Origin of the sequence: Massilia sp. W12 (assembly GCF_037300705.1) — a bacterium.
In the GTDB taxonomy this organism is placed as follows: Bacteria; Pseudomonadota; Gammaproteobacteria; order Burkholderiales; family Burkholderiaceae_D; genus JACPVY01.
Map to the genome: position 1 here is coordinate 3,110,477 of NZ_CP147776.1, position 57,671 is coordinate 3,168,147.

43 protein-coding genes, 1 tRNA gene and 1 pseudogene (2 of these 45 running past the window's edge) are annotated in these 57,671 nt (G+C 58.1%); 23 read left to right on the forward strand and 22 right to left on the reverse strand.

All coding sequences use genetic code 11. The annotated features are described in order from the left end of the window. The 5 genes from V8J88_RS12340 to V8J88_RS12360 form a co-directional block, all read left to right on the forward strand. On the forward strand, positions 1–812 hold the 3' portion of the coding sequence (locus V8J88_RS12340) for a lysylphosphatidylglycerol synthase transmembrane domain-containing protein (RefSeq protein ID WP_338844432.1). 130 nt of this gene lie to the left of the window's left edge; 812 of the gene's 942 nt are visible here — the last part of the coding sequence; the start codon falls outside the window, past its left edge; its stop codon occupies positions 810–812. Continuing rightward, positions 809–2,257, forward strand: a complete 1,449-nt coding sequence (locus V8J88_RS12345; protein ID WP_338844433.1) for a UbiA family prenyltransferase — start codon at positions 809–811, stop codon at positions 2,255–2,257. Before V8J88_RS12340 ends, V8J88_RS12345 begins: the two co-directional genes overlap by 4 nt. A 2-nt stretch (positions 2,258–2,259) precedes the next feature. Next, entirely contained in the window at positions 2,260–3,576 is a 1,317-nt protein-coding gene (locus V8J88_RS12350) for an FAD-binding oxidoreductase (RefSeq protein ID WP_338844434.1), read from the forward strand. Beyond that, positions 3,573–4,313 carry an SDR family oxidoreductase gene (locus V8J88_RS12355; RefSeq protein ID WP_338844435.1) on the forward strand — a complete coding sequence of 247 codons (741 nt, stop codon included), beginning with the start codon at positions 3,573–3,575 and terminating at the stop codon, positions 4,311–4,313. The genes V8J88_RS12350 and V8J88_RS12355 overlap by 4 nt, the downstream gene beginning before the upstream one ends. Before the next feature lie 151 nt (positions 4,314–4,464). After that, positions 4,465–5,181, forward strand: a complete 717-nt coding sequence (locus V8J88_RS12360) for a DJ-1/PfpI family protein (RefSeq protein ID WP_338844436.1) — start codon at positions 4,465–4,467, stop codon at positions 5,179–5,181. A 92-nt stretch (positions 5,182–5,273) separates the two neighbouring features. Here the strand turns inward: V8J88_RS12360 and V8J88_RS12365 are convergent, their stop codons facing one another. The 3 genes from V8J88_RS12365 to V8J88_RS12375 all read right to left on the reverse strand — a co-directional run bounded on the left by V8J88_RS12365 (position 5,274) and on the right by V8J88_RS12375 (position 7,285). Further along, positions 5,274–5,984, reverse strand: a complete 711-nt coding sequence (locus V8J88_RS12365; protein ID WP_338844437.1) for a PEP-CTERM sorting domain-containing protein — start codon at positions 5,982–5,984, stop codon at positions 5,274–5,276. Positions 5,985–6,510: 526 nt separating this feature from the next. Next, complete coding sequence (locus V8J88_RS12370; RefSeq protein ID WP_338844438.1) at positions 6,511–6,765, reverse strand: hypothetical protein; 255 nt, start codon at positions 6,763–6,765, stop codon at positions 6,511–6,513. Positions 6,766–6,976: 211 nt separating this feature from the next. Then, complete coding sequence (locus V8J88_RS12375; protein WP_338844439.1) at positions 6,977–7,285, reverse strand: hypothetical protein; 309 nt, start codon at positions 7,283–7,285, stop codon at positions 6,977–6,979. A gap of 236 nt (positions 7,286–7,521) precedes the next feature. On the opposite strand from V8J88_RS12375, the gene V8J88_RS12380 reads away from it, so the two are divergent. The 3 genes from V8J88_RS12380 to groL all read left to right on the forward strand — a co-directional run bounded on the left by V8J88_RS12380 (position 7,522) and on the right by groL (position 11,580). Beyond that, the gene (locus V8J88_RS12380) at positions 7,522–9,243 is read left to right on the forward strand and encodes a DUF4157 domain-containing protein (protein WP_338844440.1); all 1,722 of its coding nucleotides are present in this window, start codon (positions 7,522–7,524) and stop codon (positions 9,241–9,243) included. Between the two features lie 340 nt (positions 9,244–9,583). Beyond that, positions 9,584–9,874: a co-chaperone GroES gene (groES, locus tag V8J88_RS12385; protein ID WP_338844441.1), complete on the forward strand. Its 291-nt coding sequence runs from the start codon at positions 9,584–9,586 to the stop codon at positions 9,872–9,874. A 59-nt stretch (positions 9,875–9,933) separates the two neighbouring features. Then, positions 9,934–11,580: a chaperonin GroEL gene (groL, locus tag V8J88_RS12390; protein WP_338844442.1), complete on the forward strand. Its 1,647-nt coding sequence runs from the start codon at positions 9,934–9,936 to the stop codon at positions 11,578–11,580. Between the two features lie 203 nt (positions 11,581–11,783). Here groL and V8J88_RS12395 read toward each other — a convergent pair whose 3' ends face one another. Beyond that, positions 11,784–12,653, reverse strand: coding sequence for a LysR family transcriptional regulator (locus V8J88_RS12395; RefSeq protein WP_338844443.1), 870 nt, complete (start codon positions 12,651–12,653; stop codon positions 11,784–11,786). A gap of 130 nt (positions 12,654–12,783) precedes the next feature. Here V8J88_RS12395 and hppD point away from each other — a divergent pair, with 130 nt between their 5' ends. The 4 genes from hppD (at position 12,784) to V8J88_RS12415 (ending at position 18,539) form a co-directional block, all read left to right on the forward strand. Then, positions 12,784–13,812, forward strand: coding sequence for a 4-hydroxyphenylpyruvate dioxygenase (hppD, locus tag V8J88_RS12400; protein WP_338844444.1), 1,029 nt, complete (start codon positions 12,784–12,786; stop codon positions 13,810–13,812). A 22-nt stretch (positions 13,813–13,834) separates the two neighbouring features. Continuing rightward, positions 13,835–14,371, forward strand: coding sequence for a VOC family protein (locus V8J88_RS12405; protein WP_338849880.1), 537 nt, complete (start codon positions 13,835–13,837; stop codon positions 14,369–14,371). A gap of 451 nt (positions 14,372–14,822) precedes the next feature. Then, the gene (locus tag V8J88_RS12410; protein WP_338844445.1) at positions 14,823–16,427 is read left to right on the forward strand and encodes a M64 family metallopeptidase; all 1,605 of its coding nucleotides are present in this window, start codon (positions 14,823–14,825) and stop codon (positions 16,425–16,427) included. Between the two features lie 504 nt (positions 16,428–16,931). After that, positions 16,932–18,539: a M64 family metallopeptidase gene (locus tag V8J88_RS12415; protein ID WP_338844446.1), complete on the forward strand. Its 1,608-nt coding sequence runs from the start codon at positions 16,932–16,934 to the stop codon at positions 18,537–18,539. Between the two features lie 63 nt (positions 18,540–18,602). On the opposite strand, the gene V8J88_RS12420 is transcribed toward V8J88_RS12415, so the two are convergent. The 4 genes from V8J88_RS12420 to flhB form a co-directional block, all read right to left on the reverse strand. Then, positions 18,603–19,391, reverse strand: a complete 789-nt coding sequence (locus tag V8J88_RS12420) for a hypothetical protein (RefSeq protein WP_338844447.1) — start codon at positions 19,389–19,391, stop codon at positions 18,603–18,605. Positions 19,392–19,517: 126 nt separating this feature from the next. Beyond that, positions 19,518–21,854: a response regulator gene (locus V8J88_RS12425; RefSeq protein ID WP_338844448.1), complete on the reverse strand. Its 2,337-nt coding sequence runs from the start codon at positions 21,852–21,854 to the stop codon at positions 19,518–19,520. 90 nt (positions 21,855–21,944) lie between these two features. Further along, positions 21,945–24,035 carry a flagellar biosynthesis protein FlhA gene (gene flhA / locus V8J88_RS12430; RefSeq protein ID WP_338844449.1) on the reverse strand — a complete coding sequence of 697 codons (2,091 nt, stop codon included), beginning with the start codon at positions 24,033–24,035 and terminating at the stop codon, positions 21,945–21,947. 12 nt (positions 24,036–24,047) lie between these two features. Then, positions 24,048–25,211, reverse strand: a complete 1,164-nt coding sequence (gene flhB, locus V8J88_RS12435; RefSeq protein ID WP_338844450.1) for a flagellar biosynthesis protein FlhB — start codon at positions 25,209–25,211, stop codon at positions 24,048–24,050. Positions 25,212–25,710: 499 nt separating this feature from the next. Here flhB and V8J88_RS12440 point away from each other — a divergent pair, with 499 nt between their 5' ends. Further along, positions 25,711–26,595, forward strand: coding sequence for a hypothetical protein (locus tag V8J88_RS12440; RefSeq protein ID WP_338844451.1), 885 nt, complete (start codon positions 25,711–25,713; stop codon positions 26,593–26,595). A 187-nt stretch (positions 26,596–26,782) separates the two neighbouring features. Here the strand turns inward: V8J88_RS12440 and V8J88_RS12445 are convergent. The 3 genes and pseudogenes from V8J88_RS12445 to V8J88_RS12455 form a co-directional block, all read right to left on the reverse strand. Further along, positions 26,783–26,926: pseudogene (locus V8J88_RS12445) on the reverse strand (transposase); the annotation flags it as partial. A 51-nt stretch (positions 26,927–26,977) separates the two neighbouring features. Then, positions 26,978–27,190: a hypothetical protein gene (locus tag V8J88_RS12450; protein ID WP_338844452.1), complete on the reverse strand. Its 213-nt coding sequence runs from the start codon at positions 27,188–27,190 to the stop codon at positions 26,978–26,980. A gap of 119 nt (positions 27,191–27,309) precedes the next feature. Continuing rightward, positions 27,310–28,395 (reverse strand): hypothetical protein, encoded by a 1,086-nt coding sequence (locus V8J88_RS12455; RefSeq protein ID WP_338844453.1) that lies wholly within the window; start codon positions 28,393–28,395, stop codon positions 27,310–27,312. A 397-nt stretch (positions 28,396–28,792) separates the two neighbouring features. Between V8J88_RS12455 and V8J88_RS12460 the strand changes: the two genes are divergently transcribed. Continuing rightward, entirely contained in the window at positions 28,793–31,006 is a 2,214-nt protein-coding gene (locus V8J88_RS12460; RefSeq protein WP_338844454.1) for a molybdopterin-dependent oxidoreductase, read from the forward strand. A 13-nt stretch (positions 31,007–31,019) separates the two neighbouring features. Here the strand turns inward: V8J88_RS12460 and ugpQ are convergent, their stop codons facing one another. Continuing rightward, on the reverse strand, positions 31,020–31,763 hold the full coding sequence (gene ugpQ, locus V8J88_RS12465) for a glycerophosphodiester phosphodiesterase (RefSeq protein WP_338844455.1): 744 nt from the start codon (positions 31,761–31,763) through the stop codon (positions 31,020–31,022). A 78-nt stretch (positions 31,764–31,841) separates the two neighbouring features. Between ugpQ and V8J88_RS12470 the strand changes: the two genes are divergently transcribed. Further along, positions 31,842–33,089 (forward strand): CaiB/BaiF CoA-transferase family protein, encoded by a 1,248-nt coding sequence (locus V8J88_RS12470; RefSeq protein ID WP_338844456.1) that lies wholly within the window; start codon positions 31,842–31,844, stop codon positions 33,087–33,089. A gap of 126 nt (positions 33,090–33,215) precedes the next feature. Here V8J88_RS12470 and V8J88_RS12475 read toward each other — a convergent pair whose 3' ends face one another. From V8J88_RS12475 to hemC, 7 genes are all read right to left on the reverse strand, one after another. Next, positions 33,216–33,509 (reverse strand): hypothetical protein, encoded by a 294-nt coding sequence (locus tag V8J88_RS12475; protein ID WP_338844457.1) that lies wholly within the window; start codon positions 33,507–33,509, stop codon positions 33,216–33,218. Between the two features lie 4 nt (positions 33,510–33,513). Then, complete coding sequence (locus tag V8J88_RS12480; protein ID WP_338844458.1) at positions 33,514–34,185, reverse strand: hypothetical protein; 672 nt, start codon at positions 34,183–34,185, stop codon at positions 33,514–33,516. A 76-nt stretch (positions 34,186–34,261) separates the two neighbouring features. Beyond that, a complete protein-coding gene (ppa, locus tag V8J88_RS12485) occupies positions 34,262–34,789 on the reverse strand; it encodes an inorganic diphosphatase (protein WP_338844459.1) in 528 nt (175 codons plus the stop codon). A 57-nt stretch (positions 34,790–34,846) separates the two neighbouring features. Then, the gene (locus V8J88_RS12490; protein ID WP_338844460.1) at positions 34,847–36,055 is read right to left on the reverse strand and encodes a heme biosynthesis HemY N-terminal domain-containing protein; all 1,209 of its coding nucleotides are present in this window, start codon (positions 36,053–36,055) and stop codon (positions 34,847–34,849) included. Positions 36,056–36,058: 3 nt separating this feature from the next. Beyond that, on the reverse strand, positions 36,059–37,399 hold the full coding sequence (locus V8J88_RS12495; protein WP_338844461.1) for a uroporphyrinogen-III C-methyltransferase: 1,341 nt from the start codon (positions 37,397–37,399) through the stop codon (positions 36,059–36,061). After that, entirely contained in the window at positions 37,396–38,235 is an 840-nt protein-coding gene (locus V8J88_RS12500) for a uroporphyrinogen-III synthase (RefSeq protein ID WP_338844462.1), read from the reverse strand. Before V8J88_RS12500 ends, V8J88_RS12495 begins: the two co-directional genes overlap by 4 nt. Positions 38,236–38,262: 27 nt before the next feature. Beyond that, positions 38,263–39,213, reverse strand: coding sequence for a hydroxymethylbilane synthase (gene hemC, locus V8J88_RS12505; protein ID WP_338844463.1), 951 nt, complete (start codon positions 39,211–39,213; stop codon positions 38,263–38,265). A gap of 381 nt (positions 39,214–39,594) precedes the next feature. Here hemC and ppc point away from each other — a divergent pair, with 381 nt between their 5' ends. The 3 genes from ppc (at position 39,595) to V8J88_RS12520 (ending at position 44,328) form a co-directional block, all read left to right on the forward strand. Beyond that, positions 39,595–42,456 carry a phosphoenolpyruvate carboxylase gene (gene ppc / locus V8J88_RS12510; protein WP_338844464.1) on the forward strand — a complete coding sequence of 954 codons (2,862 nt, stop codon included), beginning with the start codon at positions 39,595–39,597 and terminating at the stop codon, positions 42,454–42,456. Positions 42,457–42,866: 410 nt separating this feature from the next. Next, positions 42,867–44,114 carry a DUF2863 family protein gene (locus V8J88_RS12515; RefSeq protein WP_338844465.1) on the forward strand — a complete coding sequence of 416 codons (1,248 nt, stop codon included), beginning with the start codon at positions 42,867–42,869 and terminating at the stop codon, positions 44,112–44,114. Between the two features lie 124 nt (positions 44,115–44,238). After that, positions 44,239–44,328 (forward strand) — tRNA-Ser (locus V8J88_RS12520). Between the two features lie 118 nt (positions 44,329–44,446). Here the strand turns inward: V8J88_RS12520 and V8J88_RS12525 are convergent. Both V8J88_RS12525 and V8J88_RS12530 read right to left on the reverse strand, forming a co-directional pair. Next, positions 44,447–48,376 (reverse strand): calcium-binding protein, encoded by a 3,930-nt coding sequence (locus tag V8J88_RS12525; RefSeq protein WP_338844466.1) that lies wholly within the window; start codon positions 48,374–48,376, stop codon positions 44,447–44,449. A gap of 410 nt (positions 48,377–48,786) precedes the next feature. Continuing rightward, complete coding sequence (locus V8J88_RS12530) at positions 48,787–49,386, reverse strand: hypothetical protein (RefSeq protein ID WP_338844467.1); 600 nt, start codon at positions 49,384–49,386, stop codon at positions 48,787–48,789. A gap of 326 nt (positions 49,387–49,712) precedes the next feature. Here V8J88_RS12530 and V8J88_RS12535 point away from each other — a divergent pair, with 326 nt between their 5' ends. Beyond that, positions 49,713–50,402, forward strand: a complete 690-nt coding sequence (locus V8J88_RS12535; protein WP_338844468.1) for a transporter substrate-binding domain-containing protein — start codon at positions 49,713–49,715, stop codon at positions 50,400–50,402. A gap of 11 nt (positions 50,403–50,413) precedes the next feature. Here the strand turns inward: V8J88_RS12535 and V8J88_RS12540 are convergent, their stop codons facing one another. After that, positions 50,414–51,982, reverse strand: coding sequence for a pyridoxamine 5'-phosphate oxidase family protein (locus V8J88_RS12540; RefSeq protein ID WP_338844469.1), 1,569 nt, complete (start codon positions 51,980–51,982; stop codon positions 50,414–50,416). Between the two features lie 174 nt (positions 51,983–52,156). On the opposite strand from V8J88_RS12540, the gene V8J88_RS12545 reads away from it, so the two are divergent. The 4 genes from V8J88_RS12545 to V8J88_RS12560 all read left to right on the forward strand — a co-directional run. Then, positions 52,157–52,321, forward strand: coding sequence for a hypothetical protein (locus V8J88_RS12545; protein WP_338844470.1), 165 nt, complete (start codon positions 52,157–52,159; stop codon positions 52,319–52,321). 244 nt (positions 52,322–52,565) lie between these two features. Next, on the forward strand, positions 52,566–53,186 hold the full coding sequence (locus V8J88_RS12550) for a hypothetical protein (RefSeq protein ID WP_338849881.1): 621 nt from the start codon (positions 52,566–52,568) through the stop codon (positions 53,184–53,186). A gap of 374 nt (positions 53,187–53,560) precedes the next feature. After that, positions 53,561–56,863, forward strand: a complete 3,303-nt coding sequence (locus tag V8J88_RS12555) for a transglutaminase family protein (protein ID WP_338844471.1) — start codon at positions 53,561–53,563, stop codon at positions 56,861–56,863. A gap of 41 nt (positions 56,864–56,904) precedes the next feature. Further along, on the forward strand, positions 56,905–57,671 hold the beginning of the coding sequence (locus V8J88_RS12560) for a circularly permuted type 2 ATP-grasp protein (RefSeq protein ID WP_338844472.1). Its footprint extends 1,735 nt past the window's final position; the window shows 767 of its 2,502 coding nt (coding positions 1–767); it begins with the start codon at positions 56,905–56,907; its stop codon lies beyond the right edge, outside the window.

Consider the following 57,671-nt stretch of genomic DNA (forward strand, 5'->3'; position numbering starts at 1 on the left):
GCGTCGCCGCCCTGTCCCTGCTCAACTACGGCTTGCGCCTGTGGCGCTGGGACTGGTATTTGCGCCGCCTGGGCCACCAGCTGCCGCCGCGCCTGATGGGCCTGGGCTATCTGGCCGGCTTTGCCTTCACGCTCTCGCCCGGCAAAGTGGGCGAGATGGTCAGGGCGCGCTATTACCAGCCTGCCGGGGTCGGCCTGCCGGCCTGTGCGGCGGCGTTTTTTGTTGAGCGTCTGATGGATTTATTCGCCATGCTGGCCCTGGCCGCCTGGGGTCTGGCGGCGATTGCCGGCTATGCCTATCTGGTGTGGCCGGTGGCGGCGCTGCTGAGCGGCGCGCTGGCCACCCTGGCCTGCACGCCCTGGGCCAGCCTGCAAACCCGCTTTCAGGGCCAGAGCAAGCGCGCGCAAGCCGTGCGCGGCCTGTTGCAAATATTGCAAGATGCACGCGCCCTGCTCTCACCCGGCATACTGCTGGCCGGCTTTGCCCTGGGGGTGTGCGCCTGGGGCCTGGAAGGTTTGGGCCTGGGACTGTTAGCGCGGATTTACCCCGCGCCGGCGCTGGCCTGGCCGGACGCCTGCGGCATTTATGCGATTGCGATTATCATCGGCGCTTTATCATTTTTACCGGGCGGCCTCGGCAGTGCGGAAGCGGCCATGACCGCGCTTTTGCACCACCACGGCTTTACCCTGCCGCAAGCGCTGCTGCTGACGCTGGCTTGCCGCCTGCTGACCTTATGGCTGGCGGTGCTGTTAGGCTGGCTCGCGGTATGGCGTTTGCAGTATGATTCTTCTTATTCTTCCGGGCCGATATGAGCACCCCGATTCCCACCACCACACAGGCGCCTGATCTGCCCTTATGCGTTGATTTGGACGGCACACTGCTGCTGACCGATGTCTTGCTGGAATCCGCCTTGCTGTTAATCAAACGCAATCCCTTATGGCTGTGCATGATGCTGTTTTGGCTGTTGCGCGGCAAAGCGCATCTGAAAGCGCAAATCGCCCGGCGCGTCCGGCTTGACGCCGCCAGCCTGCCGCGCCAGAGCGATTTTTACGCCTGGCTGTGCGCGCAAAAAGCGGCTGGCCGCACACTCTGGCTGTGCACCGCCTCACACCACATCCCGGCGCAGCAAATCGCCGACGCCTGCGGCATTTTCGATGGCGTGTTAGCGACTCAAGAAAAGAATCTGGCGGGGGCCAACAAGGCGCAGGCTTTGCTGGCGCGCTTTGGCGAACGCGGCTTTGATTATTGCGGCAACGCCAAAGTCGATCTGGCGATCTGGCGCGTGGCGCGCCAGGCGATTGTGGTCAACGCCAGCCCGGCCCTGACCCGCGCGGCGCAAGCCATCGCGCCTGCGCTGCAAAGCTTTCCATATCCGCGCAACCGCGCCACCGCCCTGATGCGCGCACTGCGCCTGCATCAGTGGGTGAAAAACCTGCTGGTCTTGGTACCGCTGCTGGCGGCGCATAAATTTCATGACAGCCAATTACTGCTGCAAGCCGGACTGGCCTTCCTCGCCTTTTCGCTGTGCGCCTCATCCGTGTATCTGCTCAACGATATGCTGGACTTGAACGCCGACCGGCAGCACCCGCGCAAACGCAAACGCCCCTTCGCCAGCGGCCAGCTGTCGCTGCTGTGGGGCTTTGCCACAGCGCCGCTGCTATTGCTCGCCAGCGCCTTGCTGTGCCTGTTGCTGCCGCTGCAATTCGCCCTGATTCTGGCGGCCTACTACGTGCTGACGCTGGCTTACTCCTTCCATTTGAAACGTCTGGTGATGATTGATGCGATCAGCCTGGCCGGCCTGTACACCATCCGCATCGTGGCCGGCGCGGCGGCGGTCGATGTCCCGCTGTCTTTCTGGCTGCTGGTGTTCTCCGTGTTCCTGTTTCTCAGCCTGGCGCTGGTGAAACGCTATTGCGAATTGGACGGCATGCGGCGCCAGGGCAAATTGCATGCCGCCGGGCGTGGCTATGTCACCGATGACTTGTCGATTTTGCACAGCATGGGCATGGCCGCCGGCTATATCTGCGTATTGGTGTTAGCGCTGTATATCAACAGCCCGGCGATTGCCATGCTGTACAAACGTCCGTCCCTGATCTGGCTTTTATGCGTTTTGCTGCTGTATTGGATCAGCCGGGTCTGGATTCTGGCGCATCGCGGCTTGCTGCATGATGATCCGGTGGTGTTTGCCCTGAAAGACCGCGCCAGTCTGGCGCTGGCGGCCAGCGGGGCGGCGATTGTGTTAGCGGCCAGTTGGTGAATATGGATTATCAAGCGCAATCCTGGGGCCGTTTGCAGCGCGTGGCGCATACCGCCTTGCGCCTCACTTCGCGCCTGCAGAATATCGCCCCGTTTGTCGCCAGTCAGCCGCATGTGCTGCCGTTTGGCAATGGGCGCAGCTATGGCGACTCGTGCATGAATCCGGGCGGCGCGCTGTTGCTCACGCGCGGCATGGATCACTTCATCCAATTCGATCCGGCGCTGGGCATTCTGGAATGTGAAGCCGGCGTCTTGCTGGATGAAATCATCCGTCTGGTCTTGCCGCAGGGCTGGTTTTTGCCGGTCACGCCGGGCACCCGCTTTGTCACGGTGGGCGGGGCGATTGCCAACGATGTGCATGGCAAAAATCATCACCGCCTGGGCACATTCGGCTGCCATGTGCTGGAATTCGGTTTGCAACGCAGCGACGGCGCGCGCCTGCGCTGCAGCGCCAGCCAGAACCCGGCATTATTTGGCGCCAGCATCGGCGGACTGGGACTGACCGGCTTGATCACCGACGCGCGCCTGCAATTGCGCCGGGTCGCCAATCCCTGGCTGGATGTGGAAACCATTCCATATGCCGATTTGCGCGAATTTTACGATTTGTGTCTGGCCTCGGATGCGGAATATGAATACACCGTGGCCTGGGTCGATTGCGCCGGGGCCAAGAGCGGGCGCGGCATCTTCATGCGCGCCAACCACGCGCCGGCGCTGGCCGCAACGCCGCCCCCGCGCGCTGCGCGCCAGCGCCGTTTGCCCGGCACGCCGCCCTTCTCACTGATCAATCCGCTCACCCTGAAACTGCTCAACAGCGCCTACTATCACCGCGCCAGGGCCGGACGCAGCTGGCAACACTGTGCGCCCTTTTTTTACCCGCTCGACGCGGTGCTGGAGTGGAACCGCGCCTACGGCCCGCGCGGCTTTTATCAATATCAATGCGTATTGCCGCATCGCGCCGGACTGGCGGCCAGCCAAGCCTTGCTGGATGCGATCGGCGCCAGCGGCCTTGGCTCGTTTCTGGCGGTGTTAAAACTGTGCGGCGAACCCAAGTCGCCCGGCCTGCTCAGCTTTCCCCTGCCGGGAATCTCGCTGGCGCTCGACTTTCCGAATCGCGGCCCGTCCCTGCATGCGCTGTTTGCGCGCTTAGACGCGATTGTGCAAGAGGCCGGCGGGCGCTTGTATGCCGCCAAAGACGCACGCATGCCGGCCACCCTGTTTCAAGCCGGCTATCCTGACTGGCGCGAATTTGCGCGCCATATCGATCCGCATTTTTCCTCCGCCTTGTGGCGCAGGGTCAGTCAAACCGGGAGTTTTGCATGAAAAAAATCATCATCATCGGCGCCACCTCTGCTATTGCAGCAGAATGCGCACGCCGCTTTGCGCAAGCCGGCGATCATTTATTCTTAGTCGCACGCGATGATGCCAAATTGCAAGTGCTGGCCGCCGATCTGCGCGTGCGCGGCGCGCCTGCGGTGCACACCTTTGTTCTGGACGTGGATGATCTGGCGCGCCATGCGGCGATGTTAAGCCAGGCCAATGCCGCGCTGGGCGCGCCGGATACGGTCTTAATCGCACACGGCACGCTGCCGGATCAGGCTGCCTGCGAGCAGTCGGTGCAAATGAGTTTGGCGCAGATCCACACCAATGCCTTATCGGTGATTGCCCTGCTGACCCCGCTGGCGCAGCAATTCCAGCAACAGGGACATGGCGTGCTGGCCGTGATTTCTTCCGTCGCCGGCGAACGTGGCCGGCAAAGCAATTATGTGTATGGCAGCGCAAAAGCGATGGTGACAGCGTTTTTATCCGGCCTGCGGCAACGTCTGTGCAAACACGGTGTGCATGTGCTGACCATCAAACCCGGCTTTGTCGCCACCCCGATGACCGCCGGCATGCCGCTGCCCGCCGCCCTCACCGCCAGCGCACAACAAGCCGCCGACGACATCGTGCGCGCAATTGCGCGCAAAACCGATGTGCTGTACACGCGCTGGTTCTGGCGCTACATCATGTTGATCATCCGTCATTTGCCGGAAGGAGTATTCAAGCGCACAAAGATTTGAGATGCGTTTTTTTAGTCAGCATTTCCTTTCCATGCAGCAATTTTGGCAGTAAGATCAAGCTATCAGCCGGCAGCTTTGGCCTTAATCAAGCGTAGGCGCCGCCCGCTTACTGCGGAGCGGCTTGGTGCGCTTTCACAAAGGAGGCGGTGGTATGGAAGGCAATTTCAATTTCGGCGTCTTGATCTACGATGAAGTCGAGCCTATCGACTTGGCCACGGTGGGCGTGCTGTCGATTGCGCGCCGCTTTGAGCCGCGCATTCAATATCACACGATTGCGCCCAAGGCCGGTGTGGTGAATATGTGCAATGGCTTGCAAGTGCTGGCCCCGTATGGGATAGACGATTTCAAAAGCGGCAAGCTGCCCAAGCTGCACGCATTGGTGGTGACCGGCGGGCCGGGCTGGCGCAATCAAGTCAAAGAGCCGGAAACCCTGGCGTTTTTACGCGCCATCCACGAAGCCGGCACAGAAATCGTCGGCATCTGCACCGGCGCCATGGTGCCCGCCGCCGCCGGCCTGCTGGATGGCAAGGTGGCCACCACGCGCCGCACCTTCTTAATTGAGCGCGATGCGCAAGGCAATGCGAAACAGGTGGAAAAAAATCCGCCGCTGACCATGAAAGAAGACATCCGCCCGCAAGTGGGCGAAGTGCGCGAACGGCTGGTGGTGGACGAAGGCGACATCATCACCGGCGGCGGCGCGGCATTATGCATCGACATGATGTTCCACTTAATCGCCACCCGCGTCAGCCCGCAAGTGGCGCAAGACCTGGCGGAATTGATTGAATACGACCGCGCCTGGAAGGCCAACCGGGAAGCGCTGGGGGAGGATGTGTTGGCCAAGGGGCCGAGGAGTTGGTGTCCGGTGTGATGGCGGACCAGACGGGGCGGCGGCTTGCAACAGCCGCGCCCGCTCTGGATGTATGTCATACCACGCCAGCTAAGCCGACTGGCAAGCTGGCATCAATTGCCGCTGACATTGCCGCTGCCCTTGCGTCTGTGCAGTCCAAGCAGTCCCAGGCCAGCGAGCATCAAGGCAATCGACTCAGGCTCCGGGATCGCGCTCAAAGGCTGTTGACCACTATAAAACTGACCGAAAAATTCATTATCAATTGTGCCTGTGGCATCGCGGATTTCTATCGCGTTGAATGGTTGGTCTGACCACACGCCAACAAAAGCCGCCACATCGTCTGGCGCGTTAAACATAAACGAACTGACGGTCGTCCCATTGTTCTTAAGCGTCACGGTAAATGTGGAATCAGAGCAGACTGACACATAACATGTGCCCGTCGTGTCCCCGCCAGTAGAAGGTTCAACAAAATCAAATCCTGCTGAAAAGACTGGGCTTTGGAATGCCGCATTGAGATTTTCAATACCACTGATGCCAATGACATTTCCTGGTAAAGTCCGCGTCATAGGAGTGGCGGAACCGCTCCCGATGTAAAGCTGCGTGCTGGGCGCAGCAATGCTGAAGGTGACATCGCCCACCGTTTGGCTGGCGGAGACGCCACCGGGGATCAGTCCAAGATTCGGCAGCGCACCTGTCGCGCTAAACGCCCCGGTGGAGTTGAGGAATAAGGATTTATCACTGAACGTGGCAATCCCTGCAAACGTAGCGCCAGGCGCCAATCCCAGCATAGCGACAGCAAAAATCGACAAAAATGTGCTTTTCATGTTGGTCTCCTCCAAATGAACAGTTTCTTTATGGTTTAAAAACATTACAGCGCGGGCACTATCCGGTTCATGAAGCGCTGCTGGTGAATTGGGCAACTTGTTGCTCAACGCGCATGCTTCGACATGCGAGACCTGACTTAAGTACGATCTCAGCCGCCTTGCCGGTGCAATGGATTGCATTCCAGGAGAGTGCCTGCAAAAAGAATATCAAACATTAATCTTTCATATCAACCTAATATTTATTACAGTTTACAATGTATATAAAACATGCCTCTTGAGCCAACCAGAATGTCTCCCGGCATTTGGCGAAGGCAGGCGGGCGAAACGCGCCAACGGCTGGTGGCGGATGAAGGCGATATCATCACTGGCGGCGGTGCAGCTTTATGCATCGACAGAATGTTTCACTTAGCAGGGTGTTGATAAATGAAGGTGCTCAGAATTTTGACCAATATATCTAGCGGAAAATCCAGAAAATCAACCAGATACAGCATGAATAATCATCAAGTGTTAGTTTTTCAACTCCCTGTTAAGTTGGGCGGATTGGTTGATCAGGTGGCACAGCTTGTAAATACTCCTCTTCCGTCAGGCCTTCATTGAGTGTTGCAAGCGCTTCTTCCAAAGCAGGGTTGGCGATCCGGCTAAAGTCCTCAGCAAACGCCGTCACACAGCCACGCTCGGAATCAGTGACCAAATAAATCTCCCCGCTTTCCGGCAATAGCGCCAGTGCTTCAGGCGGCAGAATCAAATGCCCCCCCTCCATCCGACCATACATCCGTTTCATCACCATAACTCACCTTATGAAATTGTTTTGTGGGAAATTCCCAGCTCCGCATTCTTGCGCAGCCTGGATAAACGAGAACCGCTCTGAAAATCATGCATTCCAAGAATATGTGACAAGTTAAAACCACCCCGGAGACCCGTGCCATGGCCAAGTCGTCTGCATACCTTTCATGCGGCTTGGCGCAATCCAAGTTTCATTCGCCTTATCCCGCTCAGCCCCCCCCTGCCCTGCCATCTTCGCCCTCCCGCTTCTCCGTCCCGCGCTCATCGGCGCTGTTTTTTTCTTCCGCTTCCGATTCATTTTTCAAGGCCGGCATCCGGGTGAAATGCGAGCGCTCACCGCTTTCTTCTATCAAAGTGAAGGAATCGGCCTGCAAATTGAGGATTTTATTGATGTCCGGCGGCAACAGCATGGCGCCGCTGTTGCTGACGAAACGGATGATGATCCAGCCGGCAAACAGATAGAAAAGGATGCGCAATGGTGAACGGATCATGTGCGGCAAATTGTTATTGAGACGCATCGCAAACCTTTTCATCCAAAAGTGTGCTCACGCTGACAAGCCGGGGGAGCGCCATGCTGAAGCGATACGGCAAGAAGCTGGCGCATATTAACAGCATGCGTGCAGCAGAACCGCCCCATGCTGTAATCCAGCGCAGAGCCTGGATTCATCCCAGTCCGCCAAATGGGATTGCTGAAGCGCTTGATGCTGCGCTACAGTAGCGCTCATCCTTCACTTTTGCAAACAGGACGCTTGCCATGCACGCCTTTGCACAGCCGGACCGCGCCGCTCTCGCCCCCGCCGCCACATTGAAAACGCCACAGTCTGCACATTCGGCTCAGCAGGCGCACAAACTGCAGTTGGGTTTGCAATCGGCGGCGCAGCCGCTGGATTTGGCAATCAGGTGTGAGATGGAACAGTATTTCCAGCACGATTTCAGCCAGGTGCGGGTGCACAGCGGCGCCGATGCGGCGCGCTCGGCGCAGGCGCTGCAAGCCCATGCCTACACCTTTGGCAATCATATTGTGTTCAACAGCGGCCAATTTGCGCCGCAACAGATGCGCGGGCAACAATTGCTGGCGCATGAATTGGCGCATGTGATTCAACAAAGCAACGCGCCGCATACTGATCTCACATCAAGTGCGCCCGGCATAGCGCACGCCGGTGAAGCGGAAGCCAATCTGGCGGCGCAACAGCTGGCCGGATCAAAGTGGCCGCCACACGCCAAGCCGGCGCGCATCCGTCATCGCAGCAACACACGCATGATTGCGCGCCTGGCGCAATGCGAGGAATTACCCGGCTTCAGCCAAAACAGCGAAGGCAGCCGCAATAATTCCTGCGGCGCTGCCTCCCTGGTGACTGCCCTGCTGATCTGGGACCGTGAGCGCAAAAATCCGAATGCTCCCAACACTTTGCTGATTGCCGCATTAAACAATGTGCTGCTGGACATCACTCAACAACTCAGTACGCTCCAGCGGCAGCTAAATAAGACGCAGCAACTGGGCGGGAATACAAATAGACTGCAAGCAGAATTCGATAAATTAAAAAAGATTTACCCGGTTTTGCAGGAATTGCGCAATCAGGCGCAAAGCGCTGATGGCAAATTTGATCAAGCCGACTATGAATATCTGGGCCAGGCTTTGTATGCCTTGCAAAAGGAAGAACACACTGAAGGCATCAAATTGGGCGGTCAACGCTCTTTGCAAAAAAAGCTGGGCATGGATGCGCCAGGCATCAGTGACCCGGGCCGGCGCGTTTCCTTTGATGAATTATTAAAGCCGCTGTCCGCCTTGCGCCCCGGTCAAATCGCCCAAGTCAGCTGGTTTTCGCGCGGCGCGCTGAATCAACGCGGCGAAGGCGTATTCACACCGCACGCATTTTTGCTTGGCCGCTTGCAGCGCGGGGCCTGGTTTGTCTCGGATCAGGGCAGTCTGCCGCCATTTCAACTCGAAGCGGAATCGCTGGAAGCATTGAAACAAGGCATACGCCAGCACACCAGCCAAAATAATAAGGGCATACACACCGGCGGCTATCCAGCGCAAGCTGATTTGCTGAGCGACGGCGGGGTGAGCGAAGTCGGGCTCACCATCCTGGCCAATCAAGGCGGGATTGAAGCCAAAGTCCAGTCGGCTTTATTGCAAAACGGTGAGTTTTTAGCTGAAGTGGATAACTCCATCGTGCGCTTTGGCGACAAAATCCGCGTCACAGGATTTATCGCCTATGCCCACTCGCTGGAAGAAGCCAGGCAGATAATGGCGCGCAGCGGCAGTGATGGCGGCGCGGCCATGGTTGAAAAACCGCAAGGCTTGTTTGCGATTTACAAAACCAATCTGGTGAGTGAGCACAATGCCCAGGCCGGGCAAGTTGACGCCAACGATTCCAGCGGCGGCGCGTTCAGCTCATCCCCGCAACGCTTCTTTCAGGCTTGGCTGCAACTGCGCAGCCCAAGCGGCAGGGGCGCGCTGTTTCAAGTGTATTGAGACGGCGCCCGGCTTTAATCCAGACGCCTGCCGAGATACGCCAAATCCATCGCGGCGCGCCAAAAAACATGCGGCGCCCATGCGGCTTGCCGGCATCACCTCTCGCATCGCAACATTTTTTACAACTCCCGCAAAAATTCTTGCGCGTTCGACTTGAAAACCCCCAAAGCCGTCCATATAATCAGCACTCGTCAGGGGAGAGTGCTAACAACAGCCTGAATCCGGGTCAATATTTCCGATTTCATGGCGTTAGAGGCAACATTTTCTTCCCGCAGCGTGCATGTTTGATATGCACACATTGTTATCAAACGCAAACACAACTGAATTAAGGAGTTTTTGTATGAACCTTCGCCCTTTGCACGATCGCGTTATCGTCAAGCGTCTCGATCAGGAAACCAAAACCGCATCCGGCATCATCATCCCTGACGCCCATGCAGAAAAACCGGATCAAGGTGAAGTGCTGGCCGTGGGCAACGGCAAAGTGCTGGAAGACGGCAAAGTGCGCGCACTCGAAGTCAAAGTCGGTGACCGCGTGCTGTTCGGCAAATATTCCGGCCAAACCGTGAAAGTGGATGGCAACGAACTGCTGGTGATGCGCGAAGAAGACATCATGGCTGTTGTTGAGCGTTAATCGCTTTGCTGATTACGCATTCACATCCTCTCTTAAAGAATTGAAACAGGAGTAATACCATGGCAGCTAAAGACGTAGTTTTCGGCGATTCCGCCCGTTCCAAAATGGTGGAAGGCGTCAACATTCTGGCCAACGCCGTTAAAGTGACCCTGGGCCCGAAAGGCCGCAACGTTGTGCTGGAGCGTTCCTACGGCGCCCCGACCGTGACCAAGGACGGTGTGTCCGTGGCCAAGGAAATCGAACTCAAAGACAAGCTCATGAACATGGGCGCGCAAATGGTGAAGGAAGTTGCTTCCAAGACCAGCGACAACGCCGGCGACGGCACCACCACCGCTACCGTGCTGGCGCAAGCCATCGTGCGCGAAGGCATGAAATATGTGGCCGCCGGCATGAACCCGATGGATCTCAAGCGCGGCATCGACAAGGCTGTGACCGCCACCGTGGCTGAACTGAAAAAGATCGCCAAGCCCTGCACCACCAGCAAAGAAATCGCACAAGTCGGCTCGATCTCCGCTAACAGCGATTCTTCCATCGGCGACCGCATCGCTGAAGCGATGGAAAAAGTCGGCAAAGAAGGCGTGATCACCGTGGAAGACGGCAAGTCCTTGAACGACGAGCTGGATATCGTGGAAGGCATGCAGTTCGACCGTGGCTATCTGTCGCCGTACTTCATCAACAATCCGGACAAGCAAGTGGTGATTCAGGACAATCCGTTCATCCTGCTGTGCGACAAGAAAATCTCCAGCATCCGCGATCTGCTGCCGGTGTTGGAACAAGTGGCCAAGGCTGGCCGTCCGCTGTTGATCATCGCTGAAGATATCGAAGGCGAAGCGCTGGCGACTCTGGTGGTGAACAATATCCGTGGCGTGCTGAAAGTGTGCGCAGTCAAGGCCCCGGGCTTTGGCGACCGTCGCAAAGCCATGCTGGAAGATATCGCTATCCTGACCGGCGGCCAAGTGATCGCTGAAGAAGTCGGCCTGACCCTGGAAAAAGCCACTCTGGCTGATCTGGGCCAAGCCAAGCGCGTGGAAATCGGCAAAGAAAACACCACCGTGATCGACGGCGCCGGCCAATCCGCCGCGATCGAAGCCCGCGTCAAGCAAGTGCGCGTGCAAATCGAAGAAGCGACTTCCGACTACGACCGTGAAAAACTGCAAGAGCGCGTGGCCAAGCTGGCCGGCGGTGTGGCAGTGATCAAGGTTGGCGCCGCCACCGAAGTCGAAATGAAAGAAAAGAAAGCCCGCGTGGAAGACGCGCTGCACGCTACCCGCGCTGCGGTGGAAGAAGGCATTGTGCCTGGCGGCGGCGTGGCCCTGCTGCGCGCCCGCGCCAACCTGAGCGTCAAGGGTGACAACTCTGACCAGGAAGCCGGCATCCGCATCGTGCTGCGCGCGATGGAAGAGCCGCTGCGCATGATCGTGCAAAACGCTGGCGATGAGCCGTCCGTGGTGGTGGCCAAGGTGCTGGAAGGCGCTGGCAACTTCGGTTACAACGCTGCCAATGGCACCTATGGCGACATGGTGGAAATGGGCGTGCTGGATCCGGCCAAAGTGACCCGCTCCGCACTGCAAAACGCTGCTTCCATCGCTGGTCTGATGCTGACCACCGATTGCATGGTGGCTGAGCTGCCGGAAGACAAGCCGGCCCCGGCAATGGGTGGCGGCATGGGCGGTATGGGCGGCATGGGCGGCATGGACATGATGTAATATCGTCCATCTGCGCAACAAACCCCGCTGCACAAAAAACCCGCAACGCAAGTTGCGGGTTTTTTTCATCTTGCCGCCGGAAAAAAACGGTGAGACAAACCGGACCCGGCAATGGGTGGCGGCATGGACATGATGTAATCATCCGGCTCAGGCGCCAAACCCTGCTGCACAAAGAACCTTGCTGCGCCGTCTTTCACACCCGCTCACAAGCCGCCCAGCAATTCCAACAGCCTTTGGCCGGCGCGCCCGAGTGGCCGGGCGCGCGCCTGCACCAGTTGCGGGGTGAAGCGGTAACGCGAGCCGCCTTCATATTTCACCTCGCGCAAGGCCCCTTGCGCCAATTCTTCCTGCACCAGAAATTGCGGCATCCAGCCATAGCCCATGCCCATCAGGAGCGCCTGTTTTTTTGCGACAAAACCGGACAGAAAAAACGCGCGCTCACTGCCGAACATATGCTGATCATTGCCGCTGTCGCTGGAATCCTGAATCGTCAGCTCGGTGTGTTCCTGCAATTGGCTCAGGCTGACCTGCTCTTGCGCGGCCAGGGCGTGGGCCGGGCTGACGCATAAAATGCATTCGATTTCATCCAGCGCGCGGCAGTGTAATTCCGGCTTTTGCTGAAAGTCTTTGACGATCATCATATCCGCATTTTCTTTTTCAAAGCGTTGCTGCACGCCGCGCAAAAACTCAATCTTGACTTGCACCTTGGTCGGCGCCCCTTCTGCACTGAGAGCTTTTAGCGCCAGTAACACTTTTTCCAAGGGCAAGATGCCGTCCACGATCAAGAGCAAGTGCGCCTCCCAGCCCTGACGGTATTGTGCAGCCAAGGCTTGCAATTGCCCGGCTTGCTGCAAAAGCTTGCGCCCCTCTTGCAAGATGCCGGCGCCGGCATCGGTCAGGCTGACGCGGTAGCCGCTGCGGTCGAGCAAGGCGACGCCTAATTGCTGCTCCAGCTTCGCCACCTGATAGCTGACCGCCGATTGCACTTTATGCAGACGCTGCGCGGCGCGCGCAAAGCCGCCTTCGCGCACCACCATATCCAAGGCCGCCAGGGCTTCCAGGTCGATTGTCATTGCCGCCTCACATGATCAAAGTTTTTGATTAAATTCATCAAAATCTTACGCTTTTTTTGTTCTTCTGACTTGGCTATAGTGCGCATATCAGCCTGCTGTCAGGCACAACACAATAATGAGGAGCAGATTCATGCACAATCCGGTCAAACTGCGCGGTATCGAATTCACTGAGTTTTGCGGTCAAAGCAATCTCGCACTGGAAAATCTGTTTTGGGAATTCGGCTTTTCGCGCCTGCGCCGCCATGCGCATAAAGACATCAGCTACTACCGCCAAAATGACATCCACTTTCTGATTAATCACGACAAGCAAGGCTTTTCGGCCAGCTTCGCCAAGCAGCACGGGCCGTCGATTTGCGCCATGGGCTGGCGCGTGGAAGATGCGCAGTTTGCGCTGGAAACTGCGGTGGCGCGCGGTGCGCGGGCGGTGGCGGATGCGGATAAAGACCACCCTTATCCGGCGGTGTACGGGATTGGCGAGAGTTTGATTTACTTCATTGAAGCGCCCGCCGATGGCCGCAGTATTTATGAGCGTGATTTTGTTGCGCTGGAGCAGCCCCTGATTCAGCCGGACAAGGGTTTTCTGTGTGTGGATCACTTGACCAATAATGTGCCGTTTGGCGAGCAGGACAAATGGGCCGCATTTTACAAAGAGATTTTCGGCTTTACGGAAGTGCGTTACTTCGATATTCAGGGCGTGAAAACCGGTTTGACCAGCTTTGCGCTGCGCTCGCCGGATGGCAGTTTTTGCATCCCGATCAATCAGCCCAAGAATGAGCAAGACCAGATTGCGGAATATCTGCGCGAGTACAACGGCCCCGGCGTGCAGCATCTGGCCTTCCTCACGCGCGATATTCTGGCCTCGCTGGATCAATTAAACGGCTCGTCGATTGAAACCCTGGATATCGACCCGGAATATTATGAAGATGTGTTTGTGCGCGTGCCGGACGTGAAAGAAGACCGCGCCCGCATTGCGCAACATCAAGTGCTGGTGGATGGCGATGCGGATGGCTATTTGCTGCAGATTTTCACGAAAAACATCATCGGCCCGATTTTCATTGAGATCATTCAGCGCGAAAACAATCTTTCGTTTGGCGAAGGCAATTTCGGCGCCTTGTTCCGCTCGATTGAAAAAGACCAGGAACGCCGTGGCGTGATTTAAACCGGACTCAGAACAGGAGAAGATTATGTTGCAAGGCGTTCATCACGTTGCCTACCGCTGCCACGATACGCGCGAGACGGTGGAGTTTTACCAAAACATGCTGGATATGGAATTTTTGCTGGCGATTTCGGAAGACCGCGTGCCTTCCACCAAGGAGCCGGATCCGTATATGCATGTGTTTTTAGACGCCGGCAATGGCAATGTGCTGGCTTTTTTCGAGTTGCCGAATTCACCGCGCATGGGGCGCGACGGCAATACCCCGGCCTGGGTGCAGCATATCGCGTTCAAGGTGCAGGATATGCCGACCCTGCTGGCGGCCAAGGAAAAGCTGGAGGCCGCCGGAATTGAGGTGACCGGCCCGACCAATCACGAGCTGTTCCAGTCTATCTATTTTCTGGACCCGAACGGGCATCGCATCGAGCTGGCGGCGGACACCACCACGCCGGAAGTCTTGCGTAGAATGAAGGAAATCGCGCCCCAAATGCTGGCCGACTGGACAGCCTCCAAGCGCACCGTAAAACATGCGGCCTGGCTGCATGAAAAGGAATTCTCACAATAATCAGGCGCAGCTGCGCTGTCTCTCTCCTCAAAAAAATTCCGGCCAGGCCTGTCCTGGCCGTTTTTTTGCTCTCCGCAGGCACTCCCGCCACGCCGCATCAGATGACGATTTTTGCATAATTACAAGCATCCTTCATTCTGACAAACTGGCGATACAGTGATGAAATATCCATAATATATTGAAGTATTTCCCATCTATTTTCTTCTATCTTCACCCAATCTCTTTTAACACAACTTCATTTGTTCTTAAATCCGTAACATCCGCAGATAAAAAATTTGCAATTTTATTTGCAATAATGCTATTATTTGCCATGTTGCTTTAGCAATTCAACACTTGCAGCAAGCAGGCAGATTCACTTGCCTTTGCCTAAATCAGCATCAAGCATGGCCGTTGACCGGCTTCCCGCCGGCGTGCTGCAAACCGGCCCAACTTACACAATAGAGAGAGACCCATGAGACTGTTGCCCCCGATCCTGGCGCTTGCCCTGCATGCCGCCGCCGGCTTTGCGCTGGCTGAAAATATTTCCCTGCGTTTGGGCTATGAAGAAGGCCGCAGCGGCTTGCATTTCGCGCCGCAATATGCTGAGCGCGGCGCTTTTGGCCTAAGCCCGGACATGGGGGCAGAGGCGCATGGCGAGAAATGGCGCGTGGTGGCGAAAGACGCCAAGGGCAATATTGTGCATCAGGTGAATGTGCGCAGCGGGCGCGACTGGGTGGCGGAAAGTTTTGATCCGCACAGCGGGCACATCACGCACGCGCAAAAAGTGACGCAGCGCAGCGGCTTGTTTGAAGTGTCGCTGCCTTTCGATGCGCGGGTGGCCTCGGTTGAAGTGCTGCCGCAAGTCAAGGGCAATCAATTGGCTGCAACGCCGCTGCACCGGATGGACAGAAATGCCTTGCAGCAATTATTGAACAAGAGTCTGAGCCGGAAAAATCTGGCGGCTTCCGCCAGCGCCACCACGGTGTATGAGTCCGGCCCGGCGGCCGGCCGCATGGATTATGTTTTTATTGGCGACGGCTACACCGCTGCGGAAATGAGCAAGTGGAGAAGTGACGCGAAAAAAATTATCGATGGCTTTCTGGCTGACCCCTTGTTTGCTGCGAATAAAGGCAAAATCAATGTGCGCCGGGTGGATGTGGTCAGCAATCAATCCGGCGTCGATGAGATCGACAAGGGGATTTACAAAGACACCGCGCTGGATGGCGAATTCGGTTGTTACAACATTGAGCGCCTGCTGTGCGTGAATAACAGCAAGACCATTAACACGGTCGCCTCAGTGCTGGCGCCGGATCAGCGCGATGTGCTGATCGTGGTCTCTAACTCGACCCGTTATGGCGGTTCGGGCGGCCAGGTCGCCACGCTGTCGATGCACGCTTCCTCGATCGAAGTGGCCTTGCATGAAATCGGCCATACCGCGTTCGCTCTGGCGGATGAATATGATTACGGCACATGCAATAGCGCCAGTGAGCCGAGCGAAGGGAATGTCTCGCGCGTCAGCTCGCGCAGTGTGAAATGGGGCAGCCAGATCGCCGCCAATACCGCCGTGCCGACCCAGGCCGGACAGTATGCGAATGGCACGGTGGGGGTGTTCCAGGGCGGCCAATATTGCCGCGCCGGGAAATATCGCCCGACCGAAAATTCACGTATGCGCACCCTGGGCTATCCCTGGCATGCGGTGAATGAATCGCTGGTGGCCAAGGTGTTTGCGAAGTATGCCGGCAGCACACCGCCGGGCGGCACGACCACCAGCAAAACGCAAAGCGGCAGCTTGAGCAATGGCGGGATTGCGTATGCGCCATCGGCGACACCGGGTTATATCCAAAGCGGGGCTGGAACCATCAATCTGAAATTGAGCGGCCCGGCGAATGCCGATTTTGAACTTGCGCTGTACAAGTCCGGCAGCAATGGCTGGCTGAAGGTGGCCAGCAGCACCGGCCCGACTTCCAGCGAAACCATCAGCTATAACGCGGCCGCCGGTTACTACTATATCGAAGTCAAGTCGTATTCCGGCAGCGGGACTTACACCCTGAATTACAGCTATCCAACACCGAAGTAAATGCATTCTTGCGGCGCCGGCTTCGTCCGGCGCCGCCCCGCTCTCCTCTGTCCCGCCCCGCGCACTGGCGCCGGCCAGTCTCTGTCCCAAGCCGCGCCATTCTTCAATCTGAATGCGGAATTCTGCATAGTCATTTTTCTCTTCTCATAGTGAGAAATGGAAAAATTAAAATGAAATATTAACAATATATCTGCATAAATTTGGCCAGTCGCGGACTTTCCCGCCCCATCATCGCCTAACGCCTGGCTAAACAAAATTAAATCCGCCAAAAGCGCAAAGAAAAGTTGATTATTTTCAAAGGCTGAATGCTATTATTTCCTTGCAGTTTTGATAAGCTGCATTGAACCAAAGCCTGTGCTCTGCTTCTTGCATTGCACAAATCTGCATCATGCAGGGCCGGCGCCCCAACGCCGGTCAGGGTGTTTTGCAAAGCCGGGCGCGGATCGGAAAAGCCGGATTGCCACAATAAAAACCAGGCAATCCAATGAGAATAGAGAGAGACACATGAAACTGCTGACACCTGTATTGGCGCTTGCCCTGCAAGCCGCCGCCGGCCTCGCGCTGGCTGACAATATCTCTGTGCGTCTGGGCTATGAGGAGGGGCGTAATGGCCTCAGCTTTGCCGCACAACACGCCGAAACCGGAACCTTTGGTCTGACCCCTGACACGGGCAATGAGGCGCATGGCGAAAAATGGCGCGTGGTGGCGAAAGACGCCAAGGGCAAAATTCTGCATCAGGTAAATGTGCGCAGCGGGCGCGACTGGGTGGCGGAAAGCTTTGATCCGGGAAGCGGACAGATCGCGCATGCGCAGAAAGTGACGCAGCGCAGCGGCTTGTTTGAAGTGTCGCTGCCGTTTGATGCGCGGGTGGCCTCGGTTGAAGTGCTGCCGCAAGTCAAGGGCAATCAGCTGGCCTCAGGCGCGTTGCACAAGATGGACCGCAAAGCCCTGCAACAGTTGCTGAGCAAGAGCCAGAGCAAGAAGAATCTGCTGGCCGGGGTGACGGCGACCACGGTGTATGAATCCGGGCCGGCGGCGACCCGCATGGATTATGTGTTTATCGGCGATGGCTATACCGCTGCGGAAATGAGCAAATGGCAGGCAGACGCCAAGAAAATCATTGATGGCTTCCTGGCTGATCCCTTGTTTGCTGCGAATAAAAACAAGATCAATGTGCGCCGGGTGGATGTGCCCAGCAATCAATCCGGGGTGGATGAAATTGATAAGGGGATTTATAAGGATACCGCGCTGGATGGCGAATTCGGTTGCTACAACATGGAGCGCCTGCTGTGCGTGAATAACACCAAGACGATTAACACGGCTGCCTCGGTGCTGGCGCCGGACCAGCGCGATGTCTTGATTGTGGTTTCCAATTCGACCCGTTATGGCGGTTCCGGCGGCCAGGTCGCCACTTTGTCGATGCATTCTTCCTCAATCGAAGTGGCCTTGCATGAAATCGGCCACACTGCGTTTGCACTGGCCGATGAGTATGACTACGGGACATGCGATGCGTCCAGCGAACCGACGGAAGGGAATGTCTCGCGGGTCGGCACGCGCAGCGTGAAATGGGGCAGCCAGATCGCCGCCGGCACGGCAGTGCCGACCCAAGCCGGACAATATCCGAACGGTACGGTGGGCGCCTTCCAGGGTGCGCAGTATTGCACCGCCGGCAAATACCGTCCGACGGAAAATTCGCGTATGCGCGCCCTGGGTCAGCCCTGGCATGCGGTGAATGAAAGCCTGGTGGCGAAGGTGTTTGCGAAATATTCCGGCGGCACAGATCCGGGCGGCGGCACGACCACCAGCAAAACCCAGAGCGGCAATCTGACTGCCGGCGCCAAAGCCTATGCGCCGAGCGCATCGCCCGGCTATTTCCAGGCTGGGGCCGGGGTGATCAATTTGAAACTGAGCGGGCCGTCCGGTACGGATTTTGATCTGGCGCTGTACAAGTACACCGCCAGCGGCTGGAGCAAGGTGGCCGGCAGCGATGGCCCGACTTCGGCGGAAAGCATCAGCTACACTGCGGCAGCCGGCTATTACTATGCGGAAATCCATTCGTATAGCGGAAGCGGGACTTACACACTGAACTACAGCTACACCAATCCGAAATAAGCCGCACGGCATTTCCAGCACAAGGCCCGCATTGCGGGCCTTGTCATATTCAGCAAACAGCTTTTATGGTTTGTGGCGCGGTTTGATCGAGCCTTCCAGCACATCCGGTTTGTAATACTGCAAAAAACTGCGCCACACCTGGCCGGATTGCACCAGGTTTTGCAAGCCTTCCTGCAAATAGCGCATATCCTGCGCATTCACCATGGTTTTTGAGATATAGATGCCGCTTTCGCCCCAGGGCAATTCCTGCGCCGGGGTGAATTGCAATTTGTCCAATAAGGGGGTGCTGCGGATATCGGTGCTGACCACCGGCACGAAGATGGAAGGCGCCATGACGGTCAAGTCGATCAAGCCGGCCTGCATCAGACGCGCCACATTCACGGTGTCGGATTCCAGCGTCAGACGGCCCTGTTTTTCCATATTTTTGAGGAATTCCTGATACGCCGCGCCATAGTCAAAGCCGCGCACCAAGCCTGCCCGCAGATTCTTTTGCTCCAGAACCGCTTGCAAACTGCCGAGTTTGACATGCGGGCTGATGATGGTGGCGCGCGCCGCCACCAGCGGCACAAACACGCCATATTCGTCGCGCTTGGGCGTCTTGGTGGCGGGAAACAGCAAATCAGCTTTGCCGGATTCAAACAGCGCTTCGGCGCGCGCGCGCGGGGTGGGGGTAAATACCACTTCGCAGTTTTTCAGTGCGCGCAAAATATCAATATACACGCCGCTGATATGCGCACCCTGCACGATCACGGAATAGGAAATCGGCGCCACCGGGGCCTGCAGCGGCTTGCTGCAGGCGGCTTGCGCATGGCTGCATGACAGACTCAACACAAGCGGAAATAAGCCCTGCATTATTTTTTTTCCAGCATGCTGGATGCCCATCTGTTTCTCCCTGTAAAAAGATGGCTTTTTTTGCAGTGTAGCGAGAAGCCGCACAGGTGCACAGTTCTTTTTTGCAGCATGGAAAAAAATGCCGCATCACCCCCGATTGCGCACAAAGATGCGCACGTCGTCCAACGCCAACAGCATTTGTTGTTGAATCGCCGATGCCCGTGTGCTGTCTTCATCGCGGCATGCCTGGCTCATGCCATTGGTCAGGGCATGGATTAAACGCACCCCCAGATTGGCCGAGGTGCCGGTCAACTCATGGTTCAGGGCGCGCAGTCGCGGCCAGTCTGCATGCAAAATCGACTGTCCCATATCATTGAGCAATTTGACGGTGGAGACCAGGTATTGATCAAGGAAGGCGAAAATTGTTTCGATATCATCGCCGCAAATATCCGTCAGCAAGGTCAAATCGACCACGGCGGCGGCTTCTTCGGCGGCCAGATTGCGCGGCGCGCTGACATCCGGCTCCGGCAAATGGCGTTTGACCGCCTGCAACAGCGCCTCCGGCTGGATAGGTTTGGAAACATAATCGTCCATGCCGGCGGCCAGGCAGCGTTCGCGGTCGCCGGCCAGGGCATTCGCAGTCATCGCCACAATCGGGATGCGCGCGCCCGGCGCTTCCTGGCTGCGAATGGCGGCGGTGGCGGCAAAGCCATCCATCACAGGCATTTCACAATCCATCAAAATCAAATCTATCCCGCCCTCGCGCCAGAGTTGCAGGGCCTGCTCGCCATGTTGCGCCAGGCTGACTTCAAAGCCCATTTTGCGCAATAAAATCAGGGCCAGTTTTTGATTGATTTCATTGTCTTCCACCAGCAGCAAATGCGGTGCGCCGGGCTGCTCGGCAGGCGCTGCCGGCGGTGCGCTGTGCGCTTGCAGCGGCGGATGCGAGGAAATGCCAAAGGCCAGCAGGGCCGCTTGCAGCAGGCTGCGCGGCTTGACCGGCAGCGCCAGCGGCGCATGGAAGCTTTCAAAATGCGGCAGACTGGCGGCGGCGCGCAAATCAAATGGCGAGGCCAGCAAGATCTGGCGCAATTGCGGGCGGATGGTGGACAGGGCCAGGGCCAGGGCATTGCCGGCCATGTCGGGTAAGTTCAAGCCGATAATCACCAGCGCAATATCGTCTCTGCCCTGGCTGATTTCGAGTGCGTTCAAGGCCTGTTTGGCATGCAGCACACGGCAGCCTGCGCTGCGCAAAATCGCGCACATCGCCGCGCTTTCCTGCTCATGGTCATGCACTAAGAGCACGCTGGCGTCTTGCAAACGGGCTTGCACTTGTTGGGTTAAGCCGGCCCATAACAGCGGCTGCGCTTCAGCGCTGTCCGGCGCTGCGCTTTGCGGCAGGCAGATTTCCAGCCAAAACATGGCGCCATTGCCGGCTTGGCTTTCGATGCCAAGCCGGGCGCCCATCAATTCGGCCAGCCGCAGACAAATCTGCAAGCCCAGCCCCGGCTGCCGCTCTGCTTCCACCTGCGGCAGGGTCTGGCCCGGCATTTGCAAGATCTGTTGCGCCGCCGCTTCGCTCAAGCCCGGCCCGCTGTCCTGCACGCAAAAACGTATGTTGACCGCGCCCTCCTGCAGCCCAAGCACATAGGCGCTGAGTTGCACAAAGCCGGCCTGGGTGTATTGCAGGGCATTGCTGGCCAGATTCATGATGATTTGGCGGATGCGGCCGGCGTCGCCGCTGACATAGGGCGGCAATTCCGGGTCTATGGCGCAACACAGGGACAAGCCTTTTTCGCTGGCGCGCGGGGCCAGCAAGTCGATCACGCCTTCAATTAAGATCAGGGGGGAAAAACTGTCTTGGTGCAACTTCAATTGGCCGGCTTCGATATTGGAAAAATCCAGGATGCCATCCACCAGTTGCATCAGGGCCTGGCCGGAATCCTGAATCACGCCGGCAAATTCGCGCTGTTGCGCATCCAGCTCTGTGCCGAGCAACATATCGGTCATGCCCAGCACGCCGGTGAGTGGAATGCGGATGTCATGGCTCATGCTGGTCAAAAATGCGGTTTTGGCCAGATTCGCCTGTTGCGCGCGGCTGCGTTGCGCCTGTGCTTCCTGTAATTGCAGCGCGCTGTTTTGGGATTCATGTTGCAGCGCCTGCAATTGGCCCTGCAGCTTATTGATTTCTTCTTGCAAAAGCAGATTGCGCGCCTGTTCCTCGCGCCATTCGCTGCTGGAAGGCAGCTCGCGCGCCTGCTGATAAATCTGGCGCAAGCGCAAACGCCAGCGCCGGTTCAAGACCAAAAAACCGATCAGCAGCACAAAGCTGAGTAAAAATTGCGCAATCACCAGCATCCAGCCGCATTCCGCGCCACACCATACGCCGAGCGACAAGGCCAGCGCAGCTGGAATCAGCAGCAGGCAAAAAGCCAGTATCAGGGCAAGTCGGTCCAGACTGCGTGTGCGTGGCGCTTGGATCATGGGCGGGCTGTGCTTTCAGTTGGGTTCGCATCCTTAAAACTGTGCGGCTTACAGCCCAGCAACTATACCATGCGCTGCTCCTTGTGCAAGTCAGGAAGCGCCAACCAGGCCGGTCACGCGGATGGTTTTGTTTTCCGGAATTTCCGCATGCGAGAGTACGCGCAGCTGCGGCAGCGCACGGCGTAAAAAGCGCGCCAGCAGCATGCGCAAGGGGGCCGGGGCCAGTAAAACCGGGGTCAGACCCATTTGTTCCTGTTGCTGCGCCGCCAATGCCGCCTGTTGCGTAATAGTGTCAGCCAGTCCCGGCTCCAGGCCGACGCCGTCGCCGCCATTTTGCAAAGCCTGCATCAACAGGCGTTCCAAGCGGTTATCCAGGGCCATCACACTCAACTCCTGCCCTTGCGGGAAGAGTTGCTGCACAATCGCGCGGCCCAGGGCAATGCGCACCAGACTGGTCAACTCGCCCGGATCATGCATGCCGGGCGCATATTCGGCCAGGGTTTCAATGATGGTGTGCATATCGCGGATGTGCACCCCTTCGGTGAGCAGGTTTTGCAACACTTTTTGCAAGGTGGTGAGCGGAATCACGCGCGGCACCAGGTCTTCCACCAGTTTGGGCGATTCTTTGGCCAGATGATCAAGCAATTGCTGCACTTCCAGCCGGCCCAGCAAATCGGCGGCGTGGGTGGTGATCAGGTGGTTCATATGGGTCGCCACCACGGTGCCGGCGTCAACCACGGTATAGCCCATGGTTTGCGCCTGTTCACGCAAGGAGGCGTCGATCCAGATCGCCGGCAGGCCAAAGGCCGGATCGCTGGTGACAAGTCCCGGCAAGCTGCCGCTGACCATGCCGGGATTGATCGCCAAAAACTGGCCATTGTGCGCTTCGCCGCCGCCGATCTCCACCCCTTTCAAGGTGATGCGGTAGGCCGAGGGACGCAGCTCCAGATTGTCGCGGATGTGCACCGGCGGCGCCAGAAAGCCGACTTCCTGTGCGAATTTTTTGCGTATACCCTTGATCCGTTTGAGCAATTCGCCGCCCTGGGCGCGATCCACCAGCGGAATCAGACGGTAGCCGACTTCCAGCCCGAGCGTATCGACCGGCTGAATATCCTGCCAGCTGGCTTCTTCCGATTCGATCGGCGCCGGCGGCAATTCCGGTTCCGGCTCGACTGGCTGCGCTTTCGGTTTGCGCATCAAGAACCAGGCCGCCCCGCCCAACATGCCGCCCAGCAGCAAAAACGGCAGATTCGGCATGCCGGGAATCAGGCCCATACTGAATAAAATACCGGCAGTGATCGCCAGCACTTGCGGCTTGGCGAATAATTGCTGCACGACTTGCGAGCCGATATCCTGCTCACTCGCCACCCGCGAGACGATAATACCGGCGGCGGTGGAAATCACCAGCGAGGGAATCTGCGCCACCAGGCCATCGCCAATCGCCAGCAAGGTGTAATTTTTCATGGCTTCAGAAAAGCCCATATCATGCTGCAGCATACCGACCAGCAAACCGCCGATCACATTGATCAGGGTAATCACAATGCCGGCAATCGCATCGCCGCGCACATATTTACTGGCGCCGTCCATGGCCCCGTAAAATTCCGCCTCCTGTCCCACTTCCAGACGGCGGCGGCGCGCTTCCTGTTCGCCGATCAAGCCGGCGTTCAAATCGGCGTCAATCGCCATTTGCTTACCCGGCATCGCATCCAAAGCAAAACGCGCGCCGACTTCCGCGATCCGGCCGGCGCCCTTGGTCACGACGGTGAAGTTGATAATGGTGAGGATGATGAACACCACAACGCCGACGGTGAAATTACCGCCAATCAAAAAATGACCGAAGGATTCAATCACCTTGCCCGCCGCATCAGGGCCGGTATGCCCCTCTGACAGCACGACGCGGGTGGAGGCCACATTCAAGGACAAACGCAACATGGTGCTGATCAGCAAAATCGCCGGAAACGCCATGAAATCCAGCGGTTTGACTGTATATAAGCTGGTGAGCAAAACGATGATCGAAAGCGCAATATTGAAGCTGAACAACATGTCCAAGGCCATTGGCGGCAAGGGCAAGACCATCATCGCCAGCAGCATGATGATCAGTATCGGCGCTGCCGCGCCGCGCGCGCTTGCCGCTTTCTGCAGTGCGCCTTGCAACCAGGGGGGCAGTTTGATTTTATCCATTCTTCACCTCGTTCATGCGGGTGCGGCAGGCGGCTGACCTGTCGCTTGCAGGGGGTCCATCTCTGGCGGCACATCCAACTCACGCGGGGCTTGCGGACGTTCGCCCTCGCCTTTTTGATACATCCGCAGCTGGAACACATAGGCCAGCACTTCGGCCACGGCGGTATATAAAGCCTGGGGAATTTCATCGCCGATGTCGGCGTGTTTGTAGAGCGCGCGCGCAAGCGGCGGCGCTTCCAGAATCGCCACCTTGTTTTCTTGCGCCAATTCGCGGATCTTGGCCGCCACCTCGTCTGCACCCTTGGCCACCACTTGCGGCGCGCGCATTTTGCCATCCACATATTTCAAGGCCACCGCAAAGTGGGTCGGGTTGGTCACCACCACATCCGCGCTGGGCACTGCCGCCATCATGCGGCGGCGCGCCATTTCACGCTGCATAGACCGGATCTTGGCCTTGATTTGCGGATTACCGTCGGATTCCTTCGATTCCTGAATCACTTCCTGGCGCGTCATCTTCAGCTTTTCGGCGTAATGCCAAACTTGATACGGGCCATCAATCACAGCGATCAAACCCAGCGCCCCGGCGACAAATAAAAACGTCATCAAGAGCAAGTCCAGGGTGTGCAGACTGGCTTCGCGCACCGGCTGCAAAGCCAGCGCGAACACCGCGTCTTTTTCAAATGCGATCACGCCCCAGGCCACCGCCCCCACCAGCACGGTTTTCAAAATCGCCTTGATCAATTCGACCATGGCGTTCTTGGAAAACATATTGCCCAGGCCGCGCAAGGGGCTTAAGCGCATAAAGTCCGGTTGCAAGGCTTTGGCGGAAAACAGCCAGCCGCCGATCACCAGCGGCGAAGCGGCGGCGACAATCAATACCGCCAGCGCCAGCGGCGCCATTGCCAGCAGCACCGGAACCAGGTCGGTGGCCAGCCGCATCATCAGGATGTCGGGGTGAAACGCCTGCTCGCGGGTAAACCGCATGCCAGAGGCCAGATTGTGCGACAGCGCGCGCGCCATGCCCGGCCCGGTCGCCCACAGGGTCAAGCCGGCTGTCATCAAAATCGCGAAGGTGCCGATTTCACGCGAACGCGGCACATCGCCTTCTTCACGCGCCTGTTCCAGCCTTCGCTCACTGGCTGGTTCGGTCTTTTCGGCTTCGCTGTCTTCAGCCATGCATCCCCCGCTTTTCCTGGTTTGATGCCTGGATTATCAATTGCCGCATGGCAAAGGCATGCCGCGAACAGATGGTGAAATCCCCTGCTTTTAGCCGGGTTGAGGGATCGGCATCACATACCGGGGCATAGACAGCTGTATTTATTAAGTAAAAAACGATGCGCCGGGTGATATTCACAAAAAGAATGCATTTTGGAAACATATCAAATTCTCATGATATGTCGAGCGCTTGCTCTATTTTTTGTTGACAACTTCCCACAGGAAAATTACGATTCATACACCAGCCCACCCATGCGCGCGCCAGCAGCGCCGCAAACCCGGGCAGTCTGCCGGGGTAGAGAATCGTCACGAAAAATCAGCATTGCAAGAGAGATTTTGCCGGTTTTGCCACGTCTATAGCGCAGGCTATTGACGCCAGAAACGGCGCATCCGACCCGCCCTGCCGCTTTTTCAGCACGCTTTCCAAGCCCGGCAAGCTGCCAGCCAACACGGAGAGTTCATGATGCGTATTGCCCAATTGAGCCGCAGCGCGATGCTGCTTTGTTTGTTAGCCGCAGGCGCCGCCAATGCCACGAATTACACTTTATGGATTAATGGCCGCACCGGCGGCGGCGCAGTCGGTAATTACAACAGCTGGAACTACTGGGGGCCGGGCGCCACTGCCGCCGGGGTAAATAAGAAATCGGTAAACTGGGACGGCTATAACAATATCTCCAGCCAAAGCGGCAAAATCCGTGACGCGCTGGACTGTTTTTGCACCGGCAGCAACTGGTGTTATATCGCCACCCACAGCGCAGGCCAAATGATGCTGGGTTACACCCTGGCGCAATATGGCGCCAGCGCACGCTATAAGAAAAACGCCACGCCGAATAGCGCCGGCCAATGCGGCAACAGCGATGGCGGCACGCAAACCGGTTGGAATATCAAATGGGTGCGCGCCGCCGGCAGCGCGGCGGGCGGCTCTGAATTGGCTGATTATGGTTCCTGGGCGCTGAGCGAACCGCTGGTGAAAGATCTGAAAACCACCACCGCGCGCGCCATGTATGACCACAACAATACGCAAAACGTCTGGTTCTATATGTATGCCGGCGCCAAGGGCACCCTGTATTCCGGTTTGCTGCCGGGGCAGGATGATGAGGCGGTGTCCTACCACTCTTCCGGCGGCATCGCCGGCAGCTCGGGCCGCTCGCTGGGCAATCCGTCTGACTGGTTCTCGAATGATTTGACGCTGGGCACTGCCAGCAATGAAGGCGGCTCGACCAAGTGGAACCGGCACAGCGTGTCTTTCCGCGATGATGGCGAAAATCATAATCACTACGCCAGCGGCAACTGGGGTGGGATTATTTCTGTGATGCGCAATGACGTGGCGAATCTGGCTAAATAAACTGGCCTGACGCCGCAGTTTGCAAAAAGGGAGGCGCAGCCTCCCTTCAAGCGCTACGCTCAGGGGGCCGCCACGCTTCCAGGCCCGCTAACCGCTAACGTCGAGGACGGCACACATTTCTGTCCGCGCACAACTCTTCATTTTTCCGTCCATCCAGGCGTACTTCACAAAAAACTGTTTAATAATTCTACGGCAACATTCTCCTCAAGTAAGTCGAAGCCATGGCGAGGTAAATCATCCCTTCAGAAACATCAATCCGGCGCTCGTAGTCACGCGCCAGACGGCGATAGCGCATCAGCCACGCGATGGAGCGCTCAACGCCCCTGCGGCGAGCTTGTAATCAAAGCCGACTTGCTCCTTCAATACAGGCGGCGATTGGCATCTACGTCAATATGCCGTTCTCGACCATTGATCTTCTTGTCTGCGTCATACCCTGTTCACTTGCGCCCGGCGCTTTCACCGATTGGCTATCAACAATCCCCGCGCTGGGCAAAGGCTCGCGTTGCGCGCGCATGCGATCAATCATCAGCGCCAAATCATGAATTGTGTGAGAAAGGAAGCTGCGCAGAAAGCGTCTGAACGTCAGCATTTCCATGCCTTGCCGGCTGTCTTGCAGATGATTGTGTGGCGACATACCGATCCGGGTTTGTCGCCACACAATCTGAGCCCGGTGCGGCGGCTGGGCGGCTGCGCTTCAAAGCCGCCTTGGCGCACTCACCATCCATAGTAATAGAAGTGGAAACCGTAATACCAGATAAAGAAAAACACCAGGGCGAAGGTGTACAGCGCAGTCATGAAGCCGGCATCAACCCAGATCGCTTTTTCACGCAAGACCATGGTGGCGCGGATGCGATCGGTTGGGCCGCGCATGAAGAGGATGAATAAAATCACGATGATCATCAAATGGCCCAGGGCGTCAATCGGGCCGAATTTCAAAATCGCCAGGATAAACACCGCCTGCAAACCCGCCGCCACCTTGCGCGCCAGCACCGAGGCGGAAGAAATCATCACAAAGGAAATCGCAAATTCAATAAAACCGGCCAGCAGCATGTAGTTGTACGGGGTCATGCCCATCAACATACCGGGATTGTCTTGCAACATCGGGTAAGTCCAGTGCGGATAGCCGAATTTCTCAATCGAGGCCCACATCAGGGTGATGCCGGCGCCCTTGTACAAAATCACGAAGCCGGTTTTTTTCCAGCGCCAGCGGGTCACGGAACAGACCATGAAAAAATACGCCATGCCGATGAAGATCATATAGTCGGTCATGTGAAAAATGCCATATTGCGCCACCCCGCCGATATACAGGCCGGCAATGCCAAAGCCGACCAGCACCACGGTGCGGTCAAAAAAGGCGCAAATCCCGATCGCCAGCTGGAGCCAGGGGATCAGTTGTGAGTGCGTCACCAGATCGGGGGTCAGGAATACCGGGATCTTGATGAAAATCCCATGCGCCCACAACAAAATAAAGAAAATACCGATTGCCAGACGCATGATATCGATCGATTCGGCGTCGCGGATTTTGATTTTTTCCTGAAACTTGGCCAGATAGCCTTTGCGCAAGGCATAGCGGTCAACCATGAAAAATCCGAAGATAAACACGATGGAGCCGCCAAAAAACCACATAAAGGTTTCGGTCAGCACTTCGCCGATCGGCAGCGGCGGCTTGGCGATGTCGTAGGGGGCAAACCATTTCACATGCGCTTGCGCAGTCAGGGAATGCAAGAGCAGCAGCAATGCCGCCAACACCCGCAGCGGGCGCCATAGGCTGTGATCTTGTTGCTCCGGTCTGCTGTGCATGCTCAGTCTCCCTTTCTGTCCGTCTTTGATAGTCCGCCGTGGCGGGATTGCGGTATTGCTTGCGCTGCTGGATTGCGGCGCCGGAACAACGGCGCCTGATTGACGTGCTTGAAGCTGACGACGCGCTGTTGCACGCCGGCAAAACCCGCGATTGTGACAATTAATCTTGCTATTTTCAATAACTTGCAAATTTGAAACCAAGCCGCAAGTCACGCACTGCGTTGCAGAACAGCTGGAAAACTGTCCGTAGCTTAACTGAGCTGCTGCACAAGAGCAAGACAGAGCAGCTGCTTTGCCGGCGCGAAAGCGCTAAGCGCGCACGTCACGCGGTTTGGCGCAAAAAGCCAAAGGCCCGGCAAAAGCGGTTTAGAATGACTCTTCCCTGCCTGGAGGATGTATGGAACAGATCGCCTATCGCACCTGCCCCTTTTGCGAAGCCTGTTGCGGCTTGCAAATCAGCCATGACGGCGCACAAGTGCTGCGCATTCGCGGCAATCAGGATGATGTGTTCAGCCAGGGTTATCTGTGTCCCAAGGGTTTGGCCTTGAAAGATCTGCACGAAGATCCGGATCGCCTGCGCACGCCGATGCGGCGTCAAGGCGACGGGTTTGTCCCGATCAGCTGGGAAGAGGCATGGTTGGAAATTGAGCGCCGTCTGCCGCAGCAAGTGGCGCAATATGGCGCGCACAGCGTGGCGCTGGCGGTCGGCAACCCGACAGTGCACAAAGCCGGGGCTTTGCTGTATTTCCCGCGCTTAGCGCATGCCCTGGGCAGCCGCAATATTTTCTCTGCTTCCACGCTCGACCAGATGCCGCGCCAATTGGCCAGCGCTCTGATGTACGGCTCCTGGTTTTCGGTTCCGGTGCCGGATATCGTGCGTTGCAATTTGCTGGTGATCATGGGCGGCAATCCTGCGGTGTCGAACGGCAGCATGTGGACTGTGCCGGACTTTCGCAGCAAGGCGCGCGCCTTGCGCGCACGCGGCGGCCGCATGGTCACGATTGATCCGCGCAAAACAGAAACTGCGGAATTATCCGACCAGCATCTGGCGATCCGTCCCGGCAGCGATGTGTATTTTTTGCTGGCGCTGGGCGAACATCTTTACAGCGCACAGCTGACCCGCTCCAGCGCGGCGCTTGCGCATACCCGGGGGCTGGAGCAATTGCCGGCCCTGTTTGCGCCCTGGCCGGCGGAACGCGTGGCGGCGCGTTGCGGCATTCCCGCCGCCGATATCCGCGCCTTAGCGCAAGCGCTGGCGCAAACCGATGGGGCCGCGCTGTATGGCCGGATCGGCGTTTGCACCCAGGCTTTCGGCGCCGTGAACGCGTGGCTGATCGACATTATCAATCTGCTGTGCGGCAATCTGGATGTGGCCGGCGGCATGATGTTTCCCAAAGCGGCGGCGTTTGCCCCGAATACCGAGGGCAAACCCGGCTTTGGCCCGGCGCAAAAGACCGGCCGCCGCCACGCGCGCGTGAGCGGCGCGCCGGAAGTGATGGGCGAATTGCCGATTTCCTGCCTGGCGCAAGAGATTGAAACCCCGGGTGCGGAACAGGTGCGCGCCTTGATCACTTTCGCCAGCAATCCGGTGCTGTCGGCGCCGAACGGGGCGCGGCTGGCGGCGGCGCTGGAGCAGCTTGATTTCATGCTCTCCATCGACATTTATATCAATGAAACCACGCGCCATGCGGATTTGATCCTGCCGGGCCGCTCGCCGCTGGAAGACAGTCATTTTGATATCGCTTTTCCGCAATTCGCCTGGCGCAACTTTGCGCGCTATTCAGAGCCGGTTTTCGCCAGCGAACAAACGCCGGAATGGCAGATTTTGCTGCAACTGGCGGCGATTTTCTCAGGCCAGGGCCATTTGCCCACTGAATTGCTGTTGCATTGGGATGAGCAGATTTTGCGCAGCCAGCTCAGCAAGCGCGCCGGCCCCATGGCCGATGCCTTGCTGGCGGCCAGCGCTGACTTGAGCGGGCCTGAGCGTTTATTTGAGCTGGCTTTGCGCAGCGGCCCGTATGGCGACGGCTTTGGCAAAAAACCGGGCGGCTTGAACCTGGCGCAGTTGCGCGCGGCGCGCAATGGGGTGGATTTGGGCGAGTTGCAAGCCCGGCTGCCTGAGTTGTTGCGCATGCCGGACGGGCTGCTGGATGCGGCGCCGGCGCAATTTGTGGCGGATCTGGCGCGCGCCGCCGCCGCATTTGAAGACAGTCAGGCAATGTTGCAACTGGTGGGCCGGCGCGATGTGCGCTCCGGCAACAGCTGGATGCATAATTTGCCGGTGCTGGCCAAAGGCCCAGAGCGCTGTCTGGCGCTGACCCATCCGGCGGATGCGGCGCAAGCCGGGGTGGCGGATGGCGCGCTGGCCTGGCTGGAAAACCCCCATGGCAGGCTGCAGGTGCGCATCGCCTATGATGCCGGCATGCGTCCCGGCGTGATCAGCCTGCCCCATGGCTGGGGACATGATCTGGCCGGCGTGCAACTCGGCTTGGCCAGCGCCAAACCGGGGGTGAATCTGAATCAGCTGATGGATGACGCGGCGCGTGATCCCCTGTCTGGAACCTCGGTCTTGTCAGGAGTGGCGGTGCGTTTGCGCGCCATGGCGGACTGAGCGCAGCAGCGGCTCAGTCCCACACATGCGGCCCCAGCACATCAATTCTATCGGTGCAAAACGCATCCACGCCCAGCATGCGCAGATGCGCCGCCAGCTCCAGAGTATTCACGGTATAGCAAAACAAAGCCCAGCCGGCCGCATGCGCCTCTTGCGCCAGCGCGGCGCTGGCCTGGCTGTAGTGGGTGTGCAAGGCGATCGCGCCATGCGCCTGCATCCGGGCGCGCCAGTCTGCGGGCACGCGCTCAAACAACAAGCCGCGCGCCACATCCGGCGCGGCGCTGGCGGCGGCCTGCATCGCCTCCATGGAAAAGGATGACAGCAGAGGCGGCGGTAAATCCGGGTGCGCTGCGCAAAAATCGCGCACCATGGCGGCGACAATCTGGCCGGTGCGCGTCTCATGTCCGGGCGCCGGCTTGATTTCGACATTCATGAAAATCTGTTCCTGGCGGCAAAATTCCAGCACTTCGGCAAACAGCGGCGCGCGCGCGCCGGCGAATTCCGGGCCAAACCAGGAACCGGCGTCCATCTGCACTAAATCCGCCGCCAGCGTATCCGCCACCGCGCCGTTGCCGGCGATTGTGCGGCCAAATTCCGGGTCATGCATCAGCAGCGGCACGCCATCGCGGCTGAGCATGACATCAAACTCGACCGCGCGAAAGCCATAGCGCAAACCGGCGCGCAAGCCGGCCATGGTGTTTTCCGGGGCCAATTTGCCGCCGCCGCGATGCGCCAGAATTTTCGGATATCGCCACATACTTTCTCCTTGCTGTTCGACAAATGATAGCGCTTTCGCTACACTCCCTGCACCCTGCAACCCCTTGGACACACAAGCATGACGACTTCCCCCACAGGCGCCAATGCCGGCGCACTCAAGCATATCCGCGTACTGGACTTAAGCCGGGTCTTGGCCGGCCCCTGGTGCGCGCAAAATCTGGCCGATCTGGGCGCGGATGTGATCAAAATCGAGCGCCCCGGCGCCGGCGATGATACGCGCGCCTGGGGCCCGCCCTGGGCCAAAAACGCGCAGGGCGAAAACACCAGTGAAGCCGCTTACTATCTGACCGCAAATCGCGGCAAGCGTTCGCTGACTGTCGATATGGCCCATCCGGAAGGGCAAGCCCTGCTGCGTGAACTGGTGAAACATTGTGATGTGGTGCTGGAGAATTTCAAAGTCGGGCAACTCAAGCGCTATGGTCTGGATTATGACAGCTTGAAAGCCATCAAACCGGACATTGTGTATTGCTCGGTGACAGGTTTTGGCCAGGATGGGCCGTATGCCGCGCGTCCCGGTTATGATTTTTTGATTCAAGGCATGGGCGGCTTGATGTCAATCACCGGACAGCGCGACGATTTGCCCGGCGGCGGGCCGCAGAAAGTCGGCGTGGCGCTGGTTGATTTGATGACCGGCATGTATTCCACAGTGGCGATTTTAGCCGCCCTCACCCACCGCGATAAAACCGGCGAGGGACAATACATTGATATGGCGCTGCTGGATGTGCAGGTGGCGATGCTGGCCAATGTCGGCTCGAATTATTTATGCAGCGGCAAAGCCCCGCAACGCTGGGGCAATGACCATGCCAATATCGTGCCTTATCAAACCTTCCGCTGCGCCGATGGCTATATCATCGTGACCGCCGGCAATGACGGTCAATTCCGTAAATTCTGTGAAGTGGGGGGCAGACCTGAATTGGCGGACGATGCGCGCTTCGCCAGCAACCCGCTGCGGGTGCAAAACCGCAGCACCCTGGTTCCCATGCTGGAAGAAATGGCGCTTAGCAAAAGCAAGGCGGAATGGATTGCGCAACTCGAAGCCGCCAGCGTGCCCTGCGGCCCGATTAATAATGTGCAGGAAGTGTTTGACAACGAGCAGGTGCAAGCGCGCGGCATGGCGATTGATGTGCCGCACCCGACCGCCGGCAGCGTCAAGCTGGTGCGCAATCCGATGCGCTTATCCGCCACCCCATGCGACTTCAGCAAGGCGCCGCCGCTGCTGGGCCAGCATACCGGGGACGTATTACAGGAATTGCTGGGGCTGGATGAGGAAAAAATTGCGCAACTCAAAGCGCAACAAGTGATTTAAACAATTTGCCGGCGCCAGCTGATTGGGATGATTGGCGCCGGCTGTCAGTTTTGTGCTGACAAAACCAATAAAAATGCCGCCAGTCTTTTGTCCCGCCATAGGCAAACCATGCCCCCGCGATGGCGCTCATTGCCAATACCATATCAGCCAATTGATCCAGGCGAGCAGCAGCATGGCGGCGGCGATCTGTTTTTCACGCCGTTGCCGGCTGCGCCAGTAAAGCAGCGCCGTCAGCACCGTCAAGACCAGACACAGCAGCACGGAAAAAATCAGCAAATTGCCATCCGCCCCGCCTTGCGCGGCCAGCGGATTGCCGGGGTCGATTTGCTGCGCCCACTCATAGGGCCGGCGCGGCAACAGCCAGAGCAGAATAAGGCCGGCAAGCCAGAACAGGCGGGCAATATGGGTGAAGATTTTCATGCCGCTATTTCATCAAATTCTGAAAACGCGGCCAGAACTTAACGATAAAGTCGCCATAACTGGTGTTTTTCTTGATCTGCTCCAGACTCAAGCCACGGCCACGGTTATAGCGCGCGCCGACCACACGTATTGCCTCCTCCTCCAGCGCAGGCGGATTTTTTTGCAAGCCATCCAAATCCAGCAATTGCCGCAAATGCAGCGCCACCACATGGATGTTATAAAAATCCTTTTGCAAACATTCAGCCAAATTGCTTTGCTCCTGCGCTGACATCTTGCTGGCGTCCAAGCCCAGGGTTTCGGCTGCGGTGCGGATTTGAATGCTGACCGCACCAAAAGATGTTTTTTCGGGGCGGTTGGTAATGGTCAGATTGCGATCCACCCAGTCCGGCCCGCTCCAATCGAAGCTGCGCACTTCAAACGCCACGCGGTCAATAAAATTCGGATCGCCGCCCACTTCTATCCAACACACCCCGGCGAGCAATTCGGGAGGCATATTGTATTGTGTGGCTTCCATCTTGATCTTAAGTTTATTGTTTTGCACCCAGGCGTCTTTGAATTTCTGAATGTATTCGCGTCCGCCGTGAAAACGCTCAGGCCAGACTTTCCAGGCGAATAAATCATACAAGCCCCAGGAAGGCGAGTTGTTTTCCCCGTCGCATGTCGCACCATTTGTCATTCCGGCCTCCCCGCTCAACAAGTCCAGCTTCAGGATAGCAATAAAAAAGCGCGCCGCAGCGCGCTTTTCACATCGATCAACCCTTGTAATTCTTCAGGCCGGTTTCGATTTCGCCAATCGCTTCGGCCTTGCCGCCCCAGCCGTCCATCTTCACCCACTTGCCCGGTTCCAGGGCTTTGTAGTTTTCAAAGAAGAAGCGGATCTGGTTCAACAGCAGTTCCGGCGCATCGGTGTATTCCTGCCAGTTTTTGTACAGCGGGGTCAGCTTGTCAACCGGCACGGCCAGCACTTTGGCATCCTGACCGCCATCGTCGGTCATCTTCAGCAGGCCCAGCGGGCGGCAGCGCACCACCACGCCCGGCGGCAGCGGGAAAGGAGAAATCACCAGCACGTCCACCGGGTCGCCATCGCCGGCAATGGTGTCGGGGATGTAGCCATAGTTGACCGGATAACGCATGCCGGTGCCGACAAAGCGGTCCACAAACACCGCGCCGCTCTCTTTGTCGATCTCGTATTTGATCGGATCGGACTGGGCGGCGATTTCGATGATCACATTAAACACATTCGGGACATCTTTGCCCGGTTTGACATTGTTCAGACTCATGTTTGCTCTCAATTAAATGGGCCTGGCAGCCCGTTATATGGCAGGCCCCGGGCCTGCTCACAAAATGCCGTCCAGCGTGCTTGCCAGCGCACACTGACGGTAATGGTTGGCCGCTTCTTCGCTGTGTTGCAAGGCGTCATGCAATTGCGCCAGCTTTAAATGCGCTTCGCGCAGCATGGCCGCGTCCTGCGCATCGGATAAGGCTTGCTCCAGAAAACGATGCGCCTTGCCCCACAGCTTTTGTTTCAAACACAGGGCGCCCAGGGTGAGCGCCAATTCGGCGTCGGTCGGGCGCTTTTTCAGCCAGCCTTCGCAATTTTCAATCTGCTGCAATAAAGTCGCCGAACCTTCCGCCGCAGCGGCGGCGCGGTAGGCGCGCACCAGACGCTCATCCCACTCAGCCTCCAGGGCGGCTTCGACGATGGCGGCGGCTTTGTCGTGCAGGCCGCGCGCATTGAAAGCTTGCGCCGCCAGCGCGGCGACAAAGGGCTTTTTGCGGTCATCCGCCGCCACCTGGCTCCAGACCCGCTGCAAACCTTCGCCATCCAGGCTTTTATCGGCCAATAAATCTTCATACGCCATTTCGCGCAGGCGGGTTGACAAGGCGGGATGCAGGGCATGGCGCTTGTCCAAACTCTTCACCAGGCGCAGCACTTCCGGCCATTGGCGCGCCTGCTGGCTGGCTTTCAAGGCCAGTTGCTGCGCGTGAATATGGCGCATGCCGCTGGCGTTCAATTCGCGCACCGCCTCCAGCGCGGCCAGCGGTTTGCGCTCATCCACCAGCAATTCTGTCATCAGCATCAGGCGTGCGGTTTTGTGCGAAGCGTCGCTTTGCATGCGCGCAAACCAGGCGTCGCGACGCGCGCTTTGCTGCATATGGTGGGCTGCGCGTGCGCCGATCAGGGCCGCCAGACTGGCGTTTTCCGGTAATTCAGCGGCGCGCCAGGCGGCTTTTTCAGCATGGCCAAAGCGCCCTTCGAGCAGGCAGCGCAAGGCTTCACGCAAGGCTTTATTGGCTTCGCGCTCACGCCGTTTGTGCCGGTATTCCGCCACCAGCACCGGCATTTGCCGCGCCGCCGCCACCGCCCGCATCACGCCATACAGCAGCAGATACACCAGGGCTAACACAAACAAGGCCATGTTCAAAGACATGTCAATGCGGTATGGCGGATAAAACAGCACCACATTGCCGGGATTGAACTGGGCTAACAGCGCCAGCATAATCGCGACTGCAAACAGGGCAATCAACCAGAGAAAGGCACGCATATTTTAAGGTTTCTTATAATTACGCACCGCGCTCAAGCTTTCGCCCAGATGCGGCATTTCAATCGACAGATTGCTGCTTTGCACCTGACGCAACAAAGTTTGCACCGCCTGAGTCTGGCGCGCGCGGGTGTCGAAAAACTTGGCGATCGCGTCTTGCGCTGCGCTCAAATCGCTGCGGAATGCGTTTTCGTTGCGCGAGAGCAAACCTAAACGCGCATTCAAGAGGCGCAATTTCAGGTTTTCACGGGCAAAAAACGCCTGATTCGGCGACATCATCAAGGCCGGCGGATGCTCCACGCTGCGCACCCGCACCAATTGCTGTAAATCAAGCCAGACTTCGGCGGACAGGCTGTGCCATTTTTCCTGCACGCTGTTGGAAAAAGCAGCCCACATGCCCGGCTCTTCCGGCGGCGCAGCGGCTTTATCGGCTTTATCAGCTTTTTTAGCGTCTTTGGCGGCGGCTTTCGGCGGCGGCGCTGTGGTTTTTTTCGGCGCCAGCGCAACTTGCGCCGGTTTTTCATCCGACAGCAAAGGCATGCTGTCAATCTGCCCGATGGCGCTGTCGAGGCGCACGGCGATGCCTGGCAAATCCAGATTCGGCAAGGCTTTCAAGCGTTCCATATCCTTGGCCAGAGCGCGCCGGATGGCGACGAATTGCGGCTTGTCTGAGCGCGACAGGCTGCGATCCGCATTTTGCAGTGCGATCAGCGCGCCTTGCACATTGCCGGCCAGCTGCAATTGCTGATCTGCCGTCGATAAAACCTGCTCGACTTCGGCCAAAGCCCAGTCATCGCGGTTGCGCGACAATTCCTGATACAGCTGCTCCAACGCCAATTGCTGGTTTTGCGCTTCCGACTGGCGGTTTTCCAGCACCGAATATTTGCTCAGAATTTCTTTTGAGCCATCCTGCGCGCTCTTGGCCATGAGGCGGGCTTCAGCCACCGTCACATCATTGCTTTGCAAGCGCTTGGCCATTTCTTCGCGCAAAGCGCGGATTTCCTGATTCGATGACCACCATTGCAAGCCGAGCAAAATCGCCAGGCCGGCAATCGCCAGGGTGCGCGGTTTGAGCAGGGCTTCATGCAAATTGGTTTTGGATGGCGGCGCAGCGGCGACATACACAGGCACGGCCTGCGGCGCGGCGGCGGGCGCAGGAGCCGGTGCTGATGCAGGAGCCGGTGCGGGCGCAGGAGCGGGCGCGGGCGCAGAGGCCGGCGCGGGCGCAGAGGCCGGCGCGGGCGCAGGGGCCGGCGCGGACGCAGGGGCCGGCGCGGGCGCGGCGGGATCGGAATCCACCGGCGGCATGCCGGGCGGCTGGTCGGAGTGGGGAGGCTTATCAGTCATGGCAGAGATTGTAACGCGGCCAGCAAGTCAACGTCGCTGCCCGCATATGGCGTAATCGCGGCAAAACCCAGGGCCTGCGCATTTTGCACGATGCGCGGATGGGGAAGCAAGAGGGTTTGCTGTTTCATTTTTGCAACATAATCCGGCGCAGCGGGGCCTTCCATCTGACACAGGGCGGCGCATAAATCGAGCAGATGGCGCAGCGCCTGCGAGCTGCTGATCAGCCAGCAGCATTCCTGCGCAAGCCAGGCGCGCAAGGTCTGCAGGCGCGCAGGCTCTGGCGCCACGGGGTGGCGCAGATAGCAAGCCTGCTGACGCACCGTCACGCCTGCCGCCTGCAGCGCTTCGGCCAGCCACTCGCGCCCGTCCTGGCCGCGCAAAATCAGGGCGCTGCGCAAAGCTCCACCCTGCGCCGGCAAACAGGCTTGGCTGTGCAGGGTCTGCAGCAAACCTTGCGAATCCTGCTGTGCTGGCGGGGCAGCCAGCACGCGCAAGCCCTGCAAAGCGGGCGCGGCTTGCAGGGCGCGCGCACTGCCCTGCCCCATCACGCCCAGCAAAACCTGGCGCTCCAGGCGCAGATTGCCCTGCAGCAAGGCGGCATTCGCGGCGGCAATCGCATTCGGGCTGACAAAGGCCAGCAATTCGCCGCCGCGCACACTGGCCAAGGCTGCATGCAATTGCGCTTGCTGTGCGGGCGGCAAGGGGGCGATTTCAAGCAAGGGAAATAATTCAAATGGACGCGCCGCCGCCGGCAGTGCGGCTTGCAGGCTCTGCAATTGCTGGCGCCCCTGTTCGATGGGGCGCGTGATCAGCAACGGGCGGCGCGGCGGCATCATCTTAAGCTTGATTCTCAGCGGCGCTTGTCACGCCTCGTGCTGGCGGCAGGCTTGCAAAATCGCATGCGCGCCCTGCTGCTCCAGTACGGCGGCGACCGCGCGCCCGAGCGCTTCGGGCTGGAAATCCGGCCCCATGGCTTGCCGCAATTCGGCGCGCGCCACTTGTTTGCCGTCTGGGGTGGCGACCAGTGCGCGCAAAAACATCGCGCCGTCAGCGATTTGCGCATGCGCCGCCAGCGGAATCTGGCAAGAGCCGCCAAACACGCGCGACACCATGCGCTCAGCTTGCACGCACAGCGCGGTTTCCAGATGGTTCAGGGGGGCCAGCAATTGCGCCAGGCGGCTGTCATCGGCGCGAATCTCAATCGCCATCGCGCCCTGTCCGGCGGCGGGCAGGCTTTGCTCCACGCTTAAGGCGGATTTGATGCGCTGCGGCAATCCCAACCGTTTCAACCCCGCCACCGCCAGAATAATCGCGGCGTATTCATCACGGTCGAGCTTGCCTAAGCGGGTGTCGAGATTGCCGCGCAGGGGTTTGAATTGCAGATGCGGAAAAGCGGCGGCCAGCAGGGCCTGGCGGCGCAGACTGGAGGTGCCGACGATGCTGCCCTCTGGCAAGTCTTCCAGTCTGTCATAGTGATTCGAGACAAAGGCGTCGCGCGCATCTTCGCGCTGCAACACCACCGGCAAGGCAAAACCGGGCGGCAATTCCATCGGCACATCTTTTAATGAGTGCACCGCCAGATCGGCGCGCTTTTCTTCCAGCGCGACTTCCAATTCTTTGACAAATAAACCCTTGCCGCCTACCTTGGACAAGCTGCGGTCAAGGATTTGATCGCCGCGTGTGGTCATGCCCAGGATATTTATGCTGCACTGCGGATATAATAAACTGAGCTGCTGTTGCACGGTTTGCGCTTGCCACATGGCAAGCCGGCTTTCGCGGGAAGCAATCACGAGCGCGGGTGGCAATGCAGACAAAGACGCTGCGGAGGTGGAAGTCGTCAAAGCTTTACCTTTTTACAATAAATACTGTCGTCGTTGGCAAAACGCAGCTTGAACGCAGATCAGCGGCCAAGCGCGTGAAACATACCCTGGACCGATGCAATACCCTTGCATTGGCGTATCACAAGCAGTAAAGAGATGAAATGCCAGGCTCGTCGCAGGATGCGGCAAGGAGCTGTGCGGCAAAGCAGCGGCGTGCGTGACAAACCATGAATTTTATCACGCGCGCTCTGTATGTTTCGGTGGTCACAAACCACGCAACCTGAACCCAGGGTGGCGCGGCTGAAACGCAGGTGCGCAAGGCCGACTTGCACGCCGGATTTCGCCATGCGCCGCGAAGAGGATTGAATTATTGCCATGACCAACCAACAGACAACACAGACACAACAACACAGTGCGGAAGACGCCGCGCTGAAAGAAGATATCCGCCTGCTGGGGCGCTTGTTAGGCGATGTGCTGCGCGACCAGGAAGGGATTGATGTTTTCCAGGTGGTGGAAAACATCCGCCAGACTGCGGTGCGCTTTCGGCGCGAATCCGACCCGGCTTCCGAATCTGAATTAAATCAACTGCTGAATGCGCTCTCGCGCGATGAAACGATTTCCGTGGTGCGCGCATTTTCCTATTTTTCCCATCTCGCCAATATCGCCGAAGACCAGCACCACAACCGCTGCCGGCGCGCCTTGCAATTGGCCGATGCGCCGCCTGCCGAGGGCACGATTTTGCACGCGCTGGATAAACTCAAAAGCGCCGGCGTGGATTTGGCCAAGGTGGAAGAATTTTTCCAGCAAGCCTTGATTTCACCGGTCTTGACCGCGCACCCGACCGAGGTGCAGCGCAAGAGTATTTTGGATGCCGAGCGCGATATCGCACGCCTTTTGGCCGCGCGCGACACGCCGCAAACCCGGCGCGAATTGCAAGACAATACTGATGTGATCCACGCCCGCATTGCCGCGCTGTGGCAAACCCGGATGCTGCGGTTTAACAAACTGAGCGTGGGCGATGAAATTGAAAACGCGCTGTCTTACTACCGCATCACCTTTTTGCGCGAAATTCCGCGCCTGTATGCGCGCACCGAACAGGATATCGCGCAATTCTGGCCGGAAGCGGCGGAACACGATCCGAGTCTGGATTATTTGCAAATGGGTTCCTGGATCGGCGGCGACCGTGACGGCAATCCGAATGTGAATGCGCAAACCATGCGCCGCGCCCTCTTGCGCCAATCGGAAACGGTGTTTGAACACTATCTGGAAGAGGTGCATGCGCTGGGCGCGGAATTATCGATTTCCACACGCATGATGCCGGCCTCAAACGAATTGCTGGCCTTGGCCGAGCGCTCGCCTGACCAGTCCAGCCACCGCGCCGACGAACCCTACCGGCGCGCCCTGATCGGCATCTATGCGCGCTTAGCCGCCACCGCGCGCGAACTGGGCACGCGCACTATTTTGCGGCAGGAAGTCGGCGCCGCTGAGCCGTATGCCAGGGCGGAAGAGTTTTGCGCCGATTTGCAAATCCTGGCCGAATCGCTCAAACAAAACCATGGCCGGATTTTGATCAAGCCGCGCCTGGGCAATTTGAAACGCGCCGCGAATATCTTCGGCTTCCATCTGGCGTCGCTGGATATGCGGCAAAGCTCGGATATGCATGAGGCGGTGTTATCTGAACTGTTTGCGCGCGCCAAGGTGTGCGCCGATTACAGCGCCCTGTCTGAAGCGGAAAAAGTGGCGCTGATTTTGTCCGAGCTGGCGCAACCGCGCATGCTGGTTTCGCCGTATCTGCAATACAGCGCGCAAACCACATCCGAACTTGACATTCTGCGCGCCGCGCGCGAAATCCGCTGCCGCTATGGCAAACGGGCGATCCGCAATTACATCATTTCCCACACCGAAACCGTGTCGGATTTGCTGGAAGTGATGCTGCTGCAAAAAGAAACCGGCTTGCTGCGCACCGATTGCAATCCGGCGGACGAGGCCGGCAGCGTGTGCCAGCAATGTGAGCTGGATCTGATGGTGATTCCGCTGTTTGAAACGATTCCCGATTTGCGCCAGGCGGCGCAGATCATGCGCGACTGGCTGGCGATTCCGCTGGTGCGGCAAATGGTGGCGGCGCAAGGCGATTTGCAAGAAGTGATGCTGGGCTATTCCGATTCCAATAAGGATGGCGGCTTCCTCACCTCCAACTGGGAATTGTATAAAGCGGAAAACTCGCTGGTGCAGGTGTTCAACCATGCCGGCGTGAAATTGCGCTTATTCCATGGCCGTGGCGGCACGGTGGGACGTGGCGGCGGCCCCAGCTATCAAGCGATTCTGGCGCAACCGGCCGGCACGGTGAACGGGCAAATCCGTTTGACCGAACAGGGTGAAATCATTTCCTCCAAGTTTTCAGACGCCAAGATCGGCCGGCGCAATCTGGAATTGCTGGTGGCGGCGACGCTGGAAGCGAGCTTGATGCCGGCCCCGGCGGATGCTTCGCACCGCCGCCATTTGAAGGAATATGAAGAGGTGATGGCGCAATTATCGGAACGCGCCTACCGCGCGTACCGCAATCTGGTGTACGAAACCCCGGGCTTCACAGAATATTTCTTCGCCGCCACGCCGATCGCCGAAATCGCCACCTTGAACATCGGCTCGCGCCCGGCGTCGCGCAAGGCGAATCAGCGGATTGAAGATTTGCGCGCGATTCCCTGGGGCTTTTCCTGGGGCCAATGCCGTCTGCTGTTGCCGGGCTGGTATGGTTTTGGCAGCGCGGTGGCGGGCTGGATCAAGGAAGGCGCCGGCAATGGCCAGGGCAGCGAAGAGCAGCGCTTATTGTTGCTGGCCGAAATGGCGCGCGAATGGCCGCTGTTCTCGACCCTGATTTCAAATATGGAAATGGTGTTGGCGAAAACCGATTTGGGGGTGGCCTCGCGCTATGCCGAATTGGTGGCCGATGGCGAATTGCGCCAGCGCATTTTTGGCCGCATTTGCGATGAACACCAATTGACCAATCAAATCTTGAGCAAGATTTTAGGCACGCATGAACGCCTGGCCGGCAATCCGGCGCTTGCGCGTTCAATCGCCAACCGCATCGCCTATCTCGACCCCTTGAATCACTTGCAAGTCGAATTGATCAAACGCCACCGCGCCGTGGCGCACGACCCGGACAAGATGGACGCCCGGGTGCCGCTGGGGATTCATTTGTCGATTAACGGTGTGGCGGCGGGCTTGCGCAATACCGGCTGAGGCGAACACCGGGGGGGGCGCCGGCGTCGTGCGTATTCGCGGCGATAACCGCGCTCCACTATATGAATTTGGAGCACATTTGCACAAGCTGGTGGCGTTGCTGAGAAATTGGCGCCTGCCGCCAGCTTTCGCTTGATTTGTGGAAGGGATTCAAGTTCCTAACCCCGGATCAGCGTTTGCCTGTGCCCCGCTCTTGTTCGCGACTGAAGCTGCAGCCACAAGCAATGCCCTGCGCAAGGCGCATCAATCAAGCGCCCCCCCCAAAGCAATGCCGCGCGCCGCACACCGAAACGGCAGACTGCCCCGCGCCCCCGCCAAAACCACACAGCTTTACGCACAAAATCCATGCAAGCCGGCCAGATACACTACAATAGCCCATCAGAAAACCCGAAATGAAAATTTAAACAATCATGCGTCGTCCCAATAAAGATTCTCAAGCCCGCCTCTCTGCTGAGAGCCTGCGTTTAGTCGGCAGCGCGCAAGCGGTGGTGCAGGCGGCCAGCCGCTATGAAGAGCGCTATCTCGAACGCAGCCTGGATGGCTTGCTGCAAAAAGTGCTCAAGGGCAATCATCAGGAACAGATTGACGCCGCACTCAACCACTTGTTTTCCAATGATCTGGCGGCCTATGACGCGCTGATGGAAGCGGTGGAAGCGAATAGCGAATCGATGCAGCTGGAGCTGGAAGAAAACGGCGTGGCTGTGAAATACGACTGCATTCTGGTGGTGGCGCCGATTTTGGCCTGGACCCGCTTTTCTATCGCCTCCGGCGCGATTCCCGCCGATCTGCTGGCTACCCTGTCCATGCATTTGCAAGCGCATATGCTGGCGGACGGGGCCAAACTGGCCCTGTCGCCGAATCTGTATTCAATCGATCAGATGCCGCGCAGCCATGGCGAAGCCTATACCCTGACCCAGCGTTTAGCGCAAGCCGCGCTCAAGTCCAGCACGCTAAGCCCGAGCAAAAAACTGCCGGAAGCCGCGCCCTTTTTGGCCGATACGCGCTATTTGATCGCCGCCGTGGCTGTGCCGCATGGCCAGCCTTTCTTCCGCTGGCAAATGGCGCAGCATCAGGCGAATTTCGCTGAAGTCAAAAAAATCGCGCTGGAGGCCTGGCGCGAACAGGCGCTGCCGAATCTGGGCCGGATGTTGCCCGGCTGCGGTCTGGAATTGCTGTTGCCGGAAGCGTATTACATCGCCTGCCGCGAAGCTGACAAGGCGATCCGCCCGGTCTCGGTGCGCGCGGCGGTGCACTTCATCACCCACACCCTGGGCCGCCCGCCGGAAGATTTCTGCGCGGCGATTGCCGGCTTTGGCGAAGAAATGAGCGAAGGCCAGGTGGATGAGTACCGCATCAGCTTCCTCATCAAAGACGAGCCGCAAGTGGTGTATGGCGTGGTGTGGCCGATTTACGGCATGGATGAGGAAGACGCCGCGAATCAGGGCCTCTCGCCCTCCGGCGCGCGGCGCGCCACGGTGGATGTGATTTGCAATTTGCTGCAGGAAGCCGGAGTGACTGACATCAAACGTTACAGCGAACGTTTTGCGCCGGAATACTGCGATGATTGCGGCACGCCTTTGTTTGTCGATCTGGACGCCGATCTGGCGCACCCGGAAATGCCGGACGACACCCCGGCGGGCGGCGCGCATTTACATTAAGCCAGTTCAAGCGGTTTGCCGATTTGCCCGGCAAACCGCGAAAATCCGCGAATTTCCACACACAAGCAGCATTTTTTGTATAATCCCGGTTCTGCGCTTGCCGCGCAGCACAATAATGTTCCAAGGAAGCGTGGCCGAGCGGTTTAAGGCACTGGTCTTGAAAACCAGCGAAGGGGGAACCCTTCCGTGAGTTCGAATCTCACCGCTTCCGCCAAATCCCCTCCTCCCTCTGTTTCAATTTCAAATTTGCTGCGCTCAGCGCTGTGCGCACAATTCCGCCTGCCGCCTGCCGCCGGGCCAGGCGCGCCTGACCCGGTTTGCGCCATCGGCGCTTACTGCCAGCAAACCTCGATCACGCCGGTAAGAGCGATTTTGACATCATAGGGCATGCGCGCCATGCCAAGCGGTGCGGTTTCGACATCCCACATCATATTCGCCAGCGGCCCCTGACCGACTTGCGCCATGGCATTCACCAAGGCATCGACATTCGCCGCGTCCAGCTTTTTGCCATCGTTTAACAAAATGCGGCTGATCTGATGCTCCGCGCCCAGATACCAGTTGCTGATGGTCACGCTTTCACCGCTTTCCAGCAGGGAAATCTGCAAATCGTTGCCGGCTTTTTTCAGCCACAGCTGATATTGATCGACGCAATTAATCTGCAGCAAATTGAGGTCTGCGCCAAATTTATTGCTTTCGCTGATCACATCATGGCCAAAGCCGGGGGCAAACAGATACCAGTCATTGCCGGCGCCGCCGCTCATGCTGTCATTCCCGGCCCCGCCGATCAGGCGATCATTGCCAGCCTCGCCATTGAGCTGGTCGGCGCCATTGCCGCCGAATAATTCATCATCGCCATTACCGCCCATCAGCAAATCGGCTTGATTGCCGCCATCCAACACATCTTTGCCCTCATCACCCCATAAGCTGTCGGCGCCATCGCCGCCGTTCAGGGTGTCGTCCGCGCCGCCGCCGCGCAAACTGTCGGCGCCCAGGCCGCCTTGCATCAGATCGGGATTGGCCGTACCGGGCAAATCGTCATCCGCATTGCTGCTGACAGCCGCCAAGGCATAGATTTGCGCACTGCTCATGCTGCTGCCATCGGCAAATTGCACTTGTTCAATGCTGCGCACGGCAGGGTTAAAGGCTTGCTTGAGCAAAATCTGATCATTGCCGCCGGCCAGCTTGATGAGCAAATCTTCGCCCTGCGCCTGCCAGCGCAGATCGGCTGCGCTGATGCCGGCGCCCATTTGCAGGGTAATGTTTTCGGCCAGGCCGGCGGCTTGCCCGCCGATCACATCCTGTCCCCAGCCTTGGGAGAATTGATAGCGGTTGTGGCCGGCGCCGCCCTCCAGCAGATCATTGCCACTGCCGCCATTGAGTAAGTCATTGTCGTCGCCGCCGCGCAGGATGTCGTTGCCGCTGTCGCCATTGAGCAGATCTGCGCCGGCTCCGCCTTCCAGCGTGTCGTGCATGGCCCCGCCTTGCAAGCTGTCGTCGCCTTGCGCTGCGCTGATGAGATCATTGCCGTCGCCGCCATCCAATGTATCGGCAGCCGCACTGCCGTTTAAGCGATCATCGCCGGCGTGGCCAAATAATTGCGTTTGCTGCAGGCTGCCGCGCAGCACATCGTCGCCGGCGCTGCCTTGCCCAAGTCTGGCGGCAATTTGCGCTGCCTGCCATTGCACGCCGTTCTCGAATTCAATCCCGCTCAGCGCTGGCGCGCCGCCTTGCCCGCTGATGAAGTAATTTTTCACCAGCACGCTGCCGCCACTGTTTTGCAGGGTGACAGTCAAATCCAGTGCGTCGCGTGTGAGTGTGACTTCGTGCTCCGTAATGGCGGCGCCAAAACGCAGGATATCGTTTTCTGCGGGGCCGCTTTGGGCCTCAATCACGTCTGCGCCGTCGCCTGCGCGGTAGAGGTAAACATCATTGCCCAGGCCGCCGTTGAGGCTGTCATTGCCGGCCCCGCCTTGCAGCGTGTCATTGCCGGCATTGCCGCTGATGCTGTCTGCGCCCAGCTGGCCTTGCAGGGTTTCAGCGGCGCTGCCGCCTTGCAGGTTTTGCGCCTGCGGCAGATTTTTCAGCTTGCTCAGAATTGTGCTGGCGTTCCAGATGCTGCCATCAGCAAATTGAATCACGCTGCCCTGCCCGCTGCCGCTGCTTGCGGGGCTGAAATAGTTTTTGATGTTGACCTGATCCTGGCCGTCGCCCAGGACGAGCAATAAATCCTGTGCGCTTTGATATAAATGCACCTGGCTGCTGTTGACGCTGTGGTCGAGCAGCAATGTGTTATTGACGCCAAAACTGTTGCTGGCGCAGATGATTTCATCCTGCCCGCCGCCAAAGCCGAACAGAAACTTGTCAAAACCGTAGTAGCCATTCATGGTGTCATTCCCGGCGCCGCCGGCGAAGGTGTCGCTGCCCAGCGCGCCGTCCATCACATCATTGCCAGCGCCGCCTTGCATGATGTCGTCGCCATCGCCTGCATGCAAGAGGTCATTGCCGGCGCCGCCTTGCAAGCTGTCGTGGCCCTGCCCTGCGCTTAAGAAATCATCGCCATTGCCGCCGGCCAGGGTATCGTTTTTAAAACTGCTGATGATGCTGTCATTGCCGGCCCCGCCTTCGATCAAGCGCGGCTGATTGTCGCCCAACAACATGTCGGACTGCTCGCTGGCTTGCAATGTGCGGGCATGAATTTCTTGCAGATTCCAGACCACGCCATTGGCGAATTGGAATGCTTCCACTTGCGAGAAAGCTTGGTTGCTGTCTTGCGCCTGGCCTTGATATTGTTGCGGCAGGACAGCTTTGCGCGCGCCATTGAGCAAGACCACCAGCGCATCGCCCTCGCGTATGACTTGCACGTCGTCTGGCAAAATGTCGCTGGCAAAACGCAGCGCGTCGCCCAAGTCCGTCGCGCCCGATGCGGCATACTGTTCTGTAATGGTCTGCACCCCGGCTGCGCGGCTGATCAGATACACATCATTGCCATAGCCGCCTTGCAAAACATCGTTGCCGGCGCCGCCGTCCAGGGTGTCGGCGCCGGCGCCGCCAAATAATTGGTCACGGCCCTCGCCACCCTCCAAGACATCGTTGCCTTGCCCGCCCTGCAAACTATCTTCCGCCGCGCCGCCTTGCAGCACATCATTGCCTTCATCTCCTTGCAAGAAATCGCTGTCTGCGCCGCCTTGCAAGGTGTCGTCGCCGCCGCCACCGGCCAGGCTGTCATCGCCAGCGCCGCCATTGATCAGTTCAGCCACATTTAAGCCGTTGATCGCATCGTCTCTTGCGCTGCCGGCGCCAAGCATGCTTTTCACTGTCGCAAAGTTCCAGCTGACCTGGCTGTTGGTGAATTCAATCCGTCCCAGCCGGCTGCTGATTTCCATATCCGTCAGAAAATAGTCACGCACAATGATTTTGTTAGCGCTGTCGCCCAGCTGCAATTGCAAGTCGTAGCCAACATGCGCGATGCGCACATAAGCGGGGTCATAAGCCAGCAGCAGGCGGTCAGGATTCGGGCCGCCCGTCATCGCGCCATTGTAAATCGTGTCCTGACCATCGCCGACGCCAAAATAATAGGTGTCGGCGCCATCGCCGCCGACCAGATAGTCGCTGCCGCGCCCGCCATGCAGGAAATCGTCGCCGCTCAAGCCGTCCAGGCGGTCATTATTGTTGCCGCCATACAGGCTGTCATTGCCTTCATTGCCGCTTAATTGGTCGTTGCCATTGTCGCCCAACACAATATCCGGCCCTGCGCCGCCCTGAATCGTGTCGTGGCCGGCAGTCGCGCCAAGTTGCAATATCGCTTGCAGCTGGGCCTTGTTCCATCGCGTCCCATCGACAAAACCCGCCCATTCAATGGCATGCGGCGTGCTGGCGCCGTTGACAAAATGATCCATCACCTTGATTTGGCCGCCGTCATCATTGCTGCGCAAGATCAAATGGTTGCCTTCTTTGCGTGCGACAACTTCCCAGGGTCTGAATTCGGCCACAATGCTATCCGGCAACAGGTCGGAAGGATCATTATCATCGTTATGCACCTCGTCGCTGCCGCCCAAGGGGGTGAAATAATAGCGGTCGGCGCCACCGCCGCCGCTTAACACATCGTCGCCTGCGCCGCCATATAGATAATCACTGCCGCCATTACCCAGCAGATAGTCGTTGCCCCCCATGCCATAGATGGCGTCGTTTTGCTCGCTGCCGATAATCAGATCTGCTTCCTCGCTGCCAATGTACGTGTTGGTGATGGTGTTATTCGCTTTCATATTTTCCCTTGAGGATGATTTGCATATTCAGGTAATGTGTTTGCTGTGGGCAAAGCGTCGCCCTGCCACTGGAGTGGCTTGTTATGATGGCAATCAGGCTTGATTGTGATCCGGCTGGCGTATTCTCATCAGCTTGCAGCCAGAAGACTGCATCTATGTTTCAGTAATAATCCAAAAACAACTTTCAAGTTGAATCAGATTTTTCAAAATTCTAAATTAACCAATTCAGATTGGCAAGAAAATTGTCTTCAGGCAAGTTTTGAAGGCAAAAAAGTATTGCGATCCAGCACTTTTGACACAAAGCACTGTGTTTCGCTTCTTTTTTCGGATAAGCAGGCGGGAAAAACAGAGGGGGGACAGCATCAGATTCAGCGCATACCGGGTGGCCGCCTGGCATGCGCAGCAAACATTCAGGAGAATTCGTAGGTGCTGACGCGGGAGGAGGTTTCACCGAAGCCGCGCTCGGCCACAATCGCTTTCCAGCCGGACTTGGTGCGCACCAGCACGCCATTGCCGCTGACCCCGCCGCTCTTGCTGTAATCCGGGCCGCAGCGCAGCACTTCTTCACCGGGATAGACACAGCCGCCGCTGTCTTCGGTCGGTTCATGATAGACGCGCAAACCACCGTCTTCCAGTCGTATCACCACGAAACAGCAGCCGGTAAACGGGGCGGTCAAGACAATGTCGGCGCGGCAGGCGGACAGGTTCAGGCTGCCAAAGCTGGCGCTGCCGCTGTCATAGGTCTGCCCGTTCCAGTGCACAAAATGCGCGGTCACCGGCTGTCCCCGGCGTGAGGTTTTGGCATACGAGCCGGCGGGGCCCAAGACCATCACATCCACCATATGCGAACAACCTTTAATCGGCACGAGATCAAATTCAACGATGGCTTCGCCTTTGATGCCGGCAAACGCGCCAACCTTCGAGTTACGCACCATTTCTTTGAAATTCAAGCCTTTACGGCGCAAAAAACTTTCTGGATCATTGATGAAACTGGTGTTGTTACCGTCCATGACCGTCCTTTCTCATATGCCTGATGATGGGGGATGCGCAGATGCGCATGAGCGCCTGATTGTGCGCCAAATCACGACATTGAGCAAACCGCATTGCATCACGCCGGCTGCCACGGCTGGCCCGCCCGATCCGCTGTGCGTGGCGTGATGCGCGGCACGCCTGCGCGGCCAAACTTGTTTATACTGAATCGGCCAAGCCTCAAACCAGCTTGCGCGCTTGATTGTGCTTTATTCATGAAGGGAGAAGGCCTATGCATGCTTTCAGCAAGGGCTGCCGCACTTTCTGTGTATTTCTGTTTTGCCTTTTATCCTTCTGGTCTGAAAGCGTGGCCCAAAGCCGCGCCATCATTTTGAATTACACCGAATACGCACCTTACAGCATGGAAGTAAATGGCCAGGCGCAGGGCTTGGAAATTGAGGTGTTGCAAGAAGCGCTGGGGCGGCGCATGGGTTTGCAGCTGACGCATAAAATTCTGCCCTGGGAGCGTGCGCAGCAATTGGTGCGCGCCGGACTGGCGGATGGTTTTGTGGCGGTGCCGACCGCTGAGCGCGCCAGCTACAGCATTGCCGCCAGTGAACCGGTGGCCTGGTGGGATATCCTGCTGTATGTGCGCAAGCAGGATGCGCGCTTTGACACAGTGCGCGACATCAGCGCCTTACGTCCCTACAAAATCGGTGCGGTGACCGGCAACAGCTGGGTGAAAAGCAATCTGGGCGGCATGGATGTACTGTATCTGAAACATCAGGATTTATTGCTCAATCTCTTGCATAAGCAGCGTATCGATGTGATTCCGGAAAACCCCGGCGTGATGCAGCAGGTGATTGAGCGTTTGGGCCTGAGCGGGCATATCACCACGGTGGCGCTGCCGGGCATGCGGCAGCCGATGTTATTGCACATCCATCCCGATTCGCCTTTGCGCGCCCGGCTGGCTGAGTTTGAAGAAACCTTGCGCGCCATGCGCAAAGATGGCGCGATGAAAAAAATTCTGGCGCGTTATCCCGGCATGCCGCTATAGCCCCCTTTGCCTCAACAATCCAGCACCAATTGGGCGGAATGCGCGCGTGAAACGCAGGGACAGAATAATTTTTCCTGCTCGCGCTGGCTTGTGCTCAAGGCTTGATCGCGGTGGTCAGCTGCGCCGGCCAGCACTTTCACCGCGCATGTGCCGCAGGCCCCGGCCCCACAGCCGTATGTCAGCTGCACGCCAGCCGCTTGCAAGGCTTGCGGCAAACTTTGCTGCGCCGTGACTTGCACGGTTTTTTGTGAGCGCTGCAGCAAAACGCTGAAGCTGCGCTCCTCGACCATCTGCAGCGCGGAAAAATGCTCAACATGCAGCTGCGCGGAGATACCCAATTCCTGCGCCGCTGCCTGCGCGGCGGCAATCATGCGCGCCGGGCCGCACACATACACTTGCGTATCCGGCGCTTGCCGCGCCAGCAGCCGGCGCATGTCGATGCGCTGCTGCTGCGCGGAGCTGCGCAGGTGCAGCCGTTCCCCATAGCGGCGCTGCAAACTGTCGCGATACGCCATCGCGGCTTGCGATGCGGCGGCGTAATGCAGCGAGAAAGGACGGCCCTGCGCCTGCAATTCTGCCGCCATCGCCTTGAGCGGAGTGATGCCGATGCCGCCGGCCAGCAAGAGCACGGGGGCCTCGCTGTCATCGAGCGCAAAATGATTGCGCGGCATGGCGCAGCGCAGTTGCAAGCCCAGTTGGTAATGTTGATGAATGAAGGCGGAGCCGCCCTGCCCCTGTTCCTGCAGCAAGACGGCGACTTCATACACGTCGCGGCGCGCAGGATCGGAACTGATGGAGTAGCAGCGCACTGCCGGCGCGCCGTCTTTGTCCCGCACCGGCAGCATGAGATGGGCGCCGGCGCGGATGGGCGGCAAGTCTGCGCCATCCGGCGCACGTAATTCAATTGCGCGGATCTTGGGCGTCAATTGACGCATGGCGCTGAGCGTCAATTGCAACGGCCCTTCGCCCAACTCAGTGAAAACGGGCCGGACTTGCGCCCGCAAGGCGGCCATTTCGGTCTGCACCGGGGCCATTAAAGCGCTCAACTCTGCGCTGGCGTAGCGCGGCGTGATGTGTTGCGGGCAATTCCAATCCCAGGCCGCAAGTTCAATCACAAAAGCGCGTTCAATCCGCGCCCGGTAGTGCGGGTCTTCCAGACGCGCAATCAGTTCCGGTTCTTCACTCTCATGTACGATGCGCACCCGTCCCCACAGCTTGAGGCGGCGGCGTGCGCTGTAATCCATCAAAATCAGAGCGATTTTGTCATTGTGGCGCAAGTTGCCGACGCTTAAATATTGGCGATTGCCGGAAAAATCGGCAAAACCGATGGTGCGCGCGCCGATCACTTTCAAAAATCCGGCCGGCCCGCCCCGGTGTTGCACATAGGGCCAGCCGTCCTGGTTGACGGTGGCTTGATAAAAGCTGTCGCGCGCTTGAATGAATTCGATCTCGCGCGCGCTCAGTTCCAGGCTGGCGTCTTCGCCCACTTCAAAACGCTGATTGGCTTCGCGGCTGCCGTATTGGCTTTGGGCCGCTTTCACGCTATCGGTGAAATTAATGGTGGCGAAGGCGCGTGGCATGGTGTGCTCCTGGTGTTGCGGATGCCGTCCAAACAGGCCGCCGCATTGGCTTCAATTAGGCGCAAATGCGCAAACAGTCGCGCCTGCCAGGGAAATGATGCGACATACCGCCCCTCTGGCGCTTGATTTTCTGAGCCGGGCGATCAATCGGCGCGCTCAGTGGATGCAGAGATTATGATTCACATCATTATAATGAAGAATACCGTTTCTCAGGAATTTATTATTTCTTTAATTGAAATAATTGCTTTGCCTAAACTGCTGTTATTTACCTCTTCTGTCTGGCTATCTCAAGGAGCAATAAGAAAAGGCTGCGGGGGAGCATGGGGTGATGCCGATTAACGGCCTGCATTTTTTCTCAAGAAGGCAAATACTTATTACCAAATAATAGTTATATTTAACTTCATATCAATAATGGGATTTTATGTTAGATCATGTTGCTCAGACAAGTCTTGCTTCATGCACCGGGTAAGGTTTCCCATTGCAGCTTGTCGCAACAGTGATTGATCAGATTCAGATTGCCATTCCAGCTTGTTTCTTTCTTCAGCTAAATCGAGGGTGAAAAATGAGAACATCTTTGCTCAGCATGATTCTACTTGCGCTCAGCACGCATGCGCATTCTGTAGTTGTATTTCATGATTCCAAAGCAGCGCTGGACGCAGTACGGCCAACGCAAGTGATTGATAATTTTGAACAAGAGCTGAATCAGGCTTTTCCCAGGCAATTTCAGCGCGGCTCGCTCCACTTCACCAGCCATGCAGGGGTGCCGGTCATCATTGGCAGCAGATCAACTTATTATAATTTCGGCTCCAATCTGAATCCTTTCCGGGGCACTGTGCTGACCGCCAGCGGGGATGAAGATTACACCATCAAATTCTTGGACAGCCCGAAGTATGCTGCCGGCTTTGACTTGATTTTAAATGGGCTTGGCCCGGCCCGGGTCGATGTCCTGAATCAAGGCCAAGTGGTGGGCAGCTTAAATATTGCCAATATTCCCGGCGGCGGCTACCGCTATGTCGGCTTCAGCAGTAACACTGCATTTGACAGCTTCCGCTGGGTTACTACGGCCGGCGGCTCGCTTAATACAGCGATTGACAATATCGCCGTGCACTCCATTCCTGAAGCGCAAACCTGGGGCATGTTAGTCGCCGGTTTGGCAGGGTTGGCATTCATGCGGCGGCGCCAGCACAACAAGCTCGAACCGTAAGCAGAATCGGTGCGATTTTGTGGGAGGGGCTTTGCCCCCGAATCTCGCCGGCCAGGCGCCAAGACCTGATTCGCGACTGAAGTTGCTCCCACAAGCTTGTGCATTCTGTGGTTTTGCAATTCTGTTTCATGTCCTGGCGCGCGGTCGCCAGCCTTGAAGCAAATCCCTTCTATGATTGCCTGTTGGCAAGCGCCGTGCGCTTTTTTTACAGCACGCCGCGTGCCATATGCAGCGGCTTGGCGCAGCCGGGCCGGACGGCTTGTATATATTCAAAAATGTCATAAAAAATCCTGCTGCAGCAAACCGGCACGGGCCTGCTTTTCAGGTATGCTGTGCGCGGTTTTACCTATTCAGGCTGCATGGAAAGGACGCTTATGGCTATCCGGGTCGCACTGCATCACAAAACCTGTTACCACTATGACAGATCGGTGACACTCTCGCCGCATGAGATCAAGCTGCGCCCCGCCGCGCATGCGCGCACGCCGATTTTGTCGTATTCGCTCAAGGTCAAGCCGCAGGATCACTTTATTAACTGGCAGCAAGATCCTTACGGCAATTACATCGCGCGGATTGTGTTTCCTCAGCCCAGTGACAAGCTGGAAATCGAGGTCGATCTGGTGGCCGATATGACGGTGATCAATCCCTTTGACTTTTTCCTGCAGGCCGGCTACGAAACTTTTCCCTTTCCCTACAATGCGCAAATGCGCTTTGAACTCGGCTCCTATCTGCAGCGCGAGGCTTGCGGCCCGCTGCTTGCGCAGTGGCTGGCGCAGGCGCGCGCCGAATTGCTGCCGGGCGATGCGCCGCGCCCCACTCTGGATTTCATTGTCGATCTGAACCGCCTCCTGCGTGAAGAAATTGATTACCAATTGCGCTTTGAGCCGGGAGTGCAGAGTTCAGAAGAAACGCTGCAAAAACGCAGCGGTTCCTGCCGCGATTCGGCGGCTTTATTGATGCATATTTTGCGCGAACTGGGATTGGCGGCGCGCTTTGTGTCGGGCTATTTGATTCAACTCAAGGCCGATCAGGCTGCGCTCGACGGCCCCAGCGGCCCGGGCCAGGATTTCACCGATTTGCATGCATGGACTGAGGTCTATCTGCCCGGCGCCGGCTGGGTCGGGCTGGACCCGACGTCCGGTTTACTTGCCGGTGAGGGACATATTCCACTCGCCTGCAGCGCCACGCCCTCATCAGCCGCGCCGGTGTTGGGCTTCACTGATAAGGCCGAGGTGAGCTTTTCGCACCATATGCAAGTCAGCCGGGTGCTGGAAGATCCGCGCGTCACCCTGCCCTACAGCGATGAAGAATGGGCGCGTATTTGCGCGCTGGGGCATCAGGTTGACGCCCGATTGGCGCAGGATGATGTGCGCTTGACGCAAGGCGGCGAGCCGACCTTTGTCTCGATTGACGATATGGACGGGGCGGAATGGAATACGGCGGCGGACGGCGCGCACAAGCGTGAACGCGCGCTTGATCTGGCGCAGCGCCTGCGCGCCGCCTTCACCCATGGGGCCTTGCTGCACCATGGCCAGGGCAAGTGGTATCCGGGCGAAAGTCTGCCGCGCTGGGCCTTGAATTTATATTGGCGCACCGATGGCGAAGCGATCTGGCAAAACCCGGATCTGCTGGCCGGCAATCAAAACGGCGATGCGGATCTGCGCCATGCGGTGCGCTTTGCGCAGGCTTTATGCGCACAGCTGGCAATCGATCCTGTGCATTTGCTGCCGGCGTATGAAGATGTGGTCAAGCAAGCGCATTTTGAACAATCGCTGCCGCTGGGTGCAGACCCACTCAAGTTCAATCTTGACAGCAGCGAGGAACGGCGCCGCCTGGCCCGTTTGCTGGGACAGGGCTTGGGCCATGCGGTGGGTTATGTGCTGCCGCTGCGCGCGCGTGACGATCACAGCGGTTTTGACAGTTGCCGCTGGCAATTCCGGCGCGGCCATCTGTTTTTATTGGAGGGCGAATCGCCGCTGGGCTATCGCCTGCCGCTGAGTTCGCTGGGTGAGCCGGCGCTGCTGCCGCCTTCTGAGCACGATCCGCTGGAGCAACGCCAATTGCCGCCGCTGCCTTTGCGCACCCATCACGCGGGACAGGGCGCGCCAGCCCAGAGCACGCAGCAACAAAGCACGCTGCCGCAGGCGCACGGTTTGTTTCACACCGCGCTGTGTGTGGAAGTGCGGCAAGGCGTGTTGTATGTGTTTTTGCCGCCCTTTGCTTTTATCGAAGACTGGCTCTTGCTGTTGCAGGAGATTGAAACAGTGGCGGCGCGCCTGGATCTGCGCTTGCGCATCGAAGGCTATACGCCGCCGCGCGATCCGCGCATCCGCCATTTGTCTGTCACGCCCGATCCGGGGGTGATTGAGGTGAATGTGCAGCCGGCCTCGAATTGGGAAGAATTGCGGCACATCACAGAAACGCTGTACGAAGAAGCGCGCCAGGCCCGTTTGTGTGCGGAAAAATTCATGCTCGATGGCCGCCACACCGGCTCCGGCGGCGGCAACCATATCACGCTGGGCGCGCTGTATGCGGCTGACAGCCCCTGGTTGCGGCGGCCTGATGTGCTGCAAAGTCTGATCCGTTTTTGGCAAAACCATCCCAGTTTGTCGTATCTGTTTTCCGGCGCCTTCATCGGCCCCACGTCACAGGCGCCGCGCATTGATGAGGGACGCGATGAGCGCTTGTATGAGCTGGAAATCGCCTTCCAGCAGATGGATGCGACTTGCACGCCGGGACAGGAAAGCAGCCAAGCCTGGCTGACTGACCGCCTGTTGCGGCATTTGCTGACCGATTTGAACGGCAACACCCACCGCAGCGAATTTTGCATCGATAAGCTGTATTCGCCCGACAGTGCGAGCGGACGCTTAGGGTTGCTGGAGCTGCGCGCATTTGAAATGCCGCCGCATGCGCGCATGAGTTTGCTGCAAATGCTGCTCTTGCGCGCGCTGGTGGCGCAATTCTGGCGCGAACCGTATAAACAGCCGCTGGCGCATTGGGGTCTGGCCTTGCATGACCGCTGGCTGTTGCCCTGGTTTTTGCAGCAGGATTTGTACGATGTGCTGGACAGTTTGCGCACAGCGGGGTTTGATTTTGATCAACGCTGGTTTGATCCCTTTATCGAATTCCGTTTCCCCCGCTATGGCAGTGTGGCGTATCAAGGGATTGAGATTGAATTGCGGCAGGCGCTTGAGCCTTGGCATGTGCTGGGTGAGGAAATGAACAGCCAGGGGGTGGCGCGCTATGTCGATTCGTCGGTTGAGCGTTTGCAAGTGCTGGTGCGCAATCTGCATGACAGCCGGCATCAAATTGTCTGCAATGGGCGCGCCCTGCCCTTGCAGCCGACCGGCACGCCGGGCGAATATGTGGCCGGGGTGCGTTTTCGCGCCTGGAGTCCGCATTCGGCCCTGCATCCGACGATTGCTGTGCATCATCCGCTGGTATTCGATGTGTATGACAGCTGGAGCAAACGCGCGATCGGCGCTTGCACGTATCATGTATGCCATCCGGGCGGGCGCAATTACGCCACCTTCCCGGTGAATGCAAATGAGGCGCAAGCGCGCCGCTTTGGCCGGTTCTGGCCGCACGGGCATACGCCGGGGCCGGGTGCGGCGCCGGCGCCGGAGCGCAATCCGCTCTTGCCGTGCACGCTGGATCTGCGGCGCGCGCCGGCGAAATAAGCGCCCGGCGACAGCCGGCTTGAGCACAGGGGGATGAGGGCATGCAAAGCGAGATCCTGAAGCATTATCAGCCGCTGCACACGCATTTTGATGAAATGCTGGAACAGGGTGCGCCGCGCGCACACTGGCGCAAGATGCTGGAAGTGTTGGCGCATGAAACGCCGCAGGCCATGCAAAGACGGCTGGCGGCGGTGCAACGCCAGGTGCGCGAAAACGGCGTCACGTATAACGTGTATGCCGATCCGCAAGGTTCGCACCGGCCCTGGCAATTGGATGCCCTGCCCTTTATTTTGCCGCAGGCCGAATGGCAGCAGATTGAGGCGGCGGTGATTCAGCGCGCCAATCTGCTCAATCATGTGCTGCAGGATTTGTATGGGCCGCAGCATTTATTGAGCGAAGGCGTGCTGCCGGCGCGTCTGGTGTTTGACAACCCGGCCTATCTGCGCCCCTGTCACGGTTTATTGCAAGGTCAGCAAGTGGCTTTGCATACCTATGCGGTGGATCTGGCGCGCAATGCGCAGGGCGAATGGCTGGTCACAGCCGACCGCGCGCAAGCCCCGTCCGGCGCAGCGTATGCGCTGGAAAACCGCAACATCATTGCGCGCGCCTATCCCGATTTGTATCGCGAATTGAAAGTGCGCGACCTGGCGCGTTTTTTCAGCACCCAGCGCGACAGTCTGGAACATTGGGGACGCATGGCCGCCGCCTATGGCCAGGGCAGCCGCCCTTTGCGCGATTCTGAACAGCCGTTGATGGCCTTGCTGACGCCGGGGCCGTATAACGAAACCTATTCCGAACAATCGTATCT

Bases quoted from the DNA above. Each gene is read 5' to 3' on its own strand.
- V8J88_RS12345 (WP_338844433.1), top strand. From the start codon at position 809: ATGAGCACCCCGATTCCCACCACCACACAGGCGCCTGATCTGCCCTTA.
- V8J88_RS12350 (WP_338844434.1), top strand. From the start codon at position 2,260: ATGGATTATCAAGCGCAATCCTGGGGCCGTTTGCAGCGCGTGGCGCAT.
- V8J88_RS12355 (WP_338844435.1), top strand. From the start codon at position 3,573: ATGAAAAAAATCATCATCATCGGCGCCACCTCTGCTATTGCAGCAGAA.
- V8J88_RS12360 (WP_338844436.1), top strand. From the start codon at position 4,465: ATGGAAGGCAATTTCAATTTCGGCGTCTTGATCTACGATGAAGTCGAG.
- V8J88_RS12365 (WP_338844437.1), bottom strand. From the start codon at position 5,984: ATGAAAAGCACATTTTTGTCGATTTTTGCTGTCGCTATGCTGGGATTG.
- V8J88_RS12370 (WP_338844438.1), bottom strand. From the start codon at position 6,765: ATGAAACGGATGTATGGTCGGATGGAGGGGGGGCATTTGATTCTGCCG.
- V8J88_RS12375 (WP_338844439.1), bottom strand. From the start codon at position 7,285: ATGCGTCTCAATAACAATTTGCCGCACATGATCCGTTCACCATTGCGC.
- V8J88_RS12380 (WP_338844440.1), top strand. From the start codon at position 7,522: ATGCACGCCTTTGCACAGCCGGACCGCGCCGCTCTCGCCCCCGCCGCC.
- groES (WP_338844441.1), top strand. From the start codon at position 9,584: ATGAACCTTCGCCCTTTGCACGATCGCGTTATCGTCAAGCGTCTCGAT.
- groL (WP_338844442.1), top strand. From the start codon at position 9,934: ATGGCAGCTAAAGACGTAGTTTTCGGCGATTCCGCCCGTTCCAAAATG.
- V8J88_RS12395 (WP_338844443.1), bottom strand. From the start codon at position 12,653: ATGACAATCGACCTGGAAGCCCTGGCGGCCTTGGATATGGTGGTGCGC.
- hppD (WP_338844444.1), top strand. From the start codon at position 12,784: ATGCACAATCCGGTCAAACTGCGCGGTATCGAATTCACTGAGTTTTGC.
- V8J88_RS12410 (WP_338844445.1), top strand. From the start codon at position 14,823: ATGAGACTGTTGCCCCCGATCCTGGCGCTTGCCCTGCATGCCGCCGCC.
- V8J88_RS12415 (WP_338844446.1), top strand. From the start codon at position 16,932: ATGAAACTGCTGACACCTGTATTGGCGCTTGCCCTGCAAGCCGCCGCC.
- V8J88_RS12420 (WP_338844447.1), bottom strand. From the start codon at position 19,391: ATGCAGGGCTTATTTCCGCTTGTGTTGAGTCTGTCATGCAGCCATGCG.
- V8J88_RS12425 (WP_338844448.1), bottom strand. From the start codon at position 21,854: ATGATCCAAGCGCCACGCACACGCAGTCTGGACCGACTTGCCCTGATA.
- flhA (WP_338844449.1), bottom strand. From the start codon at position 24,035: ATGGATAAAATCAAACTGCCCCCCTGGTTGCAAGGCGCACTGCAGAAA.
- flhB (WP_338844450.1), bottom strand. From the start codon at position 25,211: ATGGCTGAAGACAGCGAAGCCGAAAAGACCGAACCAGCCAGTGAGCGA.
- V8J88_RS12440 (WP_338844451.1), top strand. From the start codon at position 25,711: ATGATGCGTATTGCCCAATTGAGCCGCAGCGCGATGCTGCTTTGTTTG.
- V8J88_RS12450 (WP_338844452.1), bottom strand. From the start codon at position 27,190: ATGGAAATGCTGACGTTCAGACGCTTTCTGCGCAGCTTCCTTTCTCAC.
- V8J88_RS12455 (WP_338844453.1), bottom strand. From the start codon at position 28,395: ATGCACAGCAGACCGGAGCAACAAGATCACAGCCTATGGCGCCCGCTG.
- V8J88_RS12460 (WP_338844454.1), top strand. From the start codon at position 28,793: ATGGAACAGATCGCCTATCGCACCTGCCCCTTTTGCGAAGCCTGTTGC.
- ugpQ (WP_338844455.1), bottom strand. From the start codon at position 31,763: ATGTGGCGATATCCGAAAATTCTGGCGCATCGCGGCGGCGGCAAATTG.
- V8J88_RS12470 (WP_338844456.1), top strand. From the start codon at position 31,842: ATGACGACTTCCCCCACAGGCGCCAATGCCGGCGCACTCAAGCATATC.
- V8J88_RS12475 (WP_338844457.1), bottom strand. From the start codon at position 33,509: ATGAAAATCTTCACCCATATTGCCCGCCTGTTCTGGCTTGCCGGCCTT.
- V8J88_RS12480 (WP_338844458.1), bottom strand. From the start codon at position 34,185: ATGACAAATGGTGCGACATGCGACGGGGAAAACAACTCGCCTTCCTGG.
- ppa (WP_338844459.1), bottom strand. From the start codon at position 34,789: ATGAGTCTGAACAATGTCAAACCGGGCAAAGATGTCCCGAATGTGTTT.
- V8J88_RS12490 (WP_338844460.1), bottom strand. From the start codon at position 36,055: ATGCGTGCCTTTCTCTGGTTGATTGCCCTGTTTGCAGTCGCGATTATG.
- V8J88_RS12495 (WP_338844461.1), bottom strand. From the start codon at position 37,399: ATGACTGATAAGCCTCCCCACTCCGACCAGCCGCCCGGCATGCCGCCG.
- V8J88_RS12500 (WP_338844462.1), bottom strand. From the start codon at position 38,235: ATGATGCCGCCGCGCCGCCCGTTGCTGATCACGCGCCCCATCGAACAG.
- ppc (WP_338844464.1), top strand. From the start codon at position 39,595: ATGACCAACCAACAGACAACACAGACACAACAACACAGTGCGGAAGAC.
- V8J88_RS12515 (WP_338844465.1), top strand. From the start codon at position 42,867: ATGCGTCGTCCCAATAAAGATTCTCAAGCCCGCCTCTCTGCTGAGAGC.
- V8J88_RS12525 (WP_338844466.1), bottom strand. From the start codon at position 48,376: ATGAAAGCGAATAACACCATCACCAACACGTACATTGGCAGCGAGGAA.
- V8J88_RS12530 (WP_338844467.1), bottom strand. From the start codon at position 49,386: ATGGACGGTAACAACACCAGTTTCATCAATGATCCAGAAAGTTTTTTG.
- V8J88_RS12540 (WP_338844469.1), bottom strand. From the start codon at position 51,982: ATGCCACGCGCCTTCGCCACCATTAATTTCACCGATAGCGTGAAAGCG.
- V8J88_RS12545 (WP_338844470.1), top strand. From the start codon at position 52,157: ATGATTCACATCATTATAATGAAGAATACCGTTTCTCAGGAATTTATT.
- V8J88_RS12550 (WP_338849881.1), top strand. From the start codon at position 52,566: ATGATTCTACTTGCGCTCAGCACGCATGCGCATTCTGTAGTTGTATTT.
- V8J88_RS12555 (WP_338844471.1), top strand. From the start codon at position 53,561: ATGGCTATCCGGGTCGCACTGCATCACAAAACCTGTTACCACTATGAC.